At 61.2% G+C, this 57044-nt stretch carries 51 protein-coding genes; 13 read left to right on the plus strand and 38 right to left on the minus strand.

The genetic code is table 11. The annotated features are described in order from the left end of the window. Nucleotides 1-105 precede the first annotated feature (105 nt). Nucleotides 106-1323 (minus strand): multidrug effflux MFS transporter, encoded by a 1218-nt coding sequence (locus tag ACTRWK_RS12480; protein ID WP_289082157.1) that lies wholly within the window; start codon nt 1321-1323, stop codon nt 106-108. Nucleotides 1324-1426: 103 nt separating this feature from the next. Between ACTRWK_RS12480 and ACTRWK_RS12485 the strand changes: the two genes are divergently transcribed. Further along, nucleotides 1427-1999: a TetR/AcrR family transcriptional regulator gene (locus ACTRWK_RS12485; RefSeq protein WP_289082158.1), complete on the plus strand. Its 573-nt coding sequence runs from the start codon at nt 1427-1429 to the stop codon at nt 1997-1999. Nucleotides 2000-2027: 28 nt separating this feature from the next. Here ACTRWK_RS12485 and ACTRWK_RS12490 read toward each other — a convergent pair whose 3' ends face one another. From ACTRWK_RS12490 to ACTRWK_RS12510, 5 genes are all read right to left on the minus strand, one after another. Then, nucleotides 2028-2729: an ABC transporter ATP-binding protein gene (locus tag ACTRWK_RS12490; protein WP_005848905.1), complete on the minus strand. Its 702-nt coding sequence runs from the start codon at nt 2727-2729 to the stop codon at nt 2028-2030. Then, entirely contained in the window at nt 2722-3498 is a 777-nt protein-coding gene (locus ACTRWK_RS12495; RefSeq protein WP_037941929.1) for an ABC transporter ATP-binding protein, read from the minus strand. Before ACTRWK_RS12495 ends, ACTRWK_RS12490 begins: the two co-directional genes overlap by 8 nt. Next, on the minus strand, nt 3495-5357 hold the full coding sequence (locus tag ACTRWK_RS12500) for an ABC transporter permease (RefSeq protein WP_005848902.1): 1863 nt from the start codon (nt 5355-5357) through the stop codon (nt 3495-3497). Before ACTRWK_RS12500 ends, ACTRWK_RS12495 begins: the two co-directional genes overlap by 4 nt. A gap of 72 nt (nt 5358-5429) precedes the next feature. Further along, nucleotides 5430-6647 carry an ABC transporter substrate-binding protein gene (locus ACTRWK_RS12505; RefSeq protein WP_037941926.1) on the minus strand — a complete coding sequence of 406 codons (1218 nt, stop codon included), beginning with the start codon at nt 6645-6647 and terminating at the stop codon, nt 5430-5432. Between the two features lie 56 nt (nt 6648-6703). Next, nucleotides 6704-7771 (minus strand): aromatic ring-hydroxylating dioxygenase subunit alpha, encoded by a 1068-nt coding sequence (locus ACTRWK_RS12510; protein WP_037941925.1) that lies wholly within the window; start codon nt 7769-7771, stop codon nt 6704-6706. A gap of 158 nt (nt 7772-7929) precedes the next feature. On the opposite strand from ACTRWK_RS12510, the gene ACTRWK_RS12515 reads away from it, so the two are divergent. Continuing rightward, a complete protein-coding gene (locus tag ACTRWK_RS12515) occupies nt 7930-8367 on the plus strand; it encodes a MarR family winged helix-turn-helix transcriptional regulator (RefSeq protein ID WP_005848896.1) in 438 nt (145 codons plus the stop codon). 3 nt (nt 8368-8370) lie between these two features. Here ACTRWK_RS12515 and ACTRWK_RS12520 read toward each other — a convergent pair whose 3' ends face one another. The 7 genes from ACTRWK_RS12520 to ACTRWK_RS12550 form a co-directional block, all read right to left on the minus strand. Continuing rightward, nucleotides 8371-8955 (minus strand): amino acid synthesis family protein, encoded by a 585-nt coding sequence (locus ACTRWK_RS12520; protein ID WP_037941922.1) that lies wholly within the window; start codon nt 8953-8955, stop codon nt 8371-8373. Next, nucleotides 8952-9536 (minus strand): amino acid synthesis family protein, encoded by a 585-nt coding sequence (locus tag ACTRWK_RS12525; protein WP_037941918.1) that lies wholly within the window; start codon nt 9534-9536, stop codon nt 8952-8954. The genes ACTRWK_RS12520 and ACTRWK_RS12525 overlap by 4 nt, the downstream gene beginning before the upstream one ends. Continuing rightward, a complete protein-coding gene (locus tag ACTRWK_RS12530; protein ID WP_037941916.1) occupies nt 9529-10377 on the minus strand; it encodes a UPF0280 family protein in 849 nt (282 codons plus the stop codon). The genes ACTRWK_RS12525 and ACTRWK_RS12530 overlap by 8 nt, the downstream gene beginning before the upstream one ends. Further along, nucleotides 10374-11861: a hypothetical protein gene (locus tag ACTRWK_RS12535; RefSeq protein WP_005848888.1), complete on the minus strand. Its 1488-nt coding sequence runs from the start codon at nt 11859-11861 to the stop codon at nt 10374-10376. Before ACTRWK_RS12535 ends, ACTRWK_RS12530 begins: the two co-directional genes overlap by 4 nt. Continuing rightward, nucleotides 11854-14601, minus strand: a complete 2748-nt coding sequence (locus ACTRWK_RS12540) for a molybdopterin-dependent oxidoreductase (RefSeq protein WP_462843946.1) — start codon at nt 14599-14601, stop codon at nt 11854-11856. The genes ACTRWK_RS12535 and ACTRWK_RS12540 overlap by 8 nt, the downstream gene beginning before the upstream one ends. Further along, on the minus strand, nt 14601-15437 hold the full coding sequence (locus ACTRWK_RS12545; RefSeq protein ID WP_037941912.1) for an FAD binding domain-containing protein: 837 nt from the start codon (nt 15435-15437) through the stop codon (nt 14601-14603). Before ACTRWK_RS12545 ends, ACTRWK_RS12540 begins: the two co-directional genes overlap by 1 nt. Before the next feature lie 89 nt (nt 15438-15526). After that, on the minus strand, nt 15527-16333 hold the full coding sequence (locus tag ACTRWK_RS12550; RefSeq protein WP_289082024.1) for a ferredoxin--NADP reductase: 807 nt from the start codon (nt 16331-16333) through the stop codon (nt 15527-15529). 133 nt (nt 16334-16466) lie between these two features. Between ACTRWK_RS12550 and ACTRWK_RS12555 the strand changes: the two genes are divergently transcribed. The 8 genes from ACTRWK_RS12555 to ACTRWK_RS12590 all read left to right on the plus strand — a co-directional run bounded on the left by ACTRWK_RS12555 (nt 16467) and on the right by ACTRWK_RS12590 (nt 25101). After that, nucleotides 16467-17657, plus strand: a complete 1191-nt coding sequence (locus ACTRWK_RS12555) for an amidohydrolase family protein (RefSeq protein ID WP_005848879.1) — start codon at nt 16467-16469, stop codon at nt 17655-17657. Nucleotides 17658-18034: 377 nt separating this feature from the next. Next, entirely contained in the window at nt 18035-19726 is a 1692-nt protein-coding gene (locus ACTRWK_RS12560; RefSeq protein WP_462843947.1) for a class I adenylate-forming enzyme family protein, read from the plus strand. 33 nt (nt 19727-19759) lie between these two features. Continuing rightward, nucleotides 19760-21052: a 3-hydroxyacyl-CoA dehydrogenase gene (locus tag ACTRWK_RS12565; protein WP_289082022.1), complete on the plus strand. Its 1293-nt coding sequence runs from the start codon at nt 19760-19762 to the stop codon at nt 21050-21052. Continuing rightward, entirely contained in the window at nt 21049-21828 is a 780-nt protein-coding gene (locus tag ACTRWK_RS12570) for an enoyl-CoA hydratase-related protein (RefSeq protein ID WP_009824290.1), read from the plus strand. The genes ACTRWK_RS12565 and ACTRWK_RS12570 overlap by 4 nt, the downstream gene beginning before the upstream one ends. A 53-nt stretch (nt 21829-21881) precedes the next feature. After that, a complete protein-coding gene (locus ACTRWK_RS12575; RefSeq protein WP_037942093.1) occupies nt 21882-23168 on the plus strand; it encodes an acyl-CoA dehydrogenase family protein in 1287 nt (428 codons plus the stop codon). Beyond that, nucleotides 23165-23932: an SDR family NAD(P)-dependent oxidoreductase gene (locus tag ACTRWK_RS12580; protein ID WP_005848869.1), complete on the plus strand. Its 768-nt coding sequence runs from the start codon at nt 23165-23167 to the stop codon at nt 23930-23932. The genes ACTRWK_RS12575 and ACTRWK_RS12580 overlap by 4 nt, the downstream gene beginning before the upstream one ends. A gap of 9 nt (nt 23933-23941) precedes the next feature. After that, nucleotides 23942-24733, plus strand: coding sequence for an SDR family oxidoreductase (locus ACTRWK_RS12585; protein WP_064216665.1), 792 nt, complete (start codon nt 23942-23944; stop codon nt 24731-24733). Continuing rightward, entirely contained in the window at nt 24730-25101 is a 372-nt protein-coding gene (locus tag ACTRWK_RS12590) for a VOC family protein (RefSeq protein ID WP_005848865.1), read from the plus strand. Before ACTRWK_RS12585 ends, ACTRWK_RS12590 begins: the two co-directional genes overlap by 4 nt. A gap of 21 nt (nt 25102-25122) precedes the next feature. Here the strand turns inward: ACTRWK_RS12590 and ACTRWK_RS12595 are convergent, their stop codons facing one another. From ACTRWK_RS12595 to ACTRWK_RS12675, 17 genes are all read right to left on the minus strand, one after another. Continuing rightward, on the minus strand, nt 25123-26178 hold the full coding sequence (locus ACTRWK_RS12595; RefSeq protein WP_289082021.1) for an amidohydrolase family protein: 1056 nt from the start codon (nt 26176-26178) through the stop codon (nt 25123-25125). Beyond that, entirely contained in the window at nt 26175-27053 is an 879-nt protein-coding gene (locus tag ACTRWK_RS12600; RefSeq protein ID WP_005848859.1) for an acyl-CoA thioesterase, read from the minus strand. Before ACTRWK_RS12600 ends, ACTRWK_RS12595 begins: the two co-directional genes overlap by 4 nt. Before the next feature lie 6 nt (nt 27054-27059). Continuing rightward, nucleotides 27060-29018, minus strand: coding sequence for an acetoacetate--CoA ligase (locus ACTRWK_RS12605; protein ID WP_289082020.1), 1959 nt, complete (start codon nt 29016-29018; stop codon nt 27060-27062). Continuing rightward, nucleotides 29015-30217 carry a serine hydrolase domain-containing protein gene (locus ACTRWK_RS12610; protein ID WP_037941898.1) on the minus strand — a complete coding sequence of 401 codons (1203 nt, stop codon included), beginning with the start codon at nt 30215-30217 and terminating at the stop codon, nt 29015-29017. Before ACTRWK_RS12610 ends, ACTRWK_RS12605 begins: the two co-directional genes overlap by 4 nt. A 101-nt stretch (nt 30218-30318) precedes the next feature. Next, a complete protein-coding gene (locus ACTRWK_RS12615; protein ID WP_005848854.1) occupies nt 30319-31023 on the minus strand; it encodes an ABC transporter ATP-binding protein in 705 nt (234 codons plus the stop codon). Further along, the gene (locus ACTRWK_RS12620) at nt 31023-31784 is read right to left on the minus strand and encodes an ABC transporter ATP-binding protein (protein WP_009824297.1); all 762 of its coding nucleotides are present in this window, start codon (nt 31782-31784) and stop codon (nt 31023-31025) included. The genes ACTRWK_RS12615 and ACTRWK_RS12620 overlap by 1 nt, the downstream gene beginning before the upstream one ends. After that, nucleotides 31781-33121 carry a branched-chain amino acid ABC transporter permease gene (locus ACTRWK_RS12625; RefSeq protein ID WP_037941897.1) on the minus strand — a complete coding sequence of 447 codons (1341 nt, stop codon included), beginning with the start codon at nt 33119-33121 and terminating at the stop codon, nt 31781-31783. Before ACTRWK_RS12625 ends, ACTRWK_RS12620 begins: the two co-directional genes overlap by 4 nt. Next, the gene (locus ACTRWK_RS12630; protein WP_005848848.1) at nt 33118-34074 is read right to left on the minus strand and encodes a branched-chain amino acid ABC transporter permease; all 957 of its coding nucleotides are present in this window, start codon (nt 34072-34074) and stop codon (nt 33118-33120) included. The genes ACTRWK_RS12625 and ACTRWK_RS12630 overlap by 4 nt, the downstream gene beginning before the upstream one ends. A gap of 78 nt (nt 34075-34152) precedes the next feature. Further along, nucleotides 34153-35400: a branched-chain amino acid ABC transporter substrate-binding protein gene (locus tag ACTRWK_RS12635; protein ID WP_168593217.1), complete on the minus strand. Its 1248-nt coding sequence runs from the start codon at nt 35398-35400 to the stop codon at nt 34153-34155. Nucleotides 35401-35864: 464 nt separating this feature from the next. Then, on the minus strand, nt 35865-36662 hold the full coding sequence (locus tag ACTRWK_RS12640) for an IclR family transcriptional regulator (RefSeq protein ID WP_132997971.1): 798 nt from the start codon (nt 36660-36662) through the stop codon (nt 35865-35867). 1 nt (nt 36663) lies between these two features. After that, nucleotides 36664-37695, minus strand: a complete 1032-nt coding sequence (locus ACTRWK_RS12645; protein WP_074636810.1) for a phosphotransferase family protein — start codon at nt 37693-37695, stop codon at nt 36664-36666. A gap of 12 nt (nt 37696-37707) precedes the next feature. Further along, a complete protein-coding gene (locus tag ACTRWK_RS12650) occupies nt 37708-38355 on the minus strand; it encodes a histidine phosphatase family protein (protein WP_005848839.1) in 648 nt (215 codons plus the stop codon). A 6-nt stretch (nt 38356-38361) separates the two neighbouring features. Beyond that, nucleotides 38362-39558 carry an acetyl-CoA C-acyltransferase gene (locus ACTRWK_RS12655; RefSeq protein WP_005848837.1) on the minus strand — a complete coding sequence of 399 codons (1197 nt, stop codon included), beginning with the start codon at nt 39556-39558 and terminating at the stop codon, nt 38362-38364. A 27-nt stretch (nt 39559-39585) separates the two neighbouring features. Next, complete coding sequence (locus ACTRWK_RS12660) at nt 39586-40512, minus strand: SDR family NAD(P)-dependent oxidoreductase (RefSeq protein ID WP_289082019.1); 927 nt, start codon at nt 40510-40512, stop codon at nt 39586-39588. A 9-nt stretch (nt 40513-40521) separates the two neighbouring features. Next, nucleotides 40522-41343 (minus strand): SDR family oxidoreductase, encoded by an 822-nt coding sequence (locus ACTRWK_RS12665; protein WP_009824304.1) that lies wholly within the window; start codon nt 41341-41343, stop codon nt 40522-40524. A 3-nt stretch (nt 41344-41346) separates the two neighbouring features. Next, nucleotides 41347-42462, minus strand: coding sequence for an acyl-CoA dehydrogenase family protein (locus tag ACTRWK_RS12670; RefSeq protein WP_235208564.1), 1116 nt, complete (start codon nt 42460-42462; stop codon nt 41347-41349). Nucleotides 42463-42466: 4 nt separating this feature from the next. Beyond that, nucleotides 42467-43642: an acyl-CoA dehydrogenase family protein gene (locus tag ACTRWK_RS12675; protein WP_005849108.1), complete on the minus strand. Its 1176-nt coding sequence runs from the start codon at nt 43640-43642 to the stop codon at nt 42467-42469. Between the two features lie 124 nt (nt 43643-43766). Here ACTRWK_RS12675 and ACTRWK_RS12680 point away from each other — a divergent pair, with 124 nt between their 5' ends. The 3 genes from ACTRWK_RS12680 to ACTRWK_RS12690 are packed head-to-tail and all read left to right on the plus strand — an operon-like array spanning nt 43767 to nt 46270. Further along, nucleotides 43767-44765 carry an NADPH:quinone oxidoreductase family protein gene (locus ACTRWK_RS12680; protein ID WP_009824306.1) on the plus strand — a complete coding sequence of 333 codons (999 nt, stop codon included), beginning with the start codon at nt 43767-43769 and terminating at the stop codon, nt 44763-44765. 18 nt (nt 44766-44783) lie between these two features. After that, entirely contained in the window at nt 44784-45788 is a 1005-nt protein-coding gene (locus tag ACTRWK_RS12685) for an NADP-dependent oxidoreductase (protein WP_288960691.1), read from the plus strand. A gap of 11 nt (nt 45789-45799) precedes the next feature. Continuing rightward, nucleotides 45800-46270 (plus strand): MaoC family dehydratase, encoded by a 471-nt coding sequence (locus tag ACTRWK_RS12690; RefSeq protein WP_005849103.1) that lies wholly within the window; start codon nt 45800-45802, stop codon nt 46268-46270. A 70-nt stretch (nt 46271-46340) separates the two neighbouring features. Here ACTRWK_RS12690 and ACTRWK_RS12695 read toward each other — a convergent pair whose 3' ends face one another. The 8 genes from ACTRWK_RS12695 to ACTRWK_RS12730 all read right to left on the minus strand — a co-directional run bounded on the left by ACTRWK_RS12695 (nt 46341) and on the right by ACTRWK_RS12730 (nt 56996). Continuing rightward, nucleotides 46341-46946 carry a hypothetical protein gene (locus ACTRWK_RS12695; protein ID WP_005849102.1) on the minus strand — a complete coding sequence of 202 codons (606 nt, stop codon included), beginning with the start codon at nt 46944-46946 and terminating at the stop codon, nt 46341-46343. A 3-nt stretch (nt 46947-46949) separates the two neighbouring features. Further along, entirely contained in the window at nt 46950-49127 is a 2178-nt protein-coding gene (locus tag ACTRWK_RS12700; protein WP_289082018.1) for a xanthine dehydrogenase family protein molybdopterin-binding subunit, read from the minus strand. A gap of 3 nt (nt 49128-49130) precedes the next feature. Next, nucleotides 49131-49589 carry a (2Fe-2S)-binding protein gene (locus ACTRWK_RS12705; protein WP_009824309.1) on the minus strand — a complete coding sequence of 153 codons (459 nt, stop codon included), beginning with the start codon at nt 49587-49589 and terminating at the stop codon, nt 49131-49133. Nucleotides 49590-49751: 162 nt separating this feature from the next. Further along, the gene (locus ACTRWK_RS12710) at nt 49752-52865 is read right to left on the minus strand and encodes an efflux RND transporter permease subunit (RefSeq protein WP_289082017.1); all 3114 of its coding nucleotides are present in this window, start codon (nt 52863-52865) and stop codon (nt 49752-49754) included. 21 nt (nt 52866-52886) lie between these two features. Beyond that, entirely contained in the window at nt 52887-54053 is a 1167-nt protein-coding gene (locus ACTRWK_RS12715) for an efflux RND transporter periplasmic adaptor subunit (protein ID WP_037941872.1), read from the minus strand. Between the two features lie 74 nt (nt 54054-54127). Continuing rightward, entirely contained in the window at nt 54128-55396 is a 1269-nt protein-coding gene (locus tag ACTRWK_RS12720) for a multidrug effflux MFS transporter (protein ID WP_064216649.1), read from the minus strand. After that, the gene (locus ACTRWK_RS12725) at nt 55393-55866 is read right to left on the minus strand and encodes a MarR family winged helix-turn-helix transcriptional regulator (RefSeq protein ID WP_005849095.1); all 474 of its coding nucleotides are present in this window, start codon (nt 55864-55866) and stop codon (nt 55393-55395) included. Before ACTRWK_RS12725 ends, ACTRWK_RS12720 begins: the two co-directional genes overlap by 4 nt. Before the next feature lie 113 nt (nt 55867-55979). After that, nucleotides 55980-56996: an aldose epimerase family protein gene (locus ACTRWK_RS12730; RefSeq protein WP_289082016.1), complete on the minus strand. Its 1017-nt coding sequence runs from the start codon at nt 56994-56996 to the stop codon at nt 55980-55982. Nucleotides 56997-57044 lie beyond the last annotated feature (48 nt).

A 57044-nucleotide genomic window follows, 5' to 3' on the forward strand; every position in this document is an offset into this window, starting at 1 on the left:
CCAGTAACGCTTGGATGTCGCTGTCGGGTGGCGCGTTTCAGCGGTTTCGGATTGGCGAAGCCGTGTCGGGGCGGCTGCGGCTTCCCACCTCAACACGTATGGGGCTTAGGAGGTCAGTCGCGATGACGAGAGCACGGTGAAGCGCCCTGCCGCGAAGAACAATACCGTTGCCAGTCCCGCGGGGACCACAAGCCCAAGGGACATGGGGAGCGCCGTACCCGCCCCGCCAATCGCGACAGAGGTAGAGACGGCAAAGGCAAGGGCAAACTGGATCGCCCCCAGCAACGCCGATCCCATGCCGGCACCTTTCTCTGTCAGCGACATCGCGATAGACATCGCGTTCGCCGACAGCAGCCCGACGCAGCCAATCGATATCCATAGCGGGATGGCGAATACCAGAAGCGAGCTTGTCTGCGACAGCAGCGCCAGCACCAAAGTAGCGGCGAAAAACAGCGGCAAGACGGCGGTGAGGATCTGTTCGGGGCTATAGTGGTTCAACAGCATGCCATTGATGCGGCCAAAGATGATAAGCGCGGTCGCAATAGCCGCGAACATGAGCCCAAAGCCGATTGAACTCAGCCCGAAGATCCCTTGGAACACCCCAGAGGATCCCGTGATAAACGCGAACATGCCGCTTTGAATAAGCCCCGCAACCAGCGCCATGATGAGAAATCCGCGCTCGGACAGGAGCCGCTTGGCGGTTTTTGCACCCGTGCGGAAGGGCCGAGGCTGGCGGCCTTCGGCGGGCAATGTCTCGGGCAAGGTGATCACGGACAAGACCAGCGCGACAAGGCTGATAAGGGCCATCGTCGCAAAGATGGAACGCCAACCAAACGTTTCAAGCAACAGGCTGCCCAACGTGGGCGAGGCGATGGGGCCCAGCGTCAGCAACATGACAAGCACCGTCATGACTTTCGCCGCCTTCCGCCCTTCGTACAGGTCTTTGACCATGGCGCGCCCGACGACCATGCCCGCGCTCGCCCCGATGGCCTGAATGAAACGAACCGCGTTGAACCACGCGATGTCGCTGAGCAATGGCAGAACAAGAGAGGTCACGGTGAAAAGGACGGTGCCGATCAAAAGCGGCCCCTTGCGCCCGTAGGTATCGGTCAAGGGGCCGATCAGGATTTGCCCGAAACAGAGCCCCAGAAAAAAGAGAGAGAGCGACAGCTCGGCCGCCGTATGGGTGGCGTCCATCGAGGTCGCGAGATCCCCGAGGGCGGCCAGATACATGTCGGTTGCCAAGGGCGGAAAAAGGGAGAGCAGGCCGAGGGTCGCGGTCACAGCGAACGCGCGGCTTGAGGATAGAGAAATTTGAGACATCTTCGCTCCAACGAGATAATAGACTGCGGTCTACTTGCATTTAGTAGATCGCAGTCTAACAATCAATGTCATACCACGCTGTATCGATGAACAGGAGCTGTGCATGTCGGTAAAAAAGTCGGGCGGACGCCCCGCGAATGAGGAAGCCAGCGCCGCTTTGAAAGCCGCCGCACTGCGGCTTGTGCGGGAAACGGGGTACGAAAAAGTCTCTATTGCGGCGATTATTGCCGAGGCGGGCGTTGCGCGCCAAACGCTCTACAATCGCTGGGACACAAAGGCGGACCTCATCCTCGAAGCGATTTTCGAGGCGACGAATTCTTATGCCGCTGAACCGGATATGGATCGCGCGCAAGACTATAGGGCGCAGCTTGAAGACTTCCTGATCAAGGTTTTCGAACACCTGAAGGTCGACGGCGGAACCATCCGGTCGCTGATTGCGTCGTCACAGCAAGACGCAAAATTTCACGCGTCGTTCCATGCTAAATTCGTTCTGCCGCGCGAGCAGATGATGACGCTGATGCTGCGTCGGGCGCAGGACCAAGGGGCGCTTTCACCCGCGCGCAACGTCGAGGTATTGTCGACCATGATCCACGGTGCATTCTGGTATCGCTTGCTGAACCGCGGCGTCTTGGATGCGACTTTCGCGAAAGAGCTCGTGGCAGAGACCTTCGCCTGAACCAGCCTTGTGATCGCGGGCGCTGCCCCTACACCGACAGATACTGATCCCGAATTTCCGGCTGCGATTGCAGCGCGGCGAGCGTGCCGACGAATTTCTGTGTGCCGTGTTCGATGATCACCACGCCATCGGCGACCGCTTGCGCGAAATGCAGGTTCTGTTCGGACAGCAGCACCGTCAGCCCCTCTGCCTTGAGTTGCAGGATCACGCGGGCCATCTGTTCGACGATCACCGGCGCGATGCCTTCGGAGGGTTCGTCCAGCAGGATGAACGCGGGGTTGCCCATCAGGGTGCGGGCGATGGTCAGCATCTGCTGCTCGCCCCCCGACAGTGCCTTGCCGCGGTTGTGACGGCGTTCGGCGAGGTTGGGGAAGAGGTCGAAAACCATGTCCTCGGTCCAGGTGGTGCAGCCGTCGCGGGGGGGCTGGCGGCCGACCTCCAGGTTTTCCAGCACGGTAAGCTGGGTGAAAATCCGGCGTTCCTCGGGGACATAGCCCAGACCGTTGCGCGCGACCTTGTGGCTGGGCCAGCCGGTGATGTCTTGGCCCTGATAGATGATCTTGCCCTGCCGTGGCCGCACCAGCTGCATGATGGATTTCATCGTCGTGGTCTTGCCCGCACCATTGCGCCCCAGCAGGGCAACGACAGTGCCGCGATCCACGGTAAAGTTCAGGTCATTCAGCACCTGCGCCTTGCCGTAGAATGAATTGACGCCATTCACCTCAAGCATGGGCATCCTCCTGCGCTTTGAACAGGGTGCCGCCGCCCAGATAGACCTCTTGCACCTGCGGGTTGTTGCGGATCTCGTCGACGGTGCCGTCGGCGATCAGCTGGCCACGGTTCAGCACCATGATGCGGTGCGAATGGGCAAAAACCACGTCCATGTCATGTTCGGTAAACAACACGCTGATGCCCCGTTGCTCCAAAATATCGGCGGTCAGCTGCATCAGCGCGATCCGTTCACGCGGTGCCATGCCAGCGGTGGGTTCATCCATCAGCAGCAGGATCGGGTCATTGGCCAGCGCAACCGCCAGTTCGAGCCGTTTGAGGTCACCATACGCAAGCACCGCGCAGTGGCGTTCGGACTGGTCGACCATGCCCACGGTATCAAGCAGCGCCAGCGCCTCTTCGCGGTAGAGTTTATGGGCGAAGGTGGTCAGGGAATAGAGCCGCTTGTGATGCGACATGAGCGCCATCTGCACGTTCTCGACCACGGTCATCGAGGCATAGGTCGCAGTGATCTGGAACGTCCGCCCCACCCCCATGCGCCAGATCTTGCGCGGTTGCATGCCCGCGATGTTTTTGCCCATCAGCTGCACGGTGCCCGACGACGGCTTGAGCTGTCCCATCAGCATATTGAAACAGGTGCTTTTGCCCGCGCCATTGGGGCCGATCAGCGCCAGCAGCTCTCCCTTGGCAAGGTCAAAGCTCACGTCATCCACCGCCTTGATGGCACCGAAATTGCGGGACAGATTGCGCACAGACAGGATCGGGCTCATTTCGCGTCCTCCGGTGTTTTCAGCAGGCCAATGCGTTCGCCCGCCTTGCGCAGCGATCCGACGATGCCTTCGGGGCCAAGGATCACGACAAAGATGATCAGCAGACCCAAGGCGAGGCGCCAATATTCGAAGCGGGTCAGATAGTCTTTGACGCCCTCAAAGAAGGCTCCGCCGACCCAGCCGCCCGACAGGGTCTTCACCCCGCCCAGAAACACCACGATCAGCGCGTCGAAACTGCGCGCGGTTTCAAGCTCGTTGGGGAAGATGCTGCCCTTGGAGAAGACGAACAACCCGCCCGCGAGCCCCGCCATGATGCCCGCAAAGGTAAAGGCGACCCACTGGATGCGTTTGGTGTTGATCCCCATCGCCTCGGCTTGTCGCGCACTGTCGCGGGCCGCGCGCATGGCATAGCCAAAGGGCGCATGCGCAGCTTGGCGCAGCAGCAGGATGCCCCCGATGCAGAAGACAAAAGCGAGGTAGTAATAGACATCATTGTCCGACGCCCAATCGGACGGCCAGATGTTGACCAGCCCGTCGTCGCCCCCCGTCACATCACCCCACTGGAACGCGAGGCTCCAGAGCAGTTGCCCGAAGGCCAGCGTCAGCATGGCAAAGTAGACACCGGTGGACCGCAGGCAGACCCACCCGATCACCACGGCGGCCAGCCCCGCGCAGATCGGGGCCAGCACCAGCGCCAGCTCCATCGGGGTGTCGGCATAGGTCACAAACAGCGCCGCGGCATAGGCCCCCCCGCCAAAGAAGGCCGCGTGGCCAAAGCTGACCAACCCGCCCTGCCCCAGCATGAAATGCAGCGAGGCGGCGAAGAGACAGAAGATCATGATGTCGGTCACCAGCACCACGGCGAAATTCCCGCCGTAGAACGGCAGCAGCGCAAGGATGAACAGCCCCGCCATCACCAGCAAGCGCATGCGATTGCCCGCGGGCTTGATCGGGCGCTCCGGCTCTCCGGTCTGGCCATGCTCGCCCGCGATCTCCTCTTTCCCGAGCAGGCCGAAGGGGCGGAACATCAGGACGATCACCATGACGACAAACATCAGAACAAGCGTCGACTGCGGCGCATAGGTCACGCCAAATACATTCAGGACCGAGATGATCACCGCCGCCAGATAGGCCCCCGGCAGCGACCCCATGCCGCCGATGACCACGACCACAAAGACCGCACCAATGATGCTGAAATCCATCAGCAGATCGGCACCACCCTTGGGCAGTTGCAACGCGCCGCCAAGCCCTGCAAGCGCACAGCCCAGAAAGAAGACGCCCGTGAACAGCCACGCCTGATTGACCCCAAGGGCACCGACCATCTCGCGGTCTTGCGTCGCGGCGCGCACCAAAGTGCCGACACGGGTTTTCGTGATCAGATACCACAGGGCGATGGCGACGAAGGGCGTGATGATGATCAGCGCGATGTCATATTGCGGCACGGGTTCCCCCATGATGCGGATCACCCCTTTCAGCCCCGGCGCGCGCGGGCCCAGCAGATCTTGCGGGCCCCAGATCATCAGCGCAAGATCCTGAATGACAAGGATCACGCCAAAGGTCGCGACCAGCTGGAACAGTTCAGGCGCGCTGTAGACAGGGCGCAGCACGCAGATCTCGACGATCACCCCGATCAGCCCGACAATCAGCCCCGCCAGCAGGATCGCACCCCAGAAGCCGACCATGCCCGGCAACACCTGCATCAGCGAATAGCCGACATAAGCCCCCAGCATATAGAACGACCCATGGGCAAAATTCACCACCCGCGTGACGCCAAAGATCAGCGACAGCCCAGAGGCAACCATGAAGAGCGCACCCGCATTGGCAAGCCCAGTCAGAATCTGTGCGATGAAAAGGCCCATGGGCACCTCTTGATGTTGGGGATGGGGTCAGATGCAGCCAAGGGGGCTTCCCCCCTTGGCTGCGGGTCCGGATTATTCTGCCGGACGCAGTTTCGACACCTCTTCGTCAGACGGCAGGTAGTCGGCACCGTCCAGATAGGTCCAGTCGGTCATGACGCCCGCACCGTCCTTGAGCATGGTCTTCCCGACAAAGGCCCCCATGGTGGCCTGATTGTCGATCTCGCGGAAAGTGATGTCGCCCACGGGCGTCGCCACATCCAGCCCTTCGAAGGCCATACGGATCGCGTCACCCTCGGTCGATCCCGCCTTGCTGATCGCGGCCGCGATGCTTTGCGCGGTCATATACCCGACGAGAGACCCGAGCTTTGGCGTTTCGTCGAATTTCGCCTGATAGGCATCAACGAAAGGCTTGTTCGCGCCATCTTCATCCGAGAAGTCATACCAGGGATAACCGGTCACAACCCAGCCTTCGGGGGCTTCGTCGGCTAGCGGTTCAAGGTACTCCGGTTCGCCCGAAAGCAGACCATAGACCGTGCGCCCGTCGAACAGACCACGGGTGGTGCCTTCGCGGACGAATTTGGCAAGGTCGGGGCCGAAGGTCACGTTATAGATCGCGTCCGGCTTGGACCGCTCCAGCGCCTGAACCTCGGCGCCGGCGTCGATTTTGAACAGGGCGGGCCATTGCTCTCCGACGAATTCGACCTCGGGCTTCAGTTCGGTCAGCACTTCCTTAAAGGCGGCCACCGCGTCTTTGCCGTAGGCGTAGTTGGGTGCGATGGTCGCGTATTTCACGGCATCGGTCTTGGCGGCCTGTTCCGCCAGCATCGCGGCTTGCATATAGGTCGAGGTCCGCAGGCGGAAGGTCCAGGGGTTGCCTTGGCTCCAGGTCAGGGCATCGGCCAGCGGTTCGGCGGCGAGGTACACCCAGCCCTTTTCCGCCGCGACCGAGGAGATCGCCAGACCGACGTTCGACAGGATCGAACCGGTGATCATCACGGTGCCTTCGCTGGTCATCAGTTCTTCGGCGATTTTGATCGCTTCACCGGGGTCGCCCTGATCGTCGCGGAAGATAAATTCGAGCGGCCGGTCCAGCACACCGCCATCGGCGTTGATTTCCTCGAGCGCCAGTTCGATGCCCTGTTTATACGGCTCGGCAAAGGCGGCGAGACGTTTGTAGTGGTTGATCTCTCCGACTTTGATCGGGTCGCCCGACTGCGCCGCTGCGGCAAAGCCGGTGACGCCAAGGGCAAAGGCCCCTATGACGCTGTTCAGGAATGTCTTTCTGTTCATGTGATGGTCCTCTCGTGTTGGGGTGTGCCGTCTGCTGCGGCTTTGCTTTTTATGGATCAATCATGCTGGACAAAGACCGGTGCGACGGGGTCGCCCAGATCGTCCGTCGCCTCTGCCTCGATCCGGTCGCGGATGCGTTTGCGGTAGACGTTGGGCGCTTTGTCGATAGCGATGCGGATGGGTTTGCGTTTTTGGGGGCGCTGTTCTTCTTGGTGGACGGCTTCCAAAATCGCCTTGTCCTCGGCAAATGCAACGCGGAACATCGCGTCCATTTGGTCCGACGCGGCGTCATCGCCTAGGGCGGTGTTGCGCAGGTGCATCCAGTGGTCGATCGTATAGTCCTCTGTCACGGGTGTGACGAAATGGAGCGCAAAGATACGCACGCCTTTGTTGCGCTGATCTTCGGGAAGTTCAAGCTTTGCATCGGACGACCCAAAGTCAATCACGGCGGTCGAGGGCATGTGCAGATAGTAATAATGCCAGCGGTCCACATTGCCGCTAAAGCCGCCGAATGCCTTGAAAAAGCCGATGGGTTCCGCGTCTCTGATCCAGCGCCATGCCACGATCACCTCATCTGCGGTTTTGACGTGCACGGGTACGTTTTCAGAGGCCGCATTGCCCAATGTCGTCGGATGGACAAAGCTGACATGCGCCGGATCAACAAGGTTTTCGGCAACGTTGAGGTAATTTGCGCGGATATGCAGCTTGTCCCCGTGGTGGACGTGCCACCCCTCCTGACCCAGCTCGGGCAAGTCAAAGGCCAGCGCGGGGTCGGCCTTGTCGGCGTCTCCCATCCAGATGAACACAATGCCGTGGCGTTCCAGCACCGGATAGCTGTCAACATAGGCGGATTTGGGCAGGTTCGATTGCCCCGGCACCCGCACGCAGGCCCCGTCCGCGCCAAAGGTCATACCGTGATAGCCGCATTGAATGGTGTCGCCGATGCGCTTGCCCTTGGACAGCGGCAGCAGCCGGTGCGGGCAGCGATCTTCGAGCACGGCGATCTGGCCATCGCTGGTGCGGTAGGCTACTAGGTTCTGCGCAAGCAATGTCAGCGGCACCAGCTCATCGCCAAAGTCGGTAGACCAACCCGCAACGTACCAAGCGTTTCTGACAAAGGACATCGGTTCACTCCTTGCTCTGCACAGCTTCATGAAGGACCAAAAAATTGTTAGCTGTCAAACAATTTCTTGCACCCCATCTGATATAGACCCCAGATGGAAACCGTGGGATGATAGTGCCTAATCTATACGCATTGACCCAAGAGCACTGGATAAGAACCTTGGTTGAAACCACACAAGACCTGACCCTGACCGCAGACTATGCGTTGGAACAACAGATCGGGTTCAAGCTGCGCCTCGCGAACCAGCGCCACCTTGAGATCTTTAACCGGCGGATGCCGGATATCACGCCGACACAATTCGCCGTACTGGCCAAGCTGCGCGACGAGGCGCGGATCAGCCAGAACCACCTGGGGCGTCTGGTCGGGATGGACGCGGCGACCACCAAAGGCGTGATCGACCGGTTGCGCAAAAAGGGGCTGGTCCATTCGACCCCGTCAAAGACCGACATGCGGCGGCTGGAGATTTCGCTGACCGACGAAGGCATCGCGGTGACCGCCAAGGCGATTGCCACCGCGCAGGAAATCTCGGCCGAGACGGTCGGCAACCTCACCCCGCGCGAGGTCGACCGGCTACTGGCCTTGCTCGAGAAACTATAGGCTCTAACGCAGGCCGTCCTTGCCTTCGGCCTCGGCATGGGTCAGCCCGCCGACACGGGGCAAGGGGCGCCCGGAATCTGTGACAGCCACGGCCACCAGTATCTCGCCCGCGCGCGGCGCGTCGTTCAACCGCACCTCGATCCCGTCGAAATGGCTGCGCACATAGGCCGCGTCCTTGTGCCCTAAAGGCACGTCAAGCACCTGCCCCGGCCCGCCCATCTTTTTGGAAGACGGCACCAGTGCGGCCCCCTTTTCAACCGCGACCCGCAGCGGTGCGCCTAGCTTCGGGTGCAGGATCGCGGCGGCGTGTTCCAGCTCTCCCCCCTCGCCCACCATCGCGGCCTTGCCATAGCTTTCGGCCTGCGCGGGGGTGATCCCAAGGGCCGCAACACATTTATCGCCCAGCAATCCCCCCAGCTCTGCGCCGATGTCCATCAGCGGGGTCAGGTCTTCCGTATAAGAGCCTGCAAAGGGGTTTTTGATCACGGCCACAGCAACGGCCTTGCGCGTGGGGGGCGATATCTGCTGCCCGATCTCGCGGTGAGTCTCTTCGACCCAAGTGGCGATTTTGCGGATTTCGGCGCTCATCTCAGGCCATCCTTTCCTTCGATTTCCTTTGCATCCAACCCGCCCGCGCGGTTGTGGATACGTGCCCCTGTGGTCATCACAAGGATCACCGCCATTTCATCGGCGCGGGGGCTGTCGTTCAGGCCGACCTCGATTGAATCGAAATGGCTGCGGACATATGAGGCATCGACATGGGTCACAGGCACATCCAGCCGCACCCCCGCCGCGCCGACCTTTTTCGTCGACGGCACAATCGCCTTCGATCCGCCCAATACATCGCGCATCGCATAGCCGCCGGGGGCGTGCCAGAGCGCACCGTGCTCCAGCTCTCCACCCGTGCCGACGATGCTGCCTTTGCCGTAGCCTTCGATCTGTGCCGCCTCGACCCCGAGCGCCGCCAGCAGCTTTTGCGCCATCGCGACCCCCAGCGGTTTGAGGTCTTCCATAAAGGGCTGGATGTCCTCGATATAAGAGCCTGCATAGGGGTTTTGGATCACAGCCATGACCGACCCGCGTTTCAGCGGCGTATTGGCGCGGGGGCCGCCTTCGTGGAAAATCTCTTCGACACTGGTGACGATTTTGCGGGTCATAACCTCAGGCATATTCGGGGGCTTTCACTAGGGATTTCAGGGTTTCGGGCAAGCCGATGACAGTATGTTTGTCGCGCAGAAAAAGCGCCGCGCCAGAGATGAGGCCACGGTCGCGCAAACCCTGCGCCGCTGTCGCGCCTGCATTGAGGGCGTGGTTAACATCGACAGGGGAGAGCGGCCCGACATGGGTGACCACCGGGGCCGCACCAAGGTCACTGTCGTCGTGCAACCGGTTCGCGGGGCTGCGCCGGATCGCGGGATGGGCGGGCAGATCAACGGCGTTGCCAAGTTTGGTCGCCGCCGCATCGGCCATCGCGGCGGATCGGGCCAGCACGGTGACACTGTCGGCGATGCCCAAAGACTGGCTGCGCCCGCCCTGCCCGCTGGTGGCGATGCCGCGGATGGGGTCATTGCTGCGGATCGTGACGGTGCCAAGCGACCGCCCGTCCAGCCCCGCGATGCCCACGTCAAAACGCGCGCCCTCGGTCAGATGCAGCGCGATATCGCCACCGTTGTTCACATAGGCGCGGGTCAGATCGGCGGCATCCACCATGGCCGACAATACCTCTGCCGCGACGGCACCGGCGACGCAGATCATCGGCGTGGTCAGCCCGTCGGCATGGGGCAAGGCGGCGCGGTACATGGCGCGGGCGATCTTGCCTTTCGGTTTGGTGCCCACAGGGCGGCGCAGCAGGGGCAGCTCTGCCGTCAGTTCGGACAGGATCGTGCCAAAGCGATCGAAACCCGCGCGAAACGCCAGATCTCGCGCGCCATCCGCCCCGATGACCAGATCAATCGGGCCGTGGGACAGATGCAGCCTGCCACCGGGGAGAAGAGCCGCCTGTGCCGTCATGTCTTGTCCTTCGACCAGCCGTAGTTTTCCCGCGCATTAGGGTCGGGTTGCAGAAGTTGCTGCGCCACCCGTCGCACATCATCGGTGACCACATCACGCACGGGCTGGATATGCTCCATATGCCCGCCAAGCGTGCCGTAATCCTCGCGCCGCAGGGTGAATTCGATCGGTGCCACCAGCGCGGGTGTGGGTACATAACCGAAAGAGTTCGTGGGCATATCCATGACATCCACCATGACGGTAATGCCGCCCCCCGGCCAGACATAGGCCTCGGCCCCGCCGCAGGACACATGGGTCAGCGATTCCTTGACCGACCGCGTCAGCCGCACGGGGTTCTCTGTCACGCCGGCGCGCAGACTGCCGCCCGCCCCTCCCATGAACAGCACCGAACAAAGCGAGGGTTCGCAATTCTCGGCGATCCGGTCCGCGACGACCAGCAGCTCGGGCGTGATCTTGGCGGGTTGCGGGATCAGATCGTCATCCAGCGTGAAATAGGCCCATTGCTCTCCGGTGGTAGAGATCATCAGCAGCCGCAGCCCCGGCCAGGCTCGCTTCGGGTCAGCGTCACGCAGGATGGTCAGCGGGTCTTCGACATCGGTACCGCCCCATCCGGTGCCGGGGTCCGCCACCTGAAAATACCGCCCCGGCGTCGACCGCCGCCCGTTCACGCGGATGCCAGAGGGGGTCATATCCAGCCCTTTGCCCGCCTCGTGTTCTGTCAGCACGCCGGTGATGTGATCATCGACAACGACGACCTCGTCCACATGCCCGTGCCATTGTTTGGCGAACATTCCGATGGTCGCTGACCCACAGCCCACGCGCATCAGCTTTTCCGGGACGCCGTTGATGATTGGCGCTTTGCCCGCCTCGACCACCATGGTGACGCCGCCGTCGATGGTAACCTCGACCGGTTCACGGTTACATAGGCGCAGCAGCGCGTCACAGGTCACGCGGCCTTCTTTCTTGGAGCCGCCGGTCAGATGCTCGACCCCGCCCAAAGACAGCATCTTGGACCCATATTCCGAGGTCATCACGTGTCCGATCGCTTCTCCGTCAACGCGCACCACGGCGCGCTCGTCGCCGATGTGGCGGTCGGTGTCGATCTTCACCTTGACCCCGCAATACGAAAAAATGCCCTCGGTCACGACGGTGATCATATCCACGCCCTCGACCTCTTGGCTGACGATGAAGGGCGCGGGTTTGTAGTCGGGATAGGTGGTCCCCGCCCCTACGGCGGTGACGAAATCGCGCCCGCCCTGAATGACGTCGCCGTCCCAATCTTGCGCGTTGTCGCCCTGATCCAGAAAAGCGACGGCCTTGGCCCCCGACTGGATCACGGTCAGCGGATCCAGCCGCACCAGCTCGCCCGCGTGGTTGGCATAGCGGTCGCAGGCGCCGGATTTGCCGTCGGCGATGAAACACATCACCGGGCAGGCATCGCAGCGGATTTTCACAGGCTTGGGGTCGCGCAGGTCGTCAGGCATGTCCGGCCTCCTTCAGGGCGGCGCGCAGGCGCGTCGGCGTGGCCGGTGTCTGCGTCACGCGCGCACCGGTGGCATGGTAGATCGCGTTGAGGATCGCGGGGGCGGTGGGGATCAGCACATGTTCGCCCAGACCTTTCGCGCCGTAGGGCCCATGGGCGTCAGCCACCTCCAGGATCAGCGTCTCGATCGGGGGAACGTCGCCGATGGTCGGCACCAGATAGTCATGCAGGTTCTCGGTGCGCCCGGGGATATATTCCTCCATCAGCGCCATACCGAGCCCTTGGGCGATGCCACCCTGTACCTGCCCCTCGACCAGCAACGGGTTGATCGCGCGGCCCACATCATGGGCGGCGACAAAGCGCAGCGGGCGGCAAAGGCCAAGGGCGATATCCACCTCGACCACCACCAGATGCGCGGCATAGCCAAACTGCGCATAGGGCACGCCCTGCCCGTTTTCATCCAGTGGTTTGACCGGCGGATCATAGCTTTCCTGCGCCTGCAGCACATAGCCCTGCGCATCGACCGGCAGCCGCGTCAGATCAAGGCGCTGCGTGCGCCCGCCGTCGGCCACCGTGAGTTGCCCGTCTTGGCAGTCGATCTGCGCGGCGGGGCCCGCATTGACCTGCCGCAGAATCTGCGCCCGCAGTGCCTCTCCGGTCCTCAGTGCGGCGTTGCCCGACACAAAGGTCTGCCGCGAGGCAGAGGTTTTGCCCGCGTCCGGCGTGATATCGGTGTCACCGCCCAGGATCTTGATCCCCTCGACCGACAGCCCAAGCGCTTGGGCAAAGATTTGCGGGATCACCGTATTGGCCCCCTGCCCGATGTCCATCGCGCCTTGGTGCAGCACCACCGTGCCATCCGCCCGCACGCCCGCCAGAATGGTCGACGGGTTCGGCAGCGAGGTATTGCCGCAGCCGTACCACGCCCCCGCGATCCCGACACCGCGTTTCACCGTGTCATCCTTTGCATTGAACCGGGCGCATTCGGCTTTCGCCTCCTCCCACGCGGGGCGCAGCGCCTCTAGGCAGGGGGCGATGCCGACGCCCTGATCGAACACCTGCCCGCAGACCGTGGGCACCCCGTCCGCCAGCGCGTTCTTCAAACGGAACTCCAGCGGATCAAGCCCCAGCTTTTCGGCCAGCAGGTCAAAGGCGGTTTCCTGTGCGATGGCCGATTGCGGCACGCCGAAGCCACGGAAGGCACCCGCGGGGGGGCAATGGGTATGCACGGCACGGCTACGTGCGCGATAATCAGAGACGTGGTAGGGGCCAGAGGCATGCACCGGCACGCGATTGGCGACCGTCGGACCCCAGCTTGCATAAGCACCGGTGTTGAAATCCCCGTCGAACCGCAGCCCCGACAGCGTCCCATCCGCCTTGGCCCCGACCTTGATCGTGATCTGCGCGGGGTGGCGTTTGGTGGTCGATTGCATCGTCTCGGCGCGCGCATAGGTCATGCGCACGGGCCGCGCCGTCTTGAGCGCGGCAAGCGCGATGAAGGGCTGCAACGACAGGTCAATCTTGGATCCGAAACCGCCCCCGACCGCCGTCGGCACAATGCGGATGTCAGCCATAGGACGGTCAAGGATCGCGGCCAGTGCTTCGCGGTCCATACCCGGTGCCTGGGTGCAAGCGTGCACATGGATGCGCCCGTCGATCACTTGGGCAAAGCCTGCCTCTGGCTCGATATAGCCATGTTCGACAAAACTGGTGGTATATTGCGCCTCGACCGTGACATCGGCGGCGCCGAGCGCGGCCTCCACATCGCCGCATTGCACGAAGCCGCCGCACATGATGTTCCCTTTGCGATCCTCGAACAGCTGTGGCGCGTCGGGGGCGGTCGCGGCATCGGTATCGGCAAGCGCAGTTTGTGGCGACCAACGGACAGGGAAGCTTTCCAGATCAAGGGCGATCATCGCCTCCGCCTCTCCCACGACGCAAGCAACCGCCTCCCCCCGGAACCGGATGTGGTTCACGGCGAAAACCGGCTGATCGATGAAGCCGGGGATCACGCCAAAGGCGTTGAGGCCGGGCACGTCATGTGCGGTCAGGATGCAATGGATACCGGGCTGCGCGCTGCGCCATGCCTCAAGATCGCCGAAGGTAAATCCGGCCGAGGCATGGGGCGCGCGGATGACCCGCGCGACCAAAGCACCGGCTGGGGCAACGTCATCGCCAAACGCCTCTGACCCGTCGACCTTGGCCTGCCCGTCCAGCCGCCGTGCAGGCTGGCCAAGCGCGGTAGAGGCGACAGTCAGCCCGTCGGCAGCATGGGCCCCGACCACCGCGTCGATGATCTTGCGATAACCGGTACAGCGACACAGCACGCCGCCAAGTGCATCCTGCACCTGCGCCGCGCTCGGCTGCGGCACCTCGCGCAACAACGCCACGGCAGAGACCATCATCCCCGGTGTGCAAATCCCGCATTGCGCGGCCTGATGGTGCTGGAAGCTTTGCATCAACGCCTGCGCGTCGTGGTCGGTTTTCACCAGCCCTGCCAGCGTCTCCACCTGCCGCCCCACCGCCTGCTGCACGGGCATCAGGCAGGCGCAGACCGGCGCGCCATCGACCAGCACAGTGCAGGCCCCGCAATCGCCCGCGTTGCAGCCGATCTTTACATCCTTGCGGTCCAGCCGCTCGCGCAGCGCGTAAGACAAGCGTTCACCGGGCAGCGGTTCAACCTGCGCAATACTGCCGTTCAGGGTGAAAGAGGTCACTTCTGTCGTGGTCGGTTTATCCATCACAGGGCCCCTTTCAAGGCGCGCATCACAGCGCGGCGGACCAAAGTGACGCTGGCGCCAAGGCGATAGTCGGCACTGGCGCGGGCATCTGTAATGGGGCTTAGCGATTGATTCAGATCCGCGCCCATACGGTTTTCTACATCGCCAAGGGCGCTACCGCGAAGCTGATCCTCAAGCGCGGTCAGCCGCTGCGCGACGGGTGATGCGGCGCCGATGGCGATGCGGATATCGGTGAGCCTGCCGCTCTCGACCTCTGCGAGTACCGCGACCATGCAGATCGAGATCACCAGATACTTCCGCGCACCGAGTTTGACAAAGCTGCTGTGACTATCAGCCGGGGGCGCGGGGATGTGGATAGCGGTGACAAGCTCGTTCTGGGCGCGGTCGGTCTGGCGCACGCCTTGCAGGAACTGCGACAAGGGCAGCACCCGCGATCCGTTTGCGCTGCAAAGCTCTACCTCGGCATTCAGTGTCAGTAGCGGCGGCACCCCGTCGGCGGCAGGAGAAGCGTTGCACAGATTCCCCGCGATGGTGCCTGCGTTCTGGATCTGGATCGACCCGACCTCGCGCGCCGCCAGCTTGAGCCCGTCGAAAGCGGCGGGCAGATCAGCGCGGATGATGTCTGTCCATGTGGTGGCCGCCCCGATACACCAGCCTTGGTCTGTTTGGCTGATGCCGCGCAGCTCTGGCAAGCGGGTGATATCCAACAGGTCGCCCGTCACCGGGCGGTCGCCGCGTGCGGGGAACCAATCGGTCCCCCCCGCGATGATCGACACCGGCCCCGCGGCCAATGTGGTTAACGCTTGATCCAATGTCGTCGCGGTCAGGTAGCTCATCCGGTCACCTTTTGCTGCGGGCGTAAAACTTGTTGGTATACGAATAGAAGTGCGTCGGGTGCCTTCGTGTCAAATCAATTCGCATGTCGTTAGCCGACAAAGGCTTTTTCGACCACAAAACCGGCAGGGCGGTTATTTGCCCCCTCCACCAGCCCGAAGGATTCGAGCGCGGCCTTGGTGTCGTTCAACATGGCCATCGACCCGCAGATCATCGCGCGGTCGGAATCAGGAGAGATCGGCGGCACGTCCAAGTCGAGGAACATCTTGCCCGACGCCATCAGGTCGGTTTGCCGCCCTTCGCGCGGCCACGGCGCGCGGGTCAGCGTGTCGTATAGGGTCAGCCTTTGCGCCAATTCCCCCACCAGCGGATCGGCCTTGAGGCTGGCGACCAGATCACGGCCATAGGTCAGCTCTTTGGCGGTGCGACAGGTGTGGCAGAGAATCAGGTCGTCAAACTTCTCATACGTCTCGGGGTCACGGATGACCGACGCGAAAGGCGCGATGCCGGTCCCCGTGGCGAACATCCACAGCCGTTTTCCGGGCAGCAAGGCGTCATTCACCAACGTTCCCGTCGGCTTGCGGCGCATCAGCACGGTATCACCGACCTTGAGCTTTTGCAGGTGCTGCGTCAGCGGCCCGTCCGGCACCTTGATAGAGTAGAACTCGACCCCCTCGTCCCACGACGGCGACGCGATGGAATAGGCGCGGAACACCGGCTTTTCGGCATTGGGTAGCCCGATCATCACGAACTCCCCCGACCGGAAGCGGAAGGACGGGTCGCGGGTGATGCGGAAGCGGAACAGGCTGTCGGTATAATGCTGCACCTGCGTCACCGTTTCGGCAAAGACACCGGCGGGGATCGGGAAGCTGGGGCGAGAGAGAGAAGCGGCGTCCATGGAAAGTCCTTATCGGCTGCGGATGTATTATTGTTTGTATGCGAATGATTATCTGTCAAGTGTTTCATCTTGATCGGTCGTATTTTTCTGTTAGCGTTCAAATGAAACTGATGCTGCTTGAAAGGCGTGCCCCATGTCAGACACCTCTGCAAAACTCGTGATCCGGAACATCGGGATGATCCTGACCGGCAAGATGGAAGACCCCATTGCCGACGGGGATTGCCTGATCGCGATGGACGGAAAGATCACGGAATGGGGCTATGCCAAGGATATGGATTGCGACGGGGCCACGACAGAAGTCGACGCCCATGGCGCGACGCTGGCACCGGGGTTGATCGACAGCCATGTGCACCCGGTGGTGGGCGACTATACCCCGCGCCAGCAGCAGTTGGGGTGGATCGATTCAACGCTGCACGGCGGGGTGACCACGCTGATCTCTGCCGGCGAAGTGCATATGCCGGGCCGCCCGAAGGATATCGTCGGTCTCAAGGCGATGGCGATCGCGTCGCAGCGTTGGTACGAAAACTTCCGCCCCTCGGGCGTCAAGGTTCACGCGGGTGCGCCGGTGATCGAACAGGGCATGGTAGAGGAAGACTTTGCCGAGATGGCCAAGGCCGGCGTGACCCTGCTGGGCGAGGTCGGACTGGGCACGGTCAAGGACGGCAAGACCGCCGCGCAGATGGTCGGATGGGCACGCAAATACGGCATGCAAAGCACGATCCACACCGGCGGCCCGTCGATCCCCGGATCAGGGTTGATCGATGCGGATATGGTGCTTGAAACCGGAACGGACGTGGTCGGGCATATCAACGGCGGGCACTCTGCCCTGCCCGACGATCAGATCATCTGCCTGTGCGAGGGCTGCAAGGCCGCGCTTGAGATCGTGCACAACGGGAACGAACGCGCCGCCTTGCTGACGCTGAATACAGCGCGCGAGTTGGGCAAGCTTGATCAGCTGATCCTGGGCACCGACGGTCCGGCTGGGTCCGGCGTGCAGCCTTTGGGGATCATGCGCATGGTTGCGATGCTGTCGTCGCTTGGCGATGTACCTGCCGAGGTCGCCTTTTGCTTTGCCAACGGCAACACCGCACGGCAACGCAAGCTGGACACCGGATTGATCGAGGTCGGCAAATGCGCCGATTTCGTCCTGATGGATCAGGCACAGCATGCGCCCGGCAAAAATATGCTTGAATCTGTGCAACTGGGTAATCTGCCCGGTGTTGGCATGACGGTGATTGATGGCGTTGTACGCAGCCTCCGCAGCCGGAATACGCCCCCTGCCACGCGGCTCCCCGAGCTGATTTGCGGCACCGTCGGCGCCTGAACGCCGGCACAAGCGGCTGCGGCGGGGGATCTGCCGCGCCTCAAGTGACGCGATGTTTCAATGACATCGCAGGTGCCATTGGCCGCTTTCCCCGGTTTCGGGGAAAGTAGGGCTTTCCTTACCTTTATATTCATGGTCAATTTTCGCCGAGATATGGGGCCGCAGGTGCGGAGGGCCTTGGTGCGCGTAAAATCCTGTCAAACGTCAGCTTGCGGAACATCGTTCCATCATGCGGTATTGGCAGTTTGAATTTTAGCGCTTAGGCTGCAGAAATCAGAGTCGCGGACAATCGTGGAGGAGTGTCCGGCAACAGGCTCGATAAGGGAGGACGAAATGGCCACACTATCTGTATCTATGCTGTCTGCGGGCGGGTGCATATGACCGCAATGACCCCCGAAGAAGCCATTCGCCACGTGGTTTCAACGAACCCGACGTTCGAAGTAACCGAAAGTAATATCCGTGGCGTCACCTATAAAACATTCAAGAATATCCCGAAAACCCTGGACGGGCTGATCCAGGCAAGCCGCGAAATCCAGGGCAATGGTGCGGCAGAGTTTCTGGTCTATCAGGATGAACGCTGGACCTATGATGCGTTCACCGCCGATGTGAACCGCATCGCCAACGGGCTGCGCGACAGGCTGGGGATCAAGACCGGCGACCGTGTCGGCATCGCGATGCGCAACTATCCCGAACTGCTGATGCTCACGCTGGCGGTCGCGTCAGCGGGTGCTGTGGTGGTGTTCGTCAATGCGTGGTGGACCACCGAAGAGCTTGACTATGCGTTGCAAGACAGCGGGGCCAAGACGGTCTTTGCCGATGGTCCCCGTTTTGAACGGATGAAACCCTTGGTGGATGATCTGGGCCTGCGTCTGATCGGCGTGCGCGATGCCGAGGAAATGGGCCCGCACAAGCTGTCGGCGCTGATGCAGGGCATGGCCGAAACGCCGCCCGAAGGGGTCGATCTGGACACGGACGATGATTTTGCGGTGATGTATTCCTCTGGCACGACGGGCAAGCCGAAAGGGGTGGTGCAGACCCACCGCGGCGCGCTCAGCGCGGTGTTCAGTTGGCTGTTACAAGCCGTCGCCGCGCCGCTGGTCACACCCCCTGAACCCGGCGCACCGCCCGCGCCGCGCCCGTCGGGGTTGATCGTTACGCCGCTGTTCCACGTCACCGCGACGCATCCGCTGTTTCTGCTTAGCCTGCCCGCTGGTGCCAAGATTTCCTTGTTGCACAAGTGGGACGCGGAAGAAGCGGTGCGCGTGATCAACCGCGAAGGCGTGACCCGTTTTCTCGGCGTGCCGACGCAATCTGCCGACCTGCTGGAAGCCGCAAAGCGTATGGGGGAAACCCTGCCGACGCTCACCTGGCTTGGCGCAGGCGGGGCGAAACGCCCTGCGGCGCAGGTGGCGCAGTTGAAAAACCAGTTCCCCGCCGCAGATATCGCGACAGGCTGGGGAATGACCGAGACGAACGCGCTTGGCATCGGCATGGTGGGCGAGGAATACAACAAACGCCCCGACGCCGCAGGCAAGCTGCATCCGCCGCTGCAAGACATCCGCTTTCTGGACGACAAGGGCAACGATGTTCCGCAGGGCGAATTGGGCGAAATTACCGTCAAAAGCCCGGCCAATATGCGCTGCTACCTCAACAAGCCGGAAGCCACCGAAGAGACGATGCAAGACGGCTGGCTGCGCACCGGTGATCTGGGTGTGATCGACGCCGAAGGCTATATCACCATCCTTGATCGCAAGAAGAACATCATCATCCGGGGCGGCGAAAACATCGCTTGTCTGGATGTCGAGGGCGCGCTGCACACGCATCCCGATGTGATCGAGGCTTGCGCATTTTCCGTGCCGGACCCGCGCTTGGGCGAAGTCGTCGGGGCCTCTGTGCAGACCCGCGATGGCAAGCCTTTGACGCAAGCCGACATGGCGGCGCACCTCGACGGGCGGCTGGCCAAATTCAAGATACCCGAAAAACTGTGGTGCCAGGACGGTCCTTTGACCCGTGGTGCCACCGACAAGATTGACCGCCGTGCGATCCGCGCGGCCTGTCTGGACACATAAGGCCCACCAACCGGGCCGGAAGAAAGGAAGACTATGAACACCCCAACCGACGCAGAAATTGGTGCCTATATCGGTGCTGCCGGCAAAGCCGCATGGGAGGTCCCGGACCTGCCCGCCAACACCAAACAGCGCGAGATCAAATCCGTAGGCATCATCGGCGCGGGTACGATGGGCGGCGGCATCGCGATGAACTTTGCCACCGCGGGCATCCCCGTCACCATCGTCGAGACCACGCAAGAAGCGCTGGACCGCGGGTTGAAGGTCGTGCGCGGCAACTACCAGCGTAGCGCCGATAAGGGCCGTTTCCCGCAAGAAGAAGTCGAAGCGCGGATGGGTCGCTTTGACGGCAAGCTGGAACTGGCAGCCTTGGCCGAGTGTGATCTGGTGATCGAAGCCGTGTTCGAAGACATGGAGCTGAAGCGCAAGATCTTCACCGAGCTGGACCGCGTGATGAAACCCGGCGCGATCCTTGCGACGAACACCTCGGCGTTGAACATCGACGAAATCGCAGCGATGACCAAGCGCCCCGAAGACGTGATCGGGCTGCACTTTTTCTCGCCTGCCAACGTGATGAAACTGCTCGAAATCGTGCGCGCGAAACACACTGCCGATGACGTGGTCGCGACCTCGATGGATCTGGCGGCCAAGATCAACAAAATCGCTGTGCTCGTCGGCGTTTGCCCCGGTTTTGTCGGCAACCGCATTTTGTTTGCGCGCCAGAAACAGGCCAACAAGCTGCTGCAACAAGGCTTGATGCCCTGGGATGTGGACGCCGCGCTGAACGCCTTTGGCTTCAAGATGGGGCCGTTCCAGATGTCCGATCTGGCCGGTCTGGACATCGGCTGGTCCAAAGGGGCCAAGACCGAAAACCCGATCCGCGATGCGCTGTGTGAAATGGACCGTCGCGGCCAGAAGACCCAAGCGGGTTTCTACGACTATGATGAATCCCGCCGCCCGATCCCGTCGGATGTGGTTGCCGGTGTGATCAAGGACATCACCGGTGCCGAGGCCAACCAGATGTCGCAGGAAGAGATCATCGAGATCTGCATCTACCCGATGATCAACGAAGCGGTCAAAATCCTCGAGGAAAACAAGGCGCAGCGCCCCTCTGACATCGATGTGGTCTGGCTGAACGGCTATGGCTGGCCCGCCGATAAGGGCGGCCCGATGTTCTATGGCGATATGGTCGGTGCGCAGGCCGTGCTGGACGTGATGGAAAAGCTGGGCGCCGAAGACCCCGAATTCGCGCCCGCTGAACTGCTGCGCGACCTGGCCAAGAATGGCGGGAAATTCACTGAAATCGACACCGGAGGGCTGAAGGTATGAGCTATCAATATATCACCACCGAAAAGAAGGGTCACATCCTTGTTGTGACCATGAACCGCCCCGAGGTGTACAATGCCGTGCACGTCGACATGCATAATGAAATGGCCGATTGCTGGGACGCTTTTGCAGCGGATCAGGATCTTTGGGTCGCGGTTCTGACCGGTGCGGGGGACAAGGCGTTCTCCGCGGGGAACGACCTGAAAGCCACAGCCGCGGGCGGGTCAAAGGCGACAATGCCCGCCAGCGGCTTCGCCGGTCTGTCCTCGCGTTTTGATCTGGAAAAGCCCATCGTCGCAGCCGTCAACGGTTTCGCCATGGGCGGCGGGTTTGAAACGGCGCTGTCGTGCGACATTATCCTCGCCTCCGATCAGGCAAAATTCGCCCTGCCCGAGGTCAAGGTCGGTTTCTTCGCCGCGGCGTCCGGCGTGCAGCGCCTGTCGCGCTATATCGGGCGGCTTGCCGCGCAAGAGATGATGTTCACCGGCCGCACCATCATGGCCGATGAGGCGCTGTCGATGGGCTGCGTTAACGCGGTCTACCCTGCCGACCAGCTGATGGCGAAAGCGATGGAAAAGGCCGAAGAGCTGTGCGCCGTGTCGCCGTCGGCGGTCAAGGCCACGAAACGCGTCCTGAACGACATGTACAAGCGCGACGGGATGCAAGACAGCATCGCCTATTCACGCGAGGTGATCGCGGATCTCAGCAAAACCGAAGATTTCAAGGAAGGCGTGAACGCCTTTGTCGAAAAACGCAAACCCAACTGGGTCAATAAATAATCGAACCAACTGCCAGGAGGCACTCTATGTCACATAACGAAGCTATGGCCGGAATGAATAATCTCGAGATGTCCGAGAAGGCCAAGCCGCTGTTGGCCGCCGTCATCAAACACATCCGCGAAAATGTCGATCCGATCACCGACGAGTATTTCCGCCTTGGCGAAGGTCGTGCCGACCGCTGGTCACACGCGCCCGGCCAGTTGGAGCTGCTGGAAACCGCCAAGAAAAAGGCCCGTGAAAATGGGCTGTGGAATTTCTTTTTGCCCAATGCCGAAACCGGTGAAGGTCTGTCGAACCTCGATTACGCCTATATCGCGGCCGAGCTTGGCAAAAGCCCGCTGGCCTCTGAATCGCTGAACTGTTCCGCGCCCGACACGGGCAACATGGAAGTGCTGGAACGGATCGGGACGCCAGAGCAGAAAGAAAAGTGGCTCAAGCCGCTTCTGGCCGGTGAAATCCGGTCGGCCTTCGCGATGACCGAACCCGATATGGCGTCCTCGGATGCCAAGAATATCTCTACCTCTGCCGTGCTGGAAAACGGTGAATGGGTCATCAACGGCGAGAAATACTATATCTCCGGTGCCGGTGATCCGCGCTGCAAGATCATGATTACCATGGTCAAGACATCGCCAGATGCCGAACCTTTCCGTCAGCAGTCCCAGATCCTCGTGCCGATCGACACCCCCGGTGTTGAAATTGTCGGCCCGATGCATGTCTTTGGTCACGACGACGCGCCGCACGGTCACATGCACATCAAGTTCACCAATGTCCGCGTGCCCGAGGAAAACATCCTCTGGGGCGAAGGCAAGGGCTTTGAAATCTCCCAAGTGCGTCTTGGGCCAGGCCGTATCCACCACTGCATGCGCTCTATCGGGGCGGCTGAAAAGGCGCTGGACCTGATGATCGAACGCGGGCTGAGCCGTGAAGCCTTTGGCAAGAAAATCATCGATCTGGGCAAGAACATGGAAACGATCTCTCGCGCCAAGATCGAGATTGAAGCCATGCGCCTGATGGTTCTGAAAGCCGCCAAGGCGATGGACGTTCTGGGCAACAAAGAGGCCCGCATCTGGGTCAGCATGATCAAGGCGATGGTGCCGGAAAAAGTCTGCAACATCATCGATCAGGCGATGCAGGTGCATGGTGCGACAGGTATTTCGCAGTGGTCGCCGCTGTCGGGCATGTACACGTCGCAGCGCACGCTGCGTTATGCGGATGGCCCTGATGAGGTCCACCACCACGTGATCGCCCGCGCCGAGGTCAAGGATTATCAGGAATCCAACCTGCGGACATCGCGCGCCCGTGAAGAGATCGCCACAGGCCGTACGCGAGGTGGCGTATGACCTTGTTTGATCTGACCGGAAAGGTGGCGCTGTTGACCGGCGCCTCCAAGGGCATGGGGCTGGCGATGGCCAAGGGTCTGGCCGAGCATGGCGCGACCGTCGTCATCTCGGCGCGCAAGCAAGACCAGCTGGACGCCGCCGCCGCCGAGATCAACGCGCTTGGCAAGGGCAAAGCGTTCGGCGTCGCCTGCAACGTTGGTTATAAAGAGCAGCTGCAAGCGCTGGTAGACGAGACCCACAAGCTGGCAGGCAAGATCGACATCGTGATCGGCAACGCGGGCGTGAACCCCTACTATGGGCCCACGTCCGAGATCCCGGATGATGCCTATGAAAAGACGATGAACGCCAATGTGCTGTCCAATCTTTGGCTGGCACAGATGGTGGCCCCCGATATGATCGAGAAAGGCGCCGGGTCGATGGCGTTCACCTCGTCCATCGGGGCGTTCAAACCGTCGGTCATGCTGGGCACCTATGGCATGTCCAAGCTGGCGCTGATCGGCCTTGTGCGCAACCTTGCCGCCGAATTCGGGCCCAAGGGTCTGCGGTTCAACGCAATCTGCCCGGGTCTGGTGAAAACCGAATTCGCGCGCGAGCTGTGGGACAATCCCGATGTCGAGAAACGCATCAAGAACGAGATCCCGCTGCGCCGCCTTGGCGAGGCAGAGGATTTCGCGGGGCTCGCCGTGTTCCTCGCCTCTGATGCAAGCCGCTACATGACCGGTCAGGCGCTGACCGTTTGTGGCGGATCGAACATGTGGACGTAAGGGGCTGCTATGGAACTGAAGGATAAAATCATCGTTATCACCGGTGCCGCAAGCGGCATCGGCAAGGCGATGGCCATCCGCTTTGCCGCGGAAGGGGCCAAGAAAGTCGTCTGTGTCGACCTCAACAAAGAGGGCGCGCAGGCGGTTGCCGATGAAATCGACGGCGTGGCTTTCGGTGTGAATGTCGGTGTCGAGCAAGAGATCGCGGATATGATCGATGCCGTGGAAAACGACATCGGCCCGATTGATCTGTTCTGCTCTAACGCGGGCATATTGATCGCGGGCGGCATGGAAGTGCCGAACGAAGACTGGCAGCGCATCTGGGACATCAATGTGATGGCCCACGTCTGGGCGGCCCGTCATCTGGTGCCGCGCATGACCGAACGCGGGGGCGGCTATCTGCTGAACACCGCGTCGGCGGCAGGTCTGCTGAACCAGGTCGGCTGCGCGCCTTACGGCGTGACCAAACACGCGGCTGTTGCTGTGGCCGAATGGCTGGCGATGTCCCATGGTGATGACGGGATCAAGGTGTCGGTGCTCTGCCCTCAGGCTGTCCGCAGCGAGATGACCCGCGGTCACGAGGATTCTGTCGCCGCGCTCGACGGTCTGCTTGAAGCGGAACCCGTGGCCGAAGCCTGTCTGGAAACCATCCGCAACGAGACGTTCCTTGTGCTGCCGCACCCGCAAGTGCTGGAGTATATGCGCAAGAAAACCGAGAACTACGATCGCTGGATCGGGGGTATGCGCAAGCTGCACCGGATGTATGGCGACCGCAGAAACCCGCAGGGGAATGTATCATGATCGGCTATACCACCGTGGGCACCAGCGACATGGCGCGGGCCAAGCAGTTCTATTGTGACCTGTTCGAAAGCAAGGGTGCCAAGGTGCTGATCGACAGCGGCCGGATCGCCATGATCGGCACCGGCGGCGGCACGCCCATGATCTCTGTCTGCGAACCCTACAACAAAGAGGCCCCTACCCCCGGCAACGGGGTGATGGTCGCTTTTACCGCCGACAGCAAAGAGGAAGTGGACGAGATCTACGCCAAGGCGATCTCGCTCGGTGCGACAGACGAGGGCGCGCCGGGGCAAAGGGTGCCGGACCGGTTCTACGGGGCCTATGTCCGCGACCTTGATGGCAACAAACTGTGCTTTTTCAAATTCGCCTAAAGTAAAAACCTGCCGTCCGCGTCACGCGGGCGGCAGCCCATAGACGCGCCGCGCAGTGCCAGAGAAAAGCGCCGCTTGCGCCGCGTCATCCAGATGCGCTGACATCTTCTTGAACGCGTTCCAGATCACCACATAGCTGACCGCCGTGCGATCCACGGGAAAGTTGCTTTCGAACATGCAACGTTCGGAACCGAAGACATCCAGCATATGCGCGTACCATTTGCCCTGCGTCTCTACGATCTCGTCCGAGGACGGTGGCAGGTCACGATGCATGTAGCCGTACCCATTGTCGGGCATGCATAGCCCGCCCAGCTTGGCCATCACATTGGGGCATTCCGCCAACTCTGACATATGGTCTTTCCACGCGGCAAAGATATCGTCGCGTTTGCCTTTGAACCGTCCAACGCCCAAGGGTGTGCCGAAGTGGTCAAGGATCAGCGTGGTCTGTGGCACCGCGCGGGCAAGGTCCAGAAACTCTTGGTGTTGATGGTGGTAATGCCAGCTGTCCAGCGTCAGCCCACGCTCGCCCAGGATCGCGGCACCGCGGATGAAGTCTGGATCGCCGTATTGGTTTTCGACCCCGCGTCCGGGGATCGCCAGATGCTGCGGTTCCGCATCGCGCGCGCCGGAGTTGCGGATACCCTTGAACAGCCCGTTCCCTGCGGCCTCATGCGCGTCGAGCGCGGCATGCAGCTGGTCGGGGGGCAGCACCAGTTCGGTCTGCGCGATAATGCCTGCGATCTGCGCCTGACCGCGCGGCACCTGCGCCGCCATCTGCGCCACGGTGCGGGTCTCGCCCACCGATTGCAGATGCGCGGGCGCGTCGCGATCCCAATAGGACCGACATTCGATATAGACCGTCTGCACCACGTTATGCCCGGCGCCGGTGTCGCGCCAAAGCGCGTCCATCTCGTAGACGGCGGGGGCATCGGGCGTGCCGTGACGCCAGAGGTGGTGGTGGGGGTCCACAATCTCGCGCTGCGGGTCGATTGCGGTCTCGGGGACCAGTCCCAGCCAGTCGTCGCGCAGTTCGATCCCCGGTCGCCAACCCGGATAGCGGCCCCCCGTCTGTGTCATGAAGCAGCTTCTTTCTTTTTATAGGGGCGCATCAGCCCTTCTTGCGCCGTTGTCGCGGCAAGTTGGCCGTTCTGATTGTAGATCAGCCCGCGATTGAACCCGCGCGCGCCGCCAGTAAAGGGGGCGTCAAGTTCGTACAGATGCCAGTCAGAGAAATCGATCGGCGCGTGAAACCACATGGCGTGGTCAAGGCTGGCGGTCATGACCTGCCCCTGGAACCACGTCAGCCCGTGGGGCCGCAGCGACGAGCCAAGCAGGTTCATATCGGACGCATAGGCGAGCAGGCAGTGCTGCATGATCGGGGACTGCCCCTTTGCCGCCTCCATCCGGAACCAAAGATAGTTCTTGTCCGAGGTCTTTTCCGGTTCGAACAGATCGCGCGGGTCAACCTCGCGGATTTCGATAGGGCGTTCGCGCAGGAAATCGTCGCGGTGTTTGGGCGAGATTTTTTCGATATAGGGTTCGCGCAGGTCGGGGCGGTCAAGCCAGTGTTCCGGCCCTTTTACGTCAGGCATCTTGTGCTGGTAGTCCCAGCCCTCTTCCTGCACGTGGAACGACGCCGAGAGGTTGAAGATCTGCTTGCCATGCTGGATCGCGACGACCCGCCGCGTGGTAAAGCTGCCCCCGTCGCGGGCGCGGTCGACCTGATAGATCACCGGGATCGACGGGTCACCGGGACGGATGAAATAGGCATGCAACGAATGGCACATCCGGTCCGGCACCGTGCGATAGGCGGCCATCAAAGCCTGCGCGATAACATGGCCGCCAAAGATGCGCGTGGTGGTTTCCCCGCCCGACCCGATGCCGCGGAACAGGTCGATCTCAAGCTGTTCGATATCCAGCAATTCAAGGAGTTGGCGGGCCACATCGGTCATCTGGGTTCAGTCCTTCTGGGTCGCACGCGCATTGGCGTAGGCGACATAAAAATCAAAGCTGTCCGGATTGGCCATTGAATCCCTGTTCACCACCTTTTCCGGATCCTGCCCAAGCAATAGCTTTTTCACAGGAACCTCAAGCTTTTTGCCAGATAGGGTGCGGGGGATCTCGGCGACCTCGATGATCTCGTTCGGAATGAACCGGGCCGAGACGTTCTTGCGGATCGCGGCGTTGATCTTGTCCTTGAAGGCGTCATCAAAGGCGACGCCTTGGGCCGGCACCACGAAGAGCGGCATAAAGCTTTCGCGGCCCAGAAATTCGAGGTCGACAACAAGGCTGTCCATCACCTCGTCCAGCCCTTCGACGGCCTGATAGATTTCCGCACTGCCAAGGCGCAGACCCTTGCGGTTGATCGTCGCGTCAGAGCGGCCATAGATCACCGACCCGCCGTTTTCGTTGATCTCGATCCAGTCGCCGTGGCGCCAGATGCCGGGATAGGTGTCGAAATAGCTGTCGTGCAGGCGGCTGCCATCATCGTCGCCCCAGAAGAACAGCGGCATCGACGGCAGCGGCTCGGTACAGACCAATTCGCCCACAACGCCGGTCAGGTCATTGCCATCCTCGTCGAAGGCACGCACCGCGTTGCCAAGCGCGCGGCACTGCATTTCACCTGCGCGCACGGGCATGCCGGGATGGCCCAGCACAAAGGCCCCCGCCAGATCGGTCCCGCCCGAGATAGGCGCCAGCCAGACGTCCTGCTTCACCTGTGCGTATATCCAGTCATAGGCATCAGAGCTCAGCGGTGATCCGGTCGAGCCGAGCGAGCGCAGCGCAGAAAGGTCGACCTCGTCCCGTGGGGTCAGCCCTGCCTTCATGCAACCACTAAAGAAGGCCGCGCCCGCGCCAAAGAAATCAAGCTTTTCATCCGCGACAAAGCGCCAGATCACGCCCATGTCAGGATAATTCGGTGCCCCGTCGAACATCGCGACCGTGGTGCCCTGCCCCAGTGCGGTGAATTGCGAGTTCCACATGATCCAGCCCGAGGATGTCAGCCAGCAATAGCGTCCGCCGCGCCGAAGATCATGGTGTAGCGATTGTTTTGCGGATTCCAAAATGATCCCGCCATGCCCGTGCACGATCGGCTTGGGGTTGCCGGTGGTGCCGGAGGAATAGACGATCCACAGCGGATGATCGAAGGGGACTTGCGTGCTTTCATAGGGTGCGTCGCGGTCCAGCAGACTGTCCCACGCCATATGACCCTTGGGCAGATCCCCGACAAAAGGCACCGTGACGCATTGCACGAGACTGGGCAGCGCCGCCTCTAGCCCCGCGAGGATCTCGCGACGGTCCACGGTTTTGCCCGCGTGGACATAGCCGTCTTGCGCGATCAGCACCTTGGGTTCGATCTGCTTGAACCGGTCCAGAATGGCGACATGACCCATATCGGGGGCACAAAGCGACCAGATCGCGCCGATGCTCGCGGTGGCCAGAAAGGCGATCATCGCGGTTTCGGTATTGGGCAGCACGGCAACAACGCGGTCGCCTTTGGTCACGCCCATATCCCGCAGATGCGCGGCGACGCTTGCCACTTGTGCGCGCAGCTCGGACCACGACAGACGCTTGCGGCCAAAGGTTTCGGACTGAACGATCAGCGCATCGCCGTCAGGCTGGCTGTCCACATGCTTCATGATCTGGTCGGTGTAGTTCAGCATCGCGCCGGGGCACCATTCGGCACCGGGCATCTGACGCTTTGCCATGACGGTCGTGTAGGGCGCGCTGGCCTGCACGTCGAAATAGTCCCAGATCGCGGACCAGAACCCGTCAAGGTCGGTCACGCTCCACTCCCACATGGCGTTGTAGTGGTCGAACGTCAGCCCGCGTTGGTCTTTCAGGAACCGTTCAAATTCCGCCATGGTCGAGGCATCGGCGCGCTCTTTTGTCGGGGTCCAAAGGATATCGTTCATGTCATCGCTCCGTGGATGAGGGCCTTGAGTTGGGGGCGCGCGGGGTACGAGCTGGACGGCGCAAGCTGCGTGAAGAATACGACAGACAGATCCAGCACCGGGTCAATCCAGAAGAAGGTAGAGGCCATGCCGCCCCAGCTGAAATCACCTAGGCTGCTGGGAACGCGGACGCGACCGGGGTTCAGCACCACGGCACCGCCAAGGCCAAAGCCCATCCCTTCCATCGGTTGTTCGGCAAAGCTGGCGGGCCCCATCGACGCGATGTCGCCGGGCAGATGATTGCGCATCATAAAGTCGAGCGTCTTGGGCGAGATCAGCCCCGCCCCACCGGTGCGCAGCATCTCGGTGAACTTGAGGTAATCATCAATGGTGCCCACCAGTCCGCCGCCGCCAGAATGCATCTCGGCGTTCAGGAAGGGGGACGTGTCGGGCTTGTCCACGCAGCGCAGCACGGGCGTATCTGGTTTGGCCGCGTTCATGCCATAGGCGCTGCCCGCCAGCGGGGTGTAAAGCGAGGCAAAGCGGTCAATGCCACCTGAGGGCACGGAAAACCGCGTCTCGTCCATGCCAAGGGGGCCAAGGATTTCATCAACCAGAAACGCCTCTAGCGACTTGCCCGAAACGACCTCTATCACGCGGCCAAGCACGTCGATGCCTACGGAGTATTCCCAACGGGTGCCGGGGTGAAACGCCAGCGGCAATGCGGCGACGCGGTCGGTCATCTCTGCCAGCGACCCTTGATCGGCGCGGAACAGGATGTCGGCCTCGTCCATTGCCTTTGCCGTGATGCCGGGGTTGAACGGATAGCTCAGCCCCGAGGTATGGGTCAGCAGCTGGTGCAGTGTCGGCGTCTGGCAGGGTTCGGTCTGATCCGCCGCTGTCGCGCCGTCGATCAGGCAGCGCATATCGGCGAAAGCGGGGATGAAATCAGACACCGGCGCATCAAGGTGGAACAGCCCGCGTTCCGCCAACATCATGATGCCGACCGAGGTGACGGGTTTGGTCATCGAATAGATGCGGGCGATCGTGTCGCGTGTGAACGGCTGGCCGGTATCCGTGTCGCGCTGGCCCTTGGCATCAAAGTAGACCTCTTGCCCGCCCTGCGCCACCAGCACCGAACACCCGGCAAACCGTTTGCGGTCCACATAGGTCTGCATCCAGTCCCCGATGCGGCCCAGTTTATTTGTGTCGAACGCCAAAAAACTTTCCTCCCGAGCCGCGACCGCGCCTCAGGAGGATGAGGCCGCGGACCGCGACGATTTCAATAGATGATTTACTGGTAATGGTCCGGCTTAGGTCATCAGACCTCAAGCCATTCCTTGCGCACATCATCACGCTGGCGCAATTCAGCCGGCGTGCCCTCATAGACCACCTGACCATGCCCCATGACATAGACCCGATCCGCGATGTCCATCGCGATCGACAGTTTCTGTTCCACCAGCAGGGTTGAGATCCCGCGGTTGGCGATCTCTTTGAGCACCTCGGCGACCTTCTGCACCATCTGCGGGGACAGACCTTCGGTGGGTTCGTCGATCATGACCAAATCGGGGTCGCCCATCAGCGTGCGGCACATGGTCAACATCTGCTGTTCCCCCCCCGACAGAACCGAGGCTTCGACGTCGGCGCGGCGGTCGAGGTTTTCGAACATGTCGAACATCGACTGCATCGACCAACGGCCCGCGCCATCCTTCTGGCCCGGCTTCAGACCCAGCGTCAGGTTCTGCCGCGTGGTGAGACCGGGAAAGATATCGCGGTTCTCGGGCACATAGCCGATCCCCATATTGGCGATCTGGAAGGCTTTCTTGCCGCTGATCTCCTGCCCCTGAAACTTGACCGATCCTTTAGGTTCGACCTCGCCCATGATGGCCTTGCAGGTGGTAGACCGCCCCACCCCGTTGCGCCCCAGAAGCGCGACGATCTCGCCTTCTTTGACGTTCAGGTTCACCCCCTGAAGGATGTGGGACTTGCCGTAGAAGGCGTGCATATCCGTGACTTCGAGCATCATTAGTGTTCTGCCTCCAATGCGGCGCCCAGATAGGCTTCTTGTACGCGGGCGTCTGCACGCACCTCTTCGGGTTTTCCGGTGGCGATGATTTCGCCATAGACCAGCACCGAAATCCGGTCGGCGAGACCGAAGACCACGCTCATGTCATGTTCCACCATGATCAGCGTCTTGCCCGCGGTCACCTTGAGGATCAGGTCGGTGATATAGTCGGTTTCCGTGTTGCTCATCCCCGCCGTCGGTTCGTCCAGCATGATGACATCGGCACCGCCCGCGATGGTGATCCCGATTTCAAGCGCGCGCTGTTCGGCGTAAGACAGGGTGCCCGCGGGCAGGTTGCGCCGTTCCAGCAGGTTGATCTGGTCAAGGATGCGGTCCGCGCCCTCGGTCAGTTCACGGGACCGGTTCACCAGATTCCAGAAGCTGTATTTATAGCCCTGCGACCACAAGAGCGCACAGCGCACGTTTTCAAACACGCTCATCGCCGGAAAGATGTTGGTGATCTGGAACGAGCGGCTTAGCCCCTTGCGGTTGATCTGGAAGGGTTCGAGCCCGGCCAGATCCTCGCCGTGCAGCTTTACCGTTCCAGCCGAAGGCGCAAACCGTGCGGTGATCAGGTTGAACAGCGTCGATTTGCCCGCGCCGTTCGGCCCGATCACGGCGTGGCGTTCCGCCTTGCCGATGCTCAGGTCGATGCCGCGGATGATCTCGGCCTTGCCAAAGCTTTTCTTGAGGCCAGTCAGTTCAAGTGCGGGTGTGCTCATGACGCGCCTCCTGCTGTGTTTGCTTCGTTCCAGGCGTCTTTCAACGCCGGTGCTGTGGCCCTGGCGATGCCCAGACCGATCAGCGCGACCGCGCCCGCCACCAGCCACGGCATCAGCGTGTGGCTGTCGAATGTGGTCCAGAAGACGGTCATTTCATTGTCACCCGTGGCCCCATGACGATAGTGGAACGTCATCTCGACCAGCGCGGCCAGCCCCATCAAACCGATTGCCGCTGGCAGCAGCGTCTTGAGATAGGGCATGATCAACGTCGATGCCTTGCCCAGCTTGAACACAGGCACATGCATCATCAGCAGACCCGCCAGACCACCGGGGAAGAACATCACCGTGGATAGGAACAGGACGCCCGCATAAAAGGCCCAAAGCTCGGTCGACAGGCTCAGAACGGTTTGCAGCAGGGTAAAGGCGATGGCCCCGATGATCGGGCCAAAGAAGAACCCGACGCCGCCAAGGAAGGTCACCAGCAGGATGATCCCTGACGAGGCGGTGTTCAGGTTTTCCTCGGTCAGGATTTCGTAGTTGATCGCGAAAAGCCCACCGGACACGCCTGCAAAGAAGCCAGAGGCGACAAAGCTGTAGAAGCGGACCCACCGCGAGGAATAGCCCAGAAACTCTGCCCGCTCGGGATTGTCGCGCACGGCGTTTGCCATGCGACCCACGGGGGTGCGGCTCCAGAGGTACATCAGCGCGGCAGAGATCACGACCCAGCCAGCGGTCAGGTAATAGACCTCGATCTGTTGCAGGAATTCGACGCCAAAGAAAGGCTGCGCGTAGGTCCGGTCACCGCTGATGCCTTCTTCGCCGCCAAAGAACGCGACGATGATGACGGAACAGGCCGCGATCAATTCGCCCACACCCAGCGAGATCATGGCGAATACCGTGCCCGCGTTACGGGTCGAAAACGCGCCGACGATCATGGCCAGACCCATGCCGAAAAGACCACCAAACACCGGCAGGATCACCAGGGGAATGGTCGAGAAAAAATCGGACATGTTCATGATGTGCATACAGGCAAAGCCGCCCACACCGGCATAGACCGCATGGCCAAAGGACAGCATACCCCCCTGCCCGAGCAGCATGTTATAGGCCAGCGCAAAAACGATCGTGATCGACATCTGGTTCATGATCGTCAGTGCCGAGTTATTGGTAAACACCATCGGCAGGATGGCCAGCACGACAGAGGCAATGACCCAGGGGGCCAATGTCAGCACCAGGGACCCTGACCGCATACGCTGCGCGGGTTTGGACGGGTCCGTGGTGATCTGCTCTTTCGGGCGGGCGCCTTTGGGAATGTCGGTTCTTGGATCTGAAACTGTCATGAGCTGCGCTTTCCGAAAAGACCTGCCGGGCGGAAGATGAGGATCAGCACCATCAGGATATAGGGCAAGATGTCGGCGATCTGCGGGCTGGTGAGGCTCCAGAAGTCGCGGAATATGCTGTCATCCAGGCTCTCGGGTTTAGAGATGCCAAGGCCGGTCAGGATATTCTCCATCTCGATGTTATAGGATTTGGCGAAAGTGGTGATCCAGCCGATCAAAAGCGACGCGATCAGCGCCCCCCAGAGCGACCCGAGGCCGCCGATCACGATGGTCACGAACACGATCGACCCAAGCACAAAGGCCATACCGGGGAAGGTGCCAAGCACCGGTCCGGCAATCACACCGGCCACACCGGCCAGCGCCGTGCCGACCCCGAACACCCCCATAAAGATCAGCGGCACATTGTGGCCCAAGGCTTCGACCGTGCGCGGATAGCTGAGCGCGGCCTGAATGATCATGCCGACGCGGGTCTTGGTCAGCACGTAAAGCAGCCCGATAAAGATGCTGATCGAGATGAAGATCATGAATATCTTATAAGCGGGGATCGAATTCCCCGAGATCGCAAACGCGGTAAAGTTCAACGCGTCAGGAATGGCGTAGGGCAGTTGGTTCTTGCCCCAGATGAATTGCACCAGTTCTTCGATCAACAGCGCCAGACCAAAGGTAAAGATCAGTTCGGGCACGTGTCCGTATTGGTGAACCCGGCGCAGGCCGTAGCGTTCAACCCCTGCCCCCATCACACCCACGACGAGCGGCGCGATCAGCAGCCCCATCCAGAAGCCGAGCGCAAGACTGATCTGGTAGGCGAAATAGGCACCAAGCATGTAAAAGCTGGCGTGAGCGAAGTTCAAAACACCCATCATCGAGAAAATTAGGGTCAGACCGGCGGAGAGCATGAACAACAGCAATCCAGTAACCAGCCCGTCGATGAGGTTGACGAGAATGAGGTCCATGAGGCCCCTCCAGTAGTGTGGTGGCAAGGTGCAAGAGGGGCCCGCCCGCCAGCGCAGGCGGACCCGAGAGAAATCGCCTTATTCGGGGCGCTTCATCTCGCAGGTTGTCGGGCTGTCCATCGACGCCATTTCGACGGTCGATTCAGTCACGACACCATACCCGGATTGGTCATAGTCAAAGTCCAGGTTGTCGTTTGTGTGGACGCCGACATGCATGTCCTGAATGATCTGGTGATCTTGCGGACGCATGAACAGTTTACCACCCCACATGCTGTCGTATTCCATGCCTTCCAGCTTGCTGGCCACCGCGACCACATCTGTGGCGGAGCCCGCTTCGGTGATGGCCTGGGCCAGCATACCGATGGTGTTGAAGATACGGCTTTGGTCGATGTTGCCGTCTGGATACTTCTCGAGGAAGGCGTTGTAGGTGTCGCGCGCTTCTTCGGTAGCAATCGGGTTGATGCTGCCTTGCGAAATCAGGCGGATTTTGTCTTTACCGCTTTCACCAAAGGCGGCTGTGATGCCGGAACCCGCAGCGTAATAGGTATAGATCGGCCCTTCGAACCCGTTGTCGATGATCGCCTTGCCGATGCCCAGCATGTCAGCGCCCCAGTTCCCGGTGATCACGGCATCCGCACCAGAGGATACAACCTTGCGCGCGTAGGGGGTAAAGTCTTTCACCTTGCCGATGGGGTGCAGTTCGTCACCGACGACCTCGATGCCGTCACCTTTCGCGTCCAGCATTTCATTAGCGGCGGCAGACACAGCCTTACCAAAGGAATAGTCCTGCCCGATGATGTAGACTTTCTTGATGTCCTTGTCCTGAACGATCACATCGGTCAGCGCGTCCATCTTGATGTCAGAGTTGGCGTCGAAACGGAAATGCCAGAAGTTGCATTTGTCGTTGGTCAGCGCAGGGTCCACAGCGGCATAGTTCAGGAACAGAACACGGCTGTCGGGGTTGCGGCGGTTGTGCTTGTCGATGGCTTCGGTCAATGCGTTCGCGACGCCAGAGGAGTTCCCCTGAACGACGTAGCGCGCGCCTTGGTCAATCGCGACCTGAAGCTGAATAAGGGATTCTTTGGGGCTGACCTTGTTATCAAAAGGCAGCACTTCCATTTTTTGGCCGTCCAGCAGACCGCCTTTGTCGTTTACCATGTAATCAGCCGCGAATTCGAACTGATGCAGGCCGTTGGTGCCAGTGCTTGCGAATGGACCTGACAGCGGGTCAATGAACGCGATCTTGATGTTTTCGGCAAAGGCTGCGCTCGCGCCAATGACCAAAGAAAGCGCGGAAACCGCGCCGTACTTAGCGATATTTTTCATTTTAATCCTCCCAAGGACGGCCCGGCGCTTTTAATGCGTTTTTTGGATTGCCAGACCTTGGGAAGAGCCTTGCATAATGCGATTTATTGTCAAGCGCCTCTATTCATAAGTTGCGAGCCTGCACCGTCGGTTATGCCATATATTGCGTGACGGTACGGGCGAAATCACCTGCGTGAAATTTTGCCCGCTGCCGTTTTTTGACGCAGGGTCAGAAATAAGCATTTGAAAATAAATGTATTAATGAATTGCACAAGATTGTGACGGCTGATCAGTTTTTACGCGGTGCCTGACAGATGTCCGCTGGACACTATTCAAAAAAAATTTGCGACGGCGGGTGCGATCCTGACAATTGTCATGGCACCGCAGTTTTGCCAATTCCAGCCACTGGAACGAAGCTGCTGGCAGCGGTGGTTGAAATCTATACGACCGGCCAAGTTGATTCTCCCGTCCTGCGGGTCCACACCCTAAAACCGGATGCTGATGGCTTGCGCCGCTGCCGACAAAAGCTGTGCATAGGTCGTTTCAAGTTGCCGTTTCTTCACGTGGAAAGCGGGGCCGCCCACATTCAGCCCGTAAACCTGCGATCCGTTGGGCGAAAACACTGGTACCGCGATGCCGTTCACATCGGGACGCCAATCGCCATAGCTTGAACAAAATCCCTTATCTGCAAACTCTTTCATCGCGGCGGCATAGCTGTCGCGCGCGCGGGTTTCGAACTCGGGCCCTTCGGCTGCAGCATAGCGGAACGCGCGGTCGCGGCTTTCGTCGGACATGCCGGTCAGGATGGCGCGACCAATGGCGGAATCAAACAGCGGCAGCCGTGACCCTACGCGAATTTGCAACGCGACATCCTCGCGCGAGCGTTTGGTCGCGATATAGACAACGTCCAGCCGGTGGACCTCTCCGATCGCGATGGTGACGTAGGAATTGGGCCCGTCACGCAGCTTGCGCATCTCTTCCTGCGCGCGGTCGCCGATCTCCATACTCGACAGCACGCCAAAGCCAAGCTGCAGCACCCCTGCTCCCAGCCGATAGGTGCCGGTGCGGGCGTCGGCGACAAGATAGTCCAGTTCCACCAGCGTATGGGTCAAGCGCGACACCGTCGCCTTGGGCAGCCCTGTCCGTTCGGAGAAATCCGTGTTGGTCAGGGCTGTTTCGTTTTCCCGAAAGCAGCGCAACACATCCAGCCCGCGGGCAAGCGCCGTGACAAAGTTTCTGTCCTTCGTCTCTGCCGGATCTGTTGCGAACTCGTTGGAGGCCATCTTACTTGCCTTCCAGCGCTTTTAGCCCGTTTTCCGCAAACACAGGGACATAGGCCCCGACCTTCATCGCCCGCTCGGGGTTGGAGGCATTGCCGTCCAGCGCGCGTTTCAATACGCCTTGAATGATCCCCGCCATGCGGAAGAAGCAAAAGGCGAGGTAGAAGCCAAAGTTGTCGATCCCGTCCAGCCCGCGGCGTTCGCAGTATTTGGCGATGAATTCCGCATCACTCGGCACGCCAAGCGCTGCGCGGTCCACACCGCCAAAGCCGCGCCCTTCGGTGCCCGCGGGCATTTGCCACTGCATGATAACGGCCGCAAGGTCAGCGTAAGGGTGGCCGATGGTTGACAGTTCCCAGTCCAGAATGGCCAGACATTTGGTGCCGTCTTTCTCGAACATCATATTGTCGATACGGTAGTCGCCATGCACCAGCGTGCGCTGCCCGTCATCCGCAGGGATGCTGGCGGTCAGCTTTTCGATCAGCTGGTTCATCGCGGGCAGGTCTTCGGTTTCGGACGCGCGGTATTGCTTGGTCCAGCGGGCGACCTGACGTTCATAATAGTTACCGGGGGGGCCGTAATCCGACAGACCCACCGCGTCGATGTCCACCTCGTGCAGGGCGGCAAGCACGCGGTTCATCTCGTCAATCACGCCGGCGCGGCCTGCCTTGTCCATGTCGGGCATGCGCGGGTCCATGAAGTTGCGCCCGTCGATATGATCCATGATGTAGAACGCCGACCCGATCACGTCGTCATCCTCGCACAGCAGGTGCATTTTCGACACGGGCACATCGGTATCCTGCAACGCCTTTTGCACGCGGAACTCACGGTCAACCGCATGGGCGGATTTCAACAGAACGCCCGGCGGTTTGCGACGCAGCACATAGTTACGCGACGGGGTTTTCAGCAGGAACGTCGGGTTGGACTGACCGGCCTGGAACTTGGAGACCTCAAGCGGGCCTTCAAAGCCCTCAAGGTGTTTTTCCAGATAGGCGCTGACCTTCGGAATATCGAGTGTCTGGGTGTCTGTGCTCATGGCTACCGTTCCTTAACTATAGGTCAGCATGTCAGCGGTCTCGGCTGACATCAGATGCGGGGTCGCGTTGAATTCATGCAGGAAAAACGCGGATTTGGTGAAGACGAATTTGGTGATGGATGTGTTCTTGATCTGCAGATTCAAGGTCATCATCATTTTATGCGGTGCGCCAAGAGACGCGGCCGTCAGCTGCCCGATCACCCCACCGGAGCTTACGGCAAGTACGCGCTCCGCCCCTTCGGCACAGGCGATCAGACGGGCGGCTTCCACGCGGTCGGTGAAATTGGCCCATGTCTCGGCGGGGCCTTCGATCTCGTCTGCCTGCCACTGAAAGACGGTTTCGCGCAGGGTACGGAAATGCACCTTGCGGTCGCCCTTGACCAGTTCGGGAACCGCCCCTTTATAGCGCGCGTCCAGTAGGTTCTGAAAATCATACTCATTCAGGCCGGGGTGGGTGTCGCCTGCCTCGAATCCCATCGAGGCAAGCGTTTCTTTCTGACGGGTCAGGGTGCCGGTGATTGTCCGGTCCGGCACCCAGCCGGTATCGCGGAGCAGCTGGCCGACGGCCTCGGATTGCCGGTGCCCGAGGTCCGACAACTTGTCATAGTTGTCAGCCCCGAAAGACGCCTGACCGTGGCGGATGACCAGTAGCTCTCCCATGATGGTTTACAGAACCTCAAAGAGGCCAGCAGCACCCATGCCGCCGCCAACACACATGGTGCAGACAACGTATTTGGCACCGCGACGCTTGCCTTCGATCAGCGCGTGACCAACCATGCGCGCGCCGGACATGCCGTAGGGGTGACCGATAGAGATCGCGCCGCCGTCCACGTTCAACAGCTCGTCCGGGATGCCCAGCTTGTCGCGCGATGCGATCACCTGGCAGGCAAAGGCTTCGTTCAGTTCCCACAGGCCAATGTCTTCGATCTTGAGCCCGTGCGCTTCCAGCAGCTTTGGCACGGCATAGATCGGGCCGATACCCATCTCATCGGGCTCGCAGCCTGCGGCCATCACGCCAACATAGCGACCCAGTGGCTGAAGACCGCGACGTTCGGCTTCTTTCGCTTCCATGACCACGGCGGCAGAGGCACCATCGGACAGTTGCGAGGCGTTGCCTGCGGTGATGAACTTGCCTTCGGGCAGGTGGATGCCGTCTTTGAACACGGGCTTCAGACCGGCAAGGCTTTCCGCCGTGGTGCCGGGGCGGTTGCCCTCGTCTTTTTCCAAGGTGACTTCGTGCTTTGAAATCTCTTTGGTCTCTTTGTCCTGAACCATCATCGTGGTGGTCATCGCGACGATTTCGTCGTCAAAGCGGCCGGCCTGTTGCGCTTGATGCGTCAGCTCTTGGCTGCGCGCCGCGTATTCGTCCTGCGCTTCGCGGCTCACGTTATAGCGCTCTGCCACGTTTTCGGCTGTTTCCAGCATGGTCATGTAGATTTCGGGCTTGTTCTGCTTGAGCCACGGGTCGGCGCTGACGCGCATCTCTGGCGTTTGCACGAGGGAGATGCTGTCGACACCGCCGCCGATGACAATGTCCATCCCGTCGGTGATCACCTGCTTGGCCGCGGTGGCGATTGCCATCATGCCGGATGCGCACTGACGGTCCAGCGACATGCCTGCAACGGTCACGGGCAGACCTGCGCGGATGGCGGCCTGACGCGCGATGTTGCCGGCCTGATGCCCCTGCTGCAGGGCGGAACCGATGACACAGTCAGAGATTTCCGACCCGTCAAGACCCGCGCGCTTCACGGCGTTCTCGATGGCGTGGGCGGCAAGCGCCTGTGGTGTGGTGGCGTTGAACGCACCGCGATAGGCTTTGCCGATCGGGGTACGGGCGGTGGATACGATTACTGCGTCACGCATGGTGATCTCCCTTTGAAAGTTCTTCTGTTAGCCCCAATCCAGATCAAGACCCTGGGCCTTGGCTGCATTGAGCGCGTATTTCTTCGTTTGACTAAAGGCATCGGTCAGCTCTTGCTGGCCGCCTGCGTCGGTGATTTTGTCGAAAGCAGATGCGACACCTTCAGGGGTATTCTCGTCGCCGGTCAAGGTCACGCCTTCCGTTTCGTAAATACGGGTCTGGGCAAAGCCACCCGCCCCTGCCCCAAGGATCACACGGCTGGGGCCGTCCTCGCTGACGAGGTACAGCAGGCCGGGGGTGATCGTTTCGGGGGCCAGCAGGGCCTGCGCCTGTTCGGGCAGCAGATCGGCGGTCATCCGCGTGGCCGCTGTGGGGGCCAGCGTGTTGACGCGGATATTGTCGCGCGCGCCTTCCAGATGCAGCACGTTCATCAGCCCCATCATCGCCGCTTTGGCCGCACCGTAGTTGGATTGGCCAAAGTTGCCATACAGCCCCGAGGCCGAGGATGTCAGCACAATGCGACCGTATTTCTGTTCGCGCATGATCGGCCAGCAAGCATGGGTCACATTCGCAGACCCGATCAGATGCACGTCGACGACCTTGCGGAAATCCGACATCTCCATCTTGGAAAACGTCTTGTCCCGCAGGATGCCCGCGTTGTTCACCAGAATGTCGATGCGGCCCCAGGCGTCCATGACCTGCGTGACCATATCCTTGACACCGGCCTCGTCCGAGACATCACAGCCATGCGCCATCGCCTCGCCGCCCGCGTCGCGGATTTCCTGCGCGACGGCTTCGGCAGCTGCCGACGAAGATCCCTGCCCGTCGGTTGTCACACCTAGATCATTGACCATGACCCGTGCGCCGCGCGCCGCGAGGCCAAGCACATGGCTGCGCCCTAGGCCCGTGCCCGCGCCGGTGACAATAGCGACGCGGTTGTCAAAACGAATATCCATCATTGCCCCTTAGTGCAGTGCTTGTTCAAAGATGTTCGGCCCGCTCATCACATTGATGCCGCCGCTGACGGGGACGATCGCGCCGGTGATATAGGCGCCGCCCTTGCCACAAAGGAACAACATGCAGCCCGCGATATCCGTATCGGTGCCGACGCGGCGCAGGGGGACGTCTTCGCCCACCTTGTTGCGCATATCCTCGTCGTGGGTCGCAAAGGCGGTCATCCGCGACACGAAGGGTCCGGGGGCCAATGCGTTCACGGTGATCGCGTCACCTGCCAGTTCCTTGGCGAGGATCTTGCTCAGGTGGATCACCGCGGCCTTCGAGGCAGAGTAGCTATAGGCGCCATCGCCCATTTCGCGTTCGCCCATCACCGATCCGACGTTCACCACCCGCGCCGGATCGTCGATTGTCGCGTTCGCCTTGAGCAGCGGCAGCAGTTTTTGCGTCAGATCGAACAGACCCGCGACGTTCACGTCCATGACCTTGCCCCAGGCCTTGAACGGGAAATCACCCAAAGGTGCGCCCCAGGTGATGCCCGCGTTGTTCATCAGGATATCAAGGCTCTCGGTGCGGTCCTTCACGGCTGCGACCATTGCATCGACACCTTCCTCGGTGCCGACATCCCCTGCAAACCCCTCGGCAGAGCCGGAGGCCCCGAGCGCATTCAGTTCTTTCGCCACGGCCTCGCAGGCCTCGCCCTTACGGCTGGCGATCAACACGCGGGCACCGGCACGCACCAGCGCCTCGGCGGCCATGCGGCCAATCCCGGTCGCCCCGCCTGTGACCAGCGCGGTTTTACCCTCTAGGCCGAAAAGTGTTTGAATATCCATGCCTTAGAATCCTCTGTGCTTGGCGACCTGGGCAGCGTGATAGCCGTAGTCCCCGAGCCATTCGGCACCCACACGGGCGCGCTTCATGTAAAAGCCGATGTCAAAGGCGTCCGTCATGCCGATCCCGCCATGCATCTGCACCCCTTCGATCACCGCCAGCTTGGCGGTCGATGTCGCACGGGCCTTGGCGAGCGACACGGCCATCGTCGCATTGTCGGGGTCTTCGTCCAGCTTGCGCCCCGCGTGCAACACGGCAGAGGCGGTGACTTCCGTCTCGCACCACAGATGGGCGGCGCGGTGTTGCAAGGCTTGGAAGGTGCCGATCAACGTGCCGAACTGCTTGCGTTCTTTCAGGTAGCCGACGGTCATGCCAAAGGCGCCCGCAGCAACGCCTGCCATCTCGGCGGCGAGGGCGGCCTGCCCTGCCTCGATCGCGGGTTTCAGCACGGTCATGGCGTCATCGACCTGACCCAACACATCGTCGCCCGTTGCTTCGACGTTATCAAAATCGATGCGCGCGGAATCGCGTGCGTCGATCATGTTCTGTGCGTTGCGTGTGATGCCCGCACGGTCTGCGGGAATGTCGAACAGGGTCAGCCCGTTGTCTGTCTTGGCCAGCACCAGCAAACGGTCCGCCAAAGCACCATCGACGACAAAGGTCTTCTTGCCCGTCAGGCGAAAACCATTGCCTTCCGCCGTGGCGGTCATTGCCGTGGCATCCGGGTTGAACTTCGATGTCTCATCCACCGCCAAGGCATAGGTCGCGTCGCCGCTGGCAATCTTGGCCAGCGCGGCCTCGGCGCGCGCATCGCTGACGTGGCGCAGGGCTGTCGCCGCGATCACCGCCGTCGACAGGAACGGGCTGACGGCCAGCGTCTTGCCCATTTCCTGCGCCAGGATACCCGCAGCAGCATGGCCCATATCAACGCCACCGGCACTTTCAGGGACCAGCACACCGGCCCATCCCATCGCGGCCATCTCTTTCCACATCTTCGCGTCATGGGTCTGCCCGGCATCGCGCAAGTCGCGGAACGCTTTAACGGGGGCGGATTTATCAAGAAAACCGCGCGCCGAGTCGGCCAGCATGGTTTCGTCTTCTGTTAATACTAGTTTTACCATGATCTTACCCCGGAAGCCCAAGCACACGGCGGGAGATAATGCTCAGCATCACCTCGCTCGTGCCGCCTTCGATTGAATTGGCCTTAGTCCGCAGCCAGTCCGCGGGACGGTTGCCCAAAGGCCCGTCCCATTCCAGCGCGTCGCTGCCACCCGCGGCCATCAGCAACTCGTGACGCTGCATGTTCAGCTCTGTGCCCATGTATTTCAGCATCGCCGAGGCATCCCCCGCGCCGGTACCGGCCTCGGCCTGATCCTTGTAGCGTTCCAGCGTGAGGCCAATGGCAAGCGCGTCCACCTCGCAGCGCATCGCATCGGCACGCAGCACGGTGTCCATTTCTTGCCCCTCGGCCAGAGATTCATTCAGCACCGCCCCAAGCGCACGACCGCCCGACAGGCCCTGCCCCCCGCCCGAGATCATCTCGCGCTCGTGGGTCAGCAGGTATTTCGCCACGTCCCAACCGCGGTTCTCTTCGCCGACGATCCGGTCCTTGGGCACCTTCACATTGGTAAAGAACGTCTCGCAGAAGACCGACGCGCCGGAGATCAGCTTGATCGGGCGGGTCTCGACGCCTGCGTCTTCCATATCGATCAGCAGAAAGGAGATACCCTTGTGCTTGGGCGCGTCACGATCCGTACGGATCAGCGCGAAAATCCAGTCGGCTTTATCGGCGTAGGAGGTCCAGATTTTCTGACCGTTTACCAGCCAATGATCGCCCTTGTCCTCGCCTTTGGTCTGGACACTGGCCAGATCCGACCCGGCCCCCGGCTCGGAATAGCCCTGACACCAGCGGATTTCACCGCGGGCGATCGGGGGCAAATAATGCAGTTTCTGTTCATGCGTGCCAAAGTGCAGCAAGGCGGGCCCAAGCATCCAGATACCAAAGCTTTGCAACGGGTTGCGCGCCTCGATCCGGTCCATCTCTTCTTTAAAGATCTTTTCCTGCGCGCGGTTCATCCCCGCCCCGCCGTATTCGACGGGCCATGTGGGCACGGTATAGCCCTTGGACGCGGCGCGCTCCATCCAGACGCGCTGCGCGTCGGATTCGAACTCAAAATTCTTGCCACCCCAGCATATCGATGCTTCACTCGGCTCACCGCCGCGCATTTCGGCCGGGCAGTTTGCCTCTAGCCAATCGCGCAGCTCCGCGCGGAAACCCTCCAGTTCCTGTTCGGACTGCATCTTTTCTCCCCCCTCGTTTTGCGAACTCCAATTCCGCACTGCAAAATTGCATTTCGAAATTCGATTGACAAGACAGTTTCTGAACGCGCCTATTGCTTTGCAAATCTAGAGGAGGAATGACCCGATGAAAGCCATGCTTAGCACTGCCCCCGGCGGCCCCGAAACGCTGGAACTGACAGAGATGCCACAGCCTGAACCGAAGAAAGGTCAGGTGCGTATTCGCATCCGCGCAGCGGGGCTGAACTTCCCTGACACCTTGATTATCAAGGATCTTTACCAGATGAAGCCGCCCCGCCCCTTCGCGCCGGGTGGCGAGGTTTCAGGTGATGTGGACGCCGTGGGAGAGGGCGTTTCCAACGTTGCTGTGGGCGACCGGGTGCTGGCGATGACCGGCTTTGGCGGCTTTGCGACAGACATCATTGTGGACGCGGAACGGGTGCAGAAGATCCCCGATGCGATGCCATATGACGAAGCGTCATGTCTGGTGCTGACCTATGGCACCTCCCATCACGCGCTGAAAAACCGCGCCGAAATCCAGCCCGGCGAATCCTTGCTGATCATGGGCGCTGCGGGCGGCGTTGGCGTGGCCGCGATCGAACTGGCGAAAGCCGCCGGTGCCCGTGTGATCGCTGCCGTATCGTCGGAAGACAAGGCGCAGTTCTGCCGTGATCTGGGCGCGGACGAGACGATCATCTACAGCCGCGACATGGACGACCGTGCGACGCAGAAAGCCTTCTCGGACGAGATCAAGAAGCTGTCGGGCGGTGAGGGTGTCGATGTGGTTTATGACGCCGTAGGCGGCGCCTATGCCGAACCCGCCGTACGCGCGCTGGCGTGGAAAGGCCGCTATCTGGTCGTGGGCTTCCCTGCCGGTATCCCCAAGATCCCGTTGAACCTGACGCTGCTTAAGGGCTCGCAGATCATGGGTGTTTTCTGGGGCGCGCATACGGCACGTGAACCCAAGGTACATGCCGAAAACATGGCCGATCTGTTCCGTATGTATGCGGGTGGCCAGATCAAGCCGCGCATCTCTGCCCGCTATCCGCTGGAAAAAGCTGCCGACGCTCTCAACCTGATGCAGGACCGTAAGGTGCAGGGCAAAGTGGTGTTGGATGTTCAATAAGCAGATAGGACGTTCAAAATGACCAACACACAGATTGTCATCGCAGAGCTGCCCAGCGATTCGCTGACGCCTGCGCATTTCAAACAGACCACCGCCGATATGCCCGTGGCGGGCGACGGTCAGGTGCTGCTCAAGGTGATCCTGATGTCCATCGACGCGGCCAACCGGTCGTGGATGAAAGGCGCGACCTACCGTGCGGCAGTCAACGCCGGTGATGCCATGCCGACCTATGCCATCTGCGAGGTCGTCGAGAGCAATAGCGACCGTCTGGCCGTTGGCGATATCGTCGCGTCAGAGGCAACGTGGTCGAACTTTGTCGTCGCCGATGCGCGCAAATGCGAGAAATTGCCAAAGGTGCCGCAGCTGTCGAACCTGATGTCCGTTTACGGCATCGCGGGCAAAACCGCCTATCACGGGCTGATCTCTGTCGGGCAACCGGTTGCGGGTGAAACCGTGCTGGTGTCGGCCGCCGCAGGGTCGGTCGGCGGCTATGTCGGCCAGATCGCCAAGGCGCTTGGCTGTCGGGTCGTGGGCATCGCGGGCGGAGCGGAGAAATGCAAATGGGTGACGGAGGAGTTGGGCTTTGACGCCTGCATCGACTACCGCGCCCCCGGCATGTCCAAAGCCCTGCGTGCTGCCTGCCCCGACGGGGTGGATGTCTATTTCGACAACGTCGGCGGCACCGTGCTCGAGGCCGCGTTGTTCGCGATGAACGAAAAGGGCCGCATCGTCTGCTGTGGTGCTGTCAGCCAATATGACACCGAAACCCCCACCGGTCCGCGCAACCTACCCGGTCTGGTCGTGGTCAAACGTCTGCGGATGGAAGGCTTTATCGTGATGGACTGGACCCAGAACGACGCCAAGGCGCTGCGCGCGTTGCAGACCTGGGTCGAGGCGGGGCAGATCAAGGTGACCGAGGACATCGTCGACGGATTGGAAAACGCGCCACAGGCGCTGATCGGCCTGCTGGCCGGTGAGAACAAGGGCAAGCGCATGGTGCGTGTTGCCGCGGACCCATCCTGAAGGAGTATCCCATGTCTGCATTGAAAGAGGCACTAGCCCATAGTGAAACGCTGATCGGGACCGAGGTCGGGGTCTCTGACTGGATCACGGTGGATCAAGAGATGATCGACCAATTTGCCAAAACCACCCACGACATGCAGTGGATTCACATCGACCCCGAACGCGCGGCTGCGGAAACGCCCTTTGGCGGAACGATTGCGCACGGGTTCCTGACCCTGTCGCTGGCGAGCCGCTTTGCCTATGATTGCTTTAACATGATGCCCGGACAGGTGATGGGCATCAACTATGGCATGAACAAGCTGCGGTTCCTGACCCCGGTCAAGGCGGGGTCGCGGCTGCGCGGGCGGTTCACGCTGCAAAAGGTGACGGCGCGCAACGCCACCGATATGCTGCGCGAGAATCTGCTAACGATCGAGATCGAAGGCGTCGAGACACCCGCGATGGTCGCCGAATGGTTGGGGCTGGCGGTGTTCAAAGACTAAACACCCACACCAGCGCAAAGACAAAGGGCCGCGCATCCCTGCGCGGCCCTTTGATATTTCGTCACCTCGGTTACCCCGCGGGACAGGCGGCACCCGTCTCGATCCAAGCCTTGGTCAGCTCGCCAAAAATCTCCTGGCTGCCGGGTGCGGGCTCGCGGCCCTCGCCCGGATGCCACCCCCAGCCGACCAGACCGTCTTCGGCGTTATGCTCGTGCAGTTCTTCTAGGGTCTTACCGCCATTGCGTTCCTCGTCCTTGATCTGGGCACAGATTTCGGCAGCCGATTTACCGATCCAGCCCATTTCAATCGGGGCCAGTTGCCAAGGGGTATGCCCCGGGATCGACCCGCCCCCCGCGGCAAAGGTAAAGTTCTGTTCGCCATGACAGGTGTTGCAGCGCATGCCGGGCGCGCCAAAGTCCGCCTCTCCACGTACCACGGGGGGTTCGTGCATCTGCATATCCATCCCTTGGCGTGGGGAGTTATCGACGGGGTGGCAATTCAGGCAGCGTGGATGCCCGATCACCACCATCATCTCCTCGAAAAGCGCGGTGGAGCGTTCTGCCTCCCCCTCGATCGCGTCAAATTCGTCAACCGTGCGCAGACCGTTGACGGTCTCTGCCATGACAGGGCCCGCCATCAGCGCAGTGATGGCCATGATGTTCAGCGTATTTTTCATGACTTACACTCCTACGGATTTGGTAAAGGGCAGTTTGGTAACAGCTTGCCCCGTCAGGGCGCGCCACGCGTTTGCAACGGCGGGACCGACAGGCGGCAAGCCCGGCTCGCCGATGCCGGTGGGGTCGTTATCGCTTTGGACGATCGCGACCTCTACCTCTGGCATCTCGTTGATGCGCAGCATGCGGTAGGTGTCAAAGTTGCGTTCCATGATGGTGCCGCCTTCGCCAAGGGTGACCTCGTCAAACAGCACCGATCCCAGACCATAGCCCGCCCCGCCTTCGATCTGGGCGCGGATGACATTGGGGTTCACGGCGACGCCACAGTCAACGGCGCACCAGATTTTATGCACCTTGGGGAAGCCGCCCCGATCCGAGACTTCGACGATCTGGGCCACATAGGTGTTAAAGCTTTCGTGCACAGCAACGCCGTAGGCACGATCCCCCTTCACCTTAGTGCCGTCCCAACCGGCCAGCGCGGCCACTTTCTCCAACACGCCACGGTCGCGACCGGCGTCGCCTTTCATCAGGTCCAGACGCCCCTGAACGGGGTCTTTGCCCCCTGCTTCAAGCAGTTGATCCAGAAACACCTCGGTCGCGTAACCGGTGTGCGAATGGCCAACCGACCGCCACCAGAGCACGGAAACGGGGCTGTCCTGCCGGACCCAATCCACCTTCAGCGCGGGCAGGTCGTAGGGCATCTTGGTGGCCCCCTCGTAGGACGTGGGGTCCATGCCGTCTTTCATCATGCCTTCCATTGGACCACCGGCCATGATGGATTGGTTCACCACCACGTCATGCCACCCGACGATATTGCCGTCCGCGTCCAGACCGCCCTTCATCTTATGCACGGTCAGCGGGCGATAATAGCCGCCGATCATGTCGTCCTCGCGCGTCCAAAGCAGTTTCCAGGACCCGTTGCCACCCGCGGCTTTCGCGATCTCGGCGACTTCGGCGGCAACATGGGCCGTGGGCTGCGCGCGGCGGCCAAAGCTGCCGCCCGCGAACATCACGTTGATCTGCACATCCGATGGATCGATCCCCAAGGTGGCGGCCAGCGTCGGCTTGTCGAGCGACGGGAATTGCGAGCCCATCCAAAGCTCCGCCTTGCCGTCCGTGACCTCGAGCACGGCATCAAGCGGTTCAAGCGCGGCATGCGCAAGATAGGGAAAGTGGAGCTCTGCCTCGATCACCTGCGCGGCCCCGTCGATCCCCGCCATGGCATCGCCAACCTCTTCCGCGGCACGGCCGCCTTCGGCAGCGGCACGCGAGAAATCCGCATAGATCTGCGCGCTCGACCGAGTTTCGGCTTTGCTGTCATCCCATGACACCTGCAATGCCTCGCGCCCCTTGAGCGCGGCACCGGTGGTCTTGGCATAGACCGCGACCCCTTGCGGGATTTCACGTACCGCGATGACACCCGGCACCTTCAGCGCGTCGGTATCGTCAAAGCTGGCGACAACGGCACCCATCTTATCGGGGTGCGCCACGACCACCGTTTCCATCCCCTCGCGGTAGACATCCATCGTGTATTCGGCCTGACCGGTTGTCTTGGCATGGGTGTCCAGCTTGGGCACATCTGTGCCGATCAGGGTAAAATCCTTGGCCTCTTTCAGCTTGGGTTCGGCGGGGGCGGTCATGGTTGCGGCTTTTTCAGCGAAAGCGCCAAAGCCTGCCTCGGTCCCGTTGGGGTGGGATATCCGCCCTTTCGAGATCGTGATCTCGGACGCGGGCACGCCCCATTCGGCGGCGGCGGCATCAACCAGCATCGCGCGGGCGGCAGCGCCGGCCTTGCGCATCTGCATATAGCTGTTCGCCATCGCGGTGGACCCGCCTGTGCCCTGCAACCCGAACAGCGTATTGGCGTAAAGTTCATCATTGGCAGGCGCGCTTTCGGCACGCATCTGCGACCAGTCGGCATCCAGTTCCTCGGCCACGAGGGTCGCAAGGCCGGTGTTCGGCCCTTGCCCGAATTCGATATGTTTGATCAGCACCGTCACCGTGTCATCGGGGGCGACACGAACAAAGGCGTTCGGCGCGAATGTGGTCGGATCGGCCGCCGGGTCAAAGGCGGTCGCGGCACCGGACTGGGCGCGCGATTTTTCGGGTAGAACAACGCCGATCACCAGTCCGGCAGAAGCAGTAGACAGAAAACCGCGGCGAGAGAGATTAAGATTGGTCATGGCTTACCCCTCCAGCTCTTTGGCGGCGTTCTTGATCGCCTCGCGGATACGGACATAGGTGGCGCAGCGGCAGATGTTACCGGCCATGGCATTGTCGATATCCTCGTCCGTGGGGTTCGGGATCTCGCGCAGCAGCGCCGTGGCGCTCATCACCTGACCGGATTGGCACCAGCCGCATTGGGGCACGTCGATCGCCTCCCATGCCGCTTGAACCGCTTTGGCCTCTGGCCCGTCGACACCCTCGATTGTGGTCACATAGGAGCCTTCAACCATAGAAAGCGGGGTGACGCAGCTGCGGCGGGTCATGCCGTTCAACTCGACCGTGCAGGCACCGCATTGCGCGATACCGCAGCCGAATTTCGTGCCGGTCAGCCGCAGGTCGTCGCGCAGCACCCACAAGAGGGGCGTGTCATCGGGCGCGTCTACGCTCACCTCTTTGCCGTTCAGGGTAAAGTTTATCATGCTGGCTCCTCCTATTGGATGTTGGCTGCTGGCGTGGAATGTTGGGGCTTCCCTCGCAGAGGGAACTAGCCCGCAACCGCGGCGCGTCAATGTGCCCCAACGCAAAAGACGGAGGCAACGCGCGATTGCCTCCGTCCTGACTTCATCAAAGCAAGGTGATGCCTAGCCGGTGGTGTCCTTGACCGGATCCTTCCCGATGAAACGCGCCACCATCGCAAAGAAGTACGGCACGAAAAGAACCCCCAGAACAGTTGCGGCAATCGTACCGGCCAGCACACCGGCCCCAATCGCGGTACGTCCGCCGGACCCCGCACCGGTGCTGAGCACCAGCGGCAATACCCCCAGCGAGAACGCCATAGAGGTCATAATGATGGGGCGGAACCGTTGCCGCGCGGCGTCGATAGCGGCGTCAAAGATGCTTTCGCCCTCTTGCCGTCTGTCGCGGGCAAACTCGACAATCAGGATCGCGTTTTTCCCCGTCAGGCCCACAACAGTCAGCAGCCCGACCTGAAAGAAAACCCCGTTTTCGAACCCGCCCAGATAGGCGCCGGTCAAGGTCCCCAAAATGCCGATTGGCATGGCGAGCATCACGGCAAAGGGGATCGACCAGCTTTCATAAAGCGCCGCCAGCGCCAAGAAGATCGCCGCCAGGGACAGACCGTACAGCAAGGGGGCCTGGTTGCCGGATTCCTGTTCCTCCAAGGACAACCCGGTCCAGGCGATCTGGAAGCCGGGGGGCAACTGGGTGACCAGACGTTCAAGCTCTGCAATTGCCTCGCCTGTGCTGACCCCTTCGGCGGGAGAACCCTGGATCTGCATCGCGGGGATACCGTTATAGCGGTTCACCCCCTGCGGCCCGTACGCCCAGCTTCCTTCGGCAAAGTTAGAGAAGGGCACCAGCCCCCCGCTGTCATTGCGCACGCGCCATTTCTCAAGATCCGACGGGGTCGCGCGGGCAGCGGCCTCGCCCTGCACATAGACCCGTTTGATCCGCCCCTCATCGACAAAGTCGTTCACATAACGACCCGCCCAGGCGACGGTCAGCAGGTTGCCCACATCCGTGGCACTGACCCCCATCGCACCGGCGCGGCGCCAGTCGATATCCAGATTGAACTGCGCCGCATCTTCCAACCCGCTGGGGCGGGCAGAGGCGATCAGCGGGCTTTGCGCCGCCATCCCCAAAAGCTGATTGCGGGCCTCCAGGAGCTGTTCGTGGCTTTGACCGCCGCGGCCTTGCAGGTAGAAATCAAAGCCCGACACGTTGCCAAGCTGGCTGACCGAGGGCGGCACGATGGGGAAGACCATCGCATCCTGTATCTGGCTGAAGGCACCAAAGGCCCGCCCCGCCACCGCCTGCACGCTTTGCGCCGCCTCTGTGCGTTGCTCCCAGTCTTTCAGTCGTACGAAGACCAGACCAAGGTTCTGCCCTTGGCCCGCAAAGCTGAAGCCCACTACGCCGAAGACGGATTCAACGACGTCGCCCTCGTTTTCCAGATAGTAGTTCTCGACCTGTTTGATGACCTCAAGCGTGCGTTCCGCCGTCGCCCCCGTGGGGGCCTGCACCAGTGTGAACAGCGTGCCCTGATCCTCGGCCGGCAGGAAGCCTGCGGGCGTGCGCATGAACAAGAACACCATCGCCGCGATGATCGCCAGATAGACCAGCCCGACCCGCAGCGGACGCCGCACGAGCCAGCCGACCGTGCCGGTATACCCACCAAGTGTCTTGTCAAAACCGCGGTTGAACAGGCCAAAGAACCCGCGCCGCTTCTCGTGGCTGCCCTGCTTGAGCAGAGACGCACAAAGCGCGGGCGTCAGGGTCAACGCGACCACCACCGACAGCGTCATCGCCGAGATGATGGTGATCGAGAACTGCTTATAGATCACCCCCGTCGAGCCGGGGAAAAACGCCATCGGCACAAAGACCGCCGACAGAACCACCGCGATCCCGATCAGGGCGCCGGTGATCTGGTCCATCGACTTGCGCGTCGCCTCAAGCGGGCCGATGTGTTCCTGCTCCATGATCCGTTCGACGTTCTCGACGACCACAATCGCGTCATCGACGAGCAGACCAATCGCCAGCACCATGCCCAGCATCGTCAGCGTATTGATCGAAAAGCCAAAGGCCGCGAGCACGCCAAAGGTGCCCAGCAATACAACCGGCACCGCCAGCGTCGGGATCAAGGTGGCGCGGATGTTCTGCAAGAACAGATACATGACGATGAAGACCAGCACGATCGCCTCGATCAGGGTCTTGATCACCTCTTCGATAGAGATTTTCACGAAGGGCGTCGTATCGAAGGGCACGACATAGCTCACGCCTTCGGGGAAGAACGCCGACAGTTCCTCGATCCGCTGTTCGACGGCGGCGGCTGTATCCAGCGCATTGGCACCGGGGGCAAGGCTGACCGCCATGCCGGTCGCCGCATTACGGTTGTAGCGCGAGATCGTGGCATAGCTTTCCGACCCGATCTCGACCCGCGCGACATCATTCAGCAGCACCAGCCCGCCGTCGGTTTCTGCGCGCAGCACAATCTGGCGGAAATCCTCGGGGCTTGTCAGCAGAGATTGCGCGGTGATCGTGGCGTTCAGCGCCTGCCCTTCGACGGCAGGACGGCTGCCAAAGGATCCCGCTGAAATCTGCGCGTTCTCGGCTGAAACCGCTGCCACGATGTCGGACGGGGTCAATTCAAACGCGGCGAGCTTCACCGGATCAAGCCAGATGCGCATCGCGTATTGCGCCCCGAACACTTGTACGCTGCCTACGCCTTCGACGCGGCTGATCTCGTTCACCAGATTGGATTGCATGTAATCGCCAAGATCGGTGGCGTCATACTTCCCGTTCTCGCCAATCAGCCCGATCACCATCAAGAAGCCGGCAGAGGATTTTTGCACCGTGATCCCCTGCCGCTGCACCGGTTCCGGCAACAAGGCAGAGGCTTGCGACAGTTTGTTCTGCACCTGCACCTGCGCGATATCGACATCTGTGCCGGTCTCGAAGGTCAGCGTAATGCTCGCCCCGCCTTCGCTGGTGGACGACGACGAGATATAGCGCAGCCCGTCCAGACCGGTCATCTGCTGTTCGATCACCTGCGTCACCGTATTGGCCACCGTCTGCGCCGAGGCACCGGGATAGGACGCGCGCACAGCCACAGAGGGCGGCGCGATCTGCGGGTACTGCGCCACGGGTAGGTTGAGGATCGACAAGACGCCGATACCCATGATGAAAATCGAAATCACCCATGCGAAGATGGGGCGGTCAATAAAGAAACGGGCCATGCAAAACGCTCCGGCTTTTGGTTATTCGGCGGGTGCCGGTGCGGCGTCCTCGGACTTGGCGTCTGGGGCGGCTTGCTCTTGCGGAGTAACGGTCGCACCGGGCGCGGCCTTTTGCAGCCCCATCACGATCACACGGTCGCCCGCCGATAACCCCTCGCTCACGATCCAGTCCGATCCGCGGTCCTGCAGCACGGTCAACTGGCGCTGTTCGACGACGTTGTCGCCGTTCACCACCATCGCCAGCGGCTGCCCGCGACGGTCGCGGCTTACGGCTTCTTGCGGGACAAGGAAGGCACCTTTCGCGATCCCCGTGGGCATTTCAACGCGCACATACATGCCCGGCAGCAGCAGACGGTCGGGGTTGTCAAAGGCCATCCGCAGCACGACGACACCGGTTTGCTGGTCCACATCGGGTTCGGCGGCGGTCAGCGTACCGGTCTGGTCATAGATACTGCCATCGGCCAGCGTCAGCTTGACCTCGCGCGGGGTATCGCCAAGGCGCTTTTCCGCATTGCCGCGCCGCCAATCCAGCAGTTCGGCCGCTGATTGCGTCACATCGACGTAGACCGGATCAATGTTGCGGATCACGGCCAGAGGGCTGGCCTGACTGTTGGTCACCAAGGCACCGGGGCTGGTCAGGGACCGCCCGATCTCGCCCGATAGACGGGCGCGGACCTGCGTGTGATCCAGCTCGATCTGGGCAGAGCGCAGCCCCGCCTGCGCCGCCTGAAGCGAAGCCGCCGCGCTGTCGCGTGCCGCTACCGCCGCATCCAGCGCCTGATCGCTGGCAACATTGCGCGAGGATAGTTCCTCGAGCCGCTTGGCCTCCCGCTCGGCAGAGCTGGCTTGCGCCTGCGCCTGCGCGACCGATGCCTGCGCCTGCGCGACAGCGGCCTCGTAAACGATGGGATCAATTTTAAACAGCACATCGCCTTCCGCCACGGGCTCACCCTCGGCAAACAGACGCTCTGTGATGATGCCGGCTACCTGCGGGCGCACCTCTGCCTCGGCAGAGGCGACAACGCGTCCGGGCAAGGTCGTGGCAAGCTGCACATCCTGCGGCTGCATCGTCATGACGGTGACGGCAGCGGGCGGGCGTTCGCCCTGCTGCGCCGTTGCGGGGACAGACACCGCACAAATAGCCGTTGCAAGGGCGGCGCAGCGCAGCCCGGAGATCAAGGAGTACATTCTGACGATCCTGTCTTTTAGTTCAAATCGAAAGCACCACCGCGGGGTGCTGTGGATGGGGCGGACAAATTGCCCTATTTTTCCGGTGCCGACACGGGCGACGGCGCCGTCACCTTGGGCCCGCAGGTGGCACGGGTTTCTGCCGGTGCAGCGGCTGCGGGCCGAGGCTGGATCTTGCGATAAACCAGAAACGACACGCAAGCTACCGCGCCCATCATCGGGATTAGGGTTGCCATAGCCAAAAGCGCATTGCCCAGCAAGGCACCAAGCGACCCGACCAACAAACCGGACCCCATCTGGATAAAGCCCAGCATCGACGCCGCCGCCCCCGCAGCCCGCCCAAAGGGGGCAAGTGCCGCGGTGGACATGGCAGGCATCACAAAGGCAATCCCGAAAGAATAGGTCGCGACCGGCACCATCACATGCAGAAAGCTCGGCGGCCAAAGCAGCAGGGTTAACGTCCCCAGACTGCCCAAGGCCACAAACACCAGCCCCGGCCCGACCAGCCGGTCTGCCGAAAACCGGCCCATCAGCTGACGCACCAACAAGGACGCGGTAAAGAAGCTGCCCGATTGCGCCAACATCGACGCCCCGAATTGCGCAGGCGTCAGCCCGACCTCGTCCATCAGGATAAACGGCAGGAATGTCGCCTGCGCATAGAGCGCCCCAAGTGCACCGCCCATCACCAAAGCGGCGGATAGGAACTGCGGATTGCTGAGCAAAGCCTTGTAGGTCCGGCCAAGCGCCTTGAAATTCAGGCGCGAGGGGTCTGCGGTCACGGTTTCTTTCATGGAAAAAAGCGCGACCCAGATCACGAGGAAACCGATCACGGTCATCAGCAAGAAAATCGACTGCCAACCAAACACCGGCAGCATCAGCCCCCCGATGGTCGGGGCCAGCGCCGGACCAAGAGCTAGAATAATCCCGATCAGGTTCATGATCCGCGACGACCGGTCATCGGTGAACAGATCCCGCACCAATGCCCGCGAGATCGCGATGCCCGCGGAGGCACCGATGCCTTGCAGGAAACGCGCGCCCATCAGAACCTCTACCGTGGGCGACAGGGTCGCAGCGACACTGGCCACACAATAAAGCGCCATGAAGGCAATCGTGATCGGCCGCCGTCCAAGCGCATCCGACAGCGGCCCTGCGATCAGCTGCGCACAGGCGAAGCCCCCGAAATAAAGCGTCAGCGTCAGCTTGATCGCGGATTCCGTGGTGTCAAAGACGCGCACCAGCTCTGTCATCGCGGGCGTATACAAGGCCATCGATACAGGTCCGATGGCCACCAGAAGCGCGCCGATCAGACTGACCCGCCGTTCTGACATAATGGGCGTTGTCATTCGGCGGCCTCAGATTTGCACGTCGCCCCGCGGGACGCCGACAGGTTCTGTCGCAGGGTCAAGGCCGTGGCGCGGAAGGTCTGCCACTGCTCTGGCGTCAATCCTTCCGAAATGATTGTCTCTACCCGTGCGCCGGCCTGTGCGATCTGCGACAGGATGTCATTGGCTCGCGGGGTCAGGGACGCGATCTTGGCGCGGCGGTCATTCGGGTCGGCGGTACGGGCAATCAGCTCTGCCGCTTCCAGACGGTCCAGAAACCCCGTGAGGCTCATCGGCGTCATGCCAAGACTTTCAGCCAGCATATGCTGCCGCGTCGCCCCGCAGCGCGCCATATGCGCCAGCACCCGTGCCTCTGCCGCCGTCACAGGAAGCTCGGCGGCTTCGATCTCGCGCTCGAATACGCCACGGCTGAGCCTGCCGATGTCGCTGATAAGGAAACCAAAGCTGTCGGGGTTGATCTTGGTACGCATGTCTTGTCCGCTTTTAATATGTTTACCTTATTATATAGCGCACTGATACATCTTGAACCAAGTGTCAATTCGACCCTGCCCCAAAAAAACGTGAGGTTACCACGGTAAAGCTGTCAAATGCGGCGCAGCTCGAACCGGGATCGGTAGCGCACGGGCTTTCCCGGCAGCAGCAAACAATCGGGATACTCGGGGTGGTGCGGGGTATCGGGCCAGAACTGCGGCTCGATCGCAAGCCCTGCCTGGGGCCCATAGGCGCCTCCGTCCACGCCCAGATCCGCACCTGTATCAATATGCGCGCCGTTATAGAGCTGCACCCCAGGTTGATCTGTCAACACATCCAACTGTAGACGTTGAGTGCTTAACCGGCACGCAAGCACCATCTGGTCCCCGCCTTGGGACAGGCAAAAGTTGTGATCCAGCACCGGCCCGATGGCGCGCGCATGGCGATAGTCGAATTCGCTGCCCGCTACCGAGACGGGCGCGCCTAACGGGAGTTGAGCGTCATCCACAGCAAGGTAACTGGTCGCGGGCACCATCAGGCGGTGATCCGACAGATCCGCCGATCCCGACAGGTTCCAATAGCCATGAAAGGCGGGATTGAAATAGGTGGGCTGATCCGCCGCGCCCGTCATCTCGATCTCTAGATGTCCTGCAGTATCAATCGTGTATGTAACAGAGGCGTCAATATTCCCGGGAATCCCGCCCAACCCGTCGGGGTGGTGCAGCTCAAGCCGGCAGCCCGTGGGGGTGACATTGGTAAAGCGCCAGTTCCGGCCAGAATACCCCGCGACGCCGCTGTGCAATGTGGTCCGTCCTGCTTCGTTTTGATCAAGCTGATGCCGGATGCCCGCAATCTCCATCTCTGCGCCCGCGATGCGATTGGCGACCGGACCGACCACCGCGCCGAAGTACTGCATGCTGCCAAGATAGGCAGCCACGTCGCGCCCGCCCAGTAGCAGCGAATGCGATTCCCCCATGACGCGAAGCTCTTGAATCGTTGCCCCCCAAGACAAAACGGAAATCGACGTACCGCCATTGCTGATCTGATGCCGGACGATCTTTTCACCCTCTGGCGTTGTGCCGAAAACCGTTGAATCGGCTTTATTTTTCTTGCTCTGTGCCGTCGTCATCGAATGGTCCCTTTCGTCTATTCAACTGCTCAAACGAACATCTAATTA

The organism is Sulfitobacter sp. G5_S2_6_S6 (assembly GCF_054968505.1).

Excerpts from the sequence above, each read along its gene's own strand:
- ACTRWK_RS12480 (WP_289082157.1), bottom strand. The coding sequence starts at position 1,323 with ATGTCTCAAATTTCTCTATCCTCAAGCCGCGCGTTCGCTGTGACCGCG.
- ACTRWK_RS12485 (WP_289082158.1), top strand. The coding sequence starts at position 1,427 with ATGTCGGTAAAAAAGTCGGGCGGACGCCCCGCGAATGAGGAAGCCAGC.
- ACTRWK_RS12490 (WP_005848905.1), bottom strand. The coding sequence starts at position 2,729 with ATGCTTGAGGTGAATGGCGTCAATTCATTCTACGGCAAGGCGCAGGTG.
- ACTRWK_RS12495 (WP_037941929.1), bottom strand. The coding sequence starts at position 3,498 with ATGAGCCCGATCCTGTCTGTGCGCAATCTGTCCCGCAATTTCGGTGCC.
- ACTRWK_RS12500 (WP_005848902.1), bottom strand. The coding sequence starts at position 5,357 with ATGGGCCTTTTCATCGCACAGATTCTGACTGGGCTTGCCAATGCGGGT.
- ACTRWK_RS12505 (WP_037941926.1), bottom strand. The coding sequence starts at position 6,647 with ATGAACAGAAAGACATTCCTGAACAGCGTCATAGGGGCCTTTGCCCTT.
- ACTRWK_RS12510 (WP_037941925.1), bottom strand. The coding sequence starts at position 7,771 with ATGTCCTTTGTCAGAAACGCTTGGTACGTTGCGGGTTGGTCTACCGAC.
- ACTRWK_RS12520 (WP_037941922.1), bottom strand. The coding sequence starts at position 8,955 with ATGAGCGCCGAAATCCGCAAAATCGCCACTTGGGTCGAAGAGACTCAC.
- ACTRWK_RS12525 (WP_037941918.1), bottom strand. The coding sequence starts at position 9,536 with ATGCCTGAGGTTATGACCCGCAAAATCGTCACCAGTGTCGAAGAGATT.
- ACTRWK_RS12530 (WP_037941916.1), bottom strand. The coding sequence starts at position 10,377 with ATGACGGCACAGGCGGCTCTTCTCCCCGGTGGCAGGCTGCATCTGTCC.
- ACTRWK_RS12535 (WP_005848888.1), bottom strand. The coding sequence starts at position 11,861 with ATGCCTGACGACCTGCGCGACCCCAAGCCTGTGAAAATCCGCTGCGAT.
- ACTRWK_RS12540 (WP_462843946.1), bottom strand. The coding sequence starts at position 14,601 with ATGGATAAACCGACCACGACAGAAGTGACCTCTTTCACCCTGAACGGC.
- ACTRWK_RS12545 (WP_037941912.1), bottom strand. The coding sequence starts at position 15,437 with ATGAGCTACCTGACCGCGACGACATTGGATCAAGCGTTAACCACATTG.
- ACTRWK_RS12550 (WP_289082024.1), bottom strand. The coding sequence starts at position 16,333 with ATGGACGCCGCTTCTCTCTCTCGCCCCAGCTTCCCGATCCCCGCCGGT.
- ACTRWK_RS12555 (WP_005848879.1), top strand. The coding sequence starts at position 16,467 with ATGTCAGACACCTCTGCAAAACTCGTGATCCGGAACATCGGGATGATC.
- ACTRWK_RS12560 (WP_462843947.1), top strand. The coding sequence starts at position 18,035 with ATGACCGCAATGACCCCCGAAGAAGCCATTCGCCACGTGGTTTCAACG.
- ACTRWK_RS12565 (WP_289082022.1), top strand. The coding sequence starts at position 19,760 with ATGAACACCCCAACCGACGCAGAAATTGGTGCCTATATCGGTGCTGCC.
- ACTRWK_RS12570 (WP_009824290.1), top strand. The coding sequence starts at position 21,049 with ATGAGCTATCAATATATCACCACCGAAAAGAAGGGTCACATCCTTGTT.
- ACTRWK_RS12575 (WP_037942093.1), top strand. The coding sequence starts at position 21,882 with ATGAATAATCTCGAGATGTCCGAGAAGGCCAAGCCGCTGTTGGCCGCC.
- ACTRWK_RS12580 (WP_005848869.1), top strand. The coding sequence starts at position 23,165 with ATGACCTTGTTTGATCTGACCGGAAAGGTGGCGCTGTTGACCGGCGCC.
- ACTRWK_RS12585 (WP_064216665.1), top strand. The coding sequence starts at position 23,942 with ATGGAACTGAAGGATAAAATCATCGTTATCACCGGTGCCGCAAGCGGC.
- ACTRWK_RS12590 (WP_005848865.1), top strand. The coding sequence starts at position 24,730 with ATGATCGGCTATACCACCGTGGGCACCAGCGACATGGCGCGGGCCAAG.
- ACTRWK_RS12595 (WP_289082021.1), bottom strand. The coding sequence starts at position 26,178 with ATGACACAGACGGGGGGCCGCTATCCGGGTTGGCGACCGGGGATCGAA.
- ACTRWK_RS12600 (WP_005848859.1), bottom strand. The coding sequence starts at position 27,053 with ATGACCGATGTGGCCCGCCAACTCCTTGAATTGCTGGATATCGAACAG.
- ACTRWK_RS12605 (WP_289082020.1), bottom strand. The coding sequence starts at position 29,018 with ATGAACGATATCCTTTGGACCCCGACAAAAGAGCGCGCCGATGCCTCG.
- ACTRWK_RS12615 (WP_005848854.1), bottom strand. The coding sequence starts at position 31,023 with ATGATGCTCGAAGTCACGGATATGCACGCCTTCTACGGCAAGTCCCAC.
- ACTRWK_RS12620 (WP_009824297.1), bottom strand. The coding sequence starts at position 31,784 with ATGAGCACACCCGCACTTGAACTGACTGGCCTCAAGAAAAGCTTTGGC.
- ACTRWK_RS12625 (WP_037941897.1), bottom strand. The coding sequence starts at position 33,121 with ATGACAGTTTCAGATCCAAGAACCGACATTCCCAAAGGCGCCCGCCCG.
- ACTRWK_RS12630 (WP_005848848.1), bottom strand. The coding sequence starts at position 34,074 with ATGGACCTCATTCTCGTCAACCTCATCGACGGGCTGGTTACTGGATTG.
- ACTRWK_RS12635 (WP_168593217.1), bottom strand. The coding sequence starts at position 35,400 with ATGAAAAATATCGCTAAGTACGGCGCGGTTTCCGCGCTTTCTTTGGTC.
- ACTRWK_RS12640 (WP_132997971.1), bottom strand. The coding sequence starts at position 36,662 with ATGGCCTCCAACGAGTTCGCAACAGATCCGGCAGAGACGAAGGACAGA.
- ACTRWK_RS12645 (WP_074636810.1), bottom strand. The coding sequence starts at position 37,695 with ATGAGCACAGACACCCAGACACTCGATATTCCGAAGGTCAGCGCCTAT.
- ACTRWK_RS12650 (WP_005848839.1), bottom strand. The coding sequence starts at position 38,355 with ATGGGAGAGCTACTGGTCATCCGCCACGGTCAGGCGTCTTTCGGGGCT.
- ACTRWK_RS12655 (WP_005848837.1), bottom strand. The coding sequence starts at position 39,558 with ATGCGTGACGCAGTAATCGTATCCACCGCCCGTACCCCGATCGGCAAA.
- ACTRWK_RS12660 (WP_289082019.1), bottom strand. The coding sequence starts at position 40,512 with ATGGATATTCGTTTTGACAACCGCGTCGCTATTGTCACCGGCGCGGGC.
- ACTRWK_RS12665 (WP_009824304.1), bottom strand. The coding sequence starts at position 41,343 with ATGGATATTCAAACACTTTTCGGCCTAGAGGGTAAAACCGCGCTGGTC.
- ACTRWK_RS12670 (WP_235208564.1), bottom strand. The coding sequence starts at position 42,462 with ATGGTAAAACTAGTATTAACAGAAGACGAAACCATGCTGGCCGACTCG.
- ACTRWK_RS12675 (WP_005849108.1), bottom strand. The coding sequence starts at position 43,642 with ATGCAGTCCGAACAGGAACTGGAGGGTTTCCGCGCGGAGCTGCGCGAT.
- ACTRWK_RS12680 (WP_009824306.1), top strand. The coding sequence starts at position 43,767 with ATGAAAGCCATGCTTAGCACTGCCCCCGGCGGCCCCGAAACGCTGGAA.
- ACTRWK_RS12685 (WP_288960691.1), top strand. The coding sequence starts at position 44,784 with ATGACCAACACACAGATTGTCATCGCAGAGCTGCCCAGCGATTCGCTG.
- ACTRWK_RS12690 (WP_005849103.1), top strand. The coding sequence starts at position 45,800 with ATGTCTGCATTGAAAGAGGCACTAGCCCATAGTGAAACGCTGATCGGG.
- ACTRWK_RS12695 (WP_005849102.1), bottom strand. The coding sequence starts at position 46,946 with ATGAAAAATACGCTGAACATCATGGCCATCACTGCGCTGATGGCGGGC.
- ACTRWK_RS12700 (WP_289082018.1), bottom strand. The coding sequence starts at position 49,127 with ATGACCAATCTTAATCTCTCTCGCCGCGGTTTTCTGTCTACTGCTTCT.
- ACTRWK_RS12705 (WP_009824309.1), bottom strand. The coding sequence starts at position 49,589 with ATGATAAACTTTACCCTGAACGGCAAAGAGGTGAGCGTAGACGCGCCC.
- ACTRWK_RS12710 (WP_289082017.1), bottom strand. The coding sequence starts at position 52,865 with ATGGCCCGTTTCTTTATTGACCGCCCCATCTTCGCATGGGTGATTTCG.
- ACTRWK_RS12715 (WP_037941872.1), bottom strand. The coding sequence starts at position 54,053 with ATGTACTCCTTGATCTCCGGGCTGCGCTGCGCCGCCCTTGCAACGGCT.
- ACTRWK_RS12720 (WP_064216649.1), bottom strand. The coding sequence starts at position 55,396 with ATGACAACGCCCATTATGTCAGAACGGCGGGTCAGTCTGATCGGCGCG.
- ACTRWK_RS12725 (WP_005849095.1), bottom strand. The coding sequence starts at position 55,866 with ATGCGTACCAAGATCAACCCCGACAGCTTTGGTTTCCTTATCAGCGAC.
- ACTRWK_RS12730 (WP_289082016.1), bottom strand. The coding sequence starts at position 56,996 with ATGACGACGGCACAGAGCAAGAAAAATAAAGCCGATTCAACGGTTTTC.